Origin of the sequence: Myxococcus sp. CA056 (genome assembly GCF_013336715.1) — a bacterium.
Taxonomy (GTDB): Bacteria; Myxococcota; Myxococcia; order Myxococcales; family Myxococcaceae; genus Myxococcus; species Myxococcus llanfairpwllgwyngyllgogerychwyrndrobwllllantysiliogogogochensis.
In genome coordinates this window covers 216,049-273,719 of record NZ_JABUMT010000010.1, presented here as the reverse complement: position 1 = coordinate 273,719, position 57,671 = coordinate 216,049, and the positions used below count along the sequence as shown (strand labels likewise).

Genomic DNA, 57,671 nt, shown 5'->3' with positions numbered 1-57,671 from the left:
CAGCTCCGGGTCGGTCTTGGACTGCACCGCCGCGCGCACGAGGATGCGCAGGTCCTCCGGCTCCGGCAGCACCTTGCCCTTGGACGCCTTGAGCGCGTCGTAGAGCTTCTGGCCGCGCTCCAAATCCAGCTCGGGGTCGTGCTGAATCTCCATCAGCTTGCGCAGCGCGGGGATGGCCCACTCGTACTGCTGCTTGATGAAGTAGCGGTTGCCCAGCTTGTCGAGCGCCAGCGCGTAGGTGGCGCGGCTTTCGCTGAGCTTCTCGAAGTAGTTGAGCGCGCCCTTGGCGGGCTTCGCCTCCGTGTAGCTGTAGACGAGGTCAAGCAGCGCCTCGCGCTTCACGTTGAGCGCCTTCTTCACGTCCATGCCCGGCAGGGGGGCGCTCGCGGCCGCGGCCTCGAAGAACGTGACGGCCTCCGCGTGCTTGGCCTGGTTGACGCGAATCCAGCCCATCTTGTAGCGGGCCAGGTCGTGCACGGGGGAGGGCGGGGCCTCCAGGATGGCCTGATAGTGGCGCTCGGCCTCGACGAGGTCCGCCTTGTCGAAGAAGTGGTCGCCGAGAATCTGCTCCGACTCCAGCCGCAGCGGGCTGTTGGGGAACTTGCGCGTCAGGTCGCCGAGCGTCTTGAGCATCTCGTCGAACTGACCGAGTTCGCGCTGCTCGTGCGCCAGGTAGAACGTCACCTGGTCCCCGTCCTTGAAGTCCGGGTACTCGCGCAGCAGGCGGTAGTACATCTGCACGGCCTTCTGCTTCATCAGCCGCGTCTCGGGAGAGACGATGGCGCCCGAGGCTCCCTCCGGCCGGGACTCGGCCTGGAGGTAGTACACGTAGCGGCTCTTCTCCACGAAGAGCTCGGCGAGCCGGAACTGGAGGTCCGGCAGGTACGGCGCGTTGCGGCTCTTGGAGATGAGCTTCTCCGTCTCGCCGATGGCGCGGTCGACCTTGAAGATGTCTCGCTTGAGCTTGGCGATGAACTCGTCGCGCTCCTTCGCCTTCGAGACCATCGGATTGAGGCCGGGGCCCGCCGCGCGGCCCGTGCCTCCGGGGGACGCCGCGAGCAGGGCGGCGGTAATCAGGCCGGTCAGGGGGCCGGTCATGGGGTCTCCTCGATGCAGCGGCTCTCGATGCTGACCCGGTACGACTTGAGCTCGTCGTTCCAGTATTCGCCGTCGAAGCGGAAGGCGACGCTGTCGGGCGTCAGGAGTTGTTCATCCTCGGGCGCCACGATTTTCGCGCCCTTCTTCACGCGCTCGTACAGCTTCAGTCCCACTTCGTATTCCATCAGTCGCACCTGCTCCGCGGCGCGCAGGAGCGTGTCCGCCTCCTGGCGCACGGCCTCCGCCAGTCGCGCGTCGTACACGCGCACGGCCTCGGCGCGAGACAAGTCGTACAGCTTCGTCAGGTGCGAGAAGAGCCGGTCGCCGAAGCTGCCGGCGTAGCGGCCCAGGCGCTCGCCCTCCAGGTCCAGCGTCTCCACGAAGCGCGAGGCGCGCTGGGTGCCACCGTGCGAGTTGGCCGCGCGGCGCAGGCGGAGGTCCTGGGTGAGGTCGTCGCGGTTGCGCACCGCCTCCAGCGAGTCCGCGAACCTGCGCGTCAGCTCCTTCGCCGCGCGCTTGGCGGGCAGGTAGTGGCAGAGGTCGCGGTAGATGAGGGCGCGCAGCAGGTACTTGTCCGGCAGGAACTCGTCGCGGAACGACGGAGCATCCAGGGTGGTGAGGATGCCCAGCGACGCGCGCGGCTCACCCAGCTTGTAGCGGGTCCACGCTTCCTCCAGGTAGAGGCTGGCGCGGCCCGGGTCCAGCTCCGGCAGCTTCACCAGGTTGTACGCCTCCAGCGCGCCCGTGTAGTCCAGCCGCTCGTAGCGCAGGCGGGCCACCGCGAGCGCCGCCTCGTTGCGAGCCTCGCGCGTGAGCTTCTCGTCCTTGGACAGGCCCAGGAAGTCCGCGATGAGCTCCTCGGAGGGCTCCTTCACCTGCTTGAGCCGGGTGACGAGCAGCGCGAACTTCGCGCGGCTGGCCTCGGCGCTCGTCTCCGACAGCTTGGCGAAGTGCGTGTTGGCCCAGCGCTCGTTGCCCACGCGCAGGTCGACGAGGCCCTGCTGATAGTGCGCGTACGCGCCCGTGTCTTCCGGGAGGAAGCCCAGGTCGAGCGCGCCGAAGACCTGCTCGTCGATCATCACGTCGTCGTGCGGCCGGTCCGTCAGCTCCTTCAGCGTGTCGAGCGCGCGGGGGATGACGTTCGGGTTGGAGCGCTCACGGGCGATGCGCGCCAGATACGACGCGCCCGCGTGCGTCAGGCCCAGGTCGATGAGGCTCCGGGCGAGGAAGTACTGCGCCCAGGCGTAGTTGTCGTCCGTCTTGGGCGCGGCCTGGAGCCACGCGTAGAGAGGACCCGCGGCATCGCGCGGCTTGCCGTCGAAGTAGTCCTGCAGCGCCTGGTCGAAGATGGCCGGGTCCACCTTCTGCGGCACGGGCGGCGGAGCCTCGGCGGCGGCCTCCGGCTTCTTGTCGGACGCGGCAGCCGCGGGCGCGCCCTCGGTGCCGGCGGCCGGCGCGGATGCCCCGGACTCGGCGGGCTTCGCGGCCGGAGCGGGGGAGCCCGTCGCGGGTTTGGCGGCGGCGCCGGGCGTGGCCTTCGCGCCGGAAGGAGGTGGCGGCATGGGCAGCGAGCCACCGCCAGACTGGGCGGGAGCCGTCGCTGGAGACACGACGAGCGCGGCGCTGGCGAGCGCGGCGATAAGTGAGCGGGGGGTCATTCCGTGGCGCCGAAGTTGAACGCGGTACCGAGCTGGACCACGGGGACATTGATGATGCGGGAGGCACCCGCGAACACGACGTTGTTCGTCACGTCGAGCCGGAACGACAGCGTCTTGCCGGAGAACATGCGCACGCCCAGGCCCAGGTTGATGGCGGGGCGGAAGCCGTCCTGCCGGTCAATCTTCACCACCGTGCCGCCGCCGAGCAGGAACGCCTCGAAGTGCAGCACGGAGCTGTTGAGCACGGCCGTCTTGCCGTAGAGCGGGCTCCAGACGAGGTCCGAGCCCACCATCCACTGCACCTGGTCCTCGAACGCGGAGGCGGTGGGGGCCACGTCGAAGTCGCGCTCGAGCTGCCGGCGCAGCGACGTCTGGATGTTGTAGCTGTACGTGCCGCGGCCCACCTGCCACGCGAACGTGTCGCTGAAGTGGTACGTGTACGAGACGCTTCCGGTGAGGCCCTTGTAGAAGGCGTCGGCCGGCAGCACGCCGACCCCGAGGTACAGCTCGTGATTCATCCGGTACTGCCGCTCCTGGATGGCGGAGACGGCGCCGGGATTCTCGAGCGCCTCGGCCTGGGCGCGGGCAAGGCCGGGCGCCAGGAACAAGAGAATGAGCAGGGCGTATCGCACGGTGGGGGCTTCCTGGCGGATGAGCGGAACGAAACGCGGGTGGGGGGCCCGCGTCAGTAGCCGACGGAGTTGAAGAGGAACGGGTAGGTGATGATGACCACGCCGCCCTTGGGGGCGGGGAAGGTCCAGGACTTCAGATTGGTGAGGATGCAGGCCTCGACGGAGGCATTGCGCAACGTGGAGGACTTCGTCTTCGCCGCGGCCACGCGGCCGTTGGCGCCGATGGTCCACTCCAGCACCACCTTGCCGGCGAGGCCCGGATCCTTGAGCAGCGCGCGCTCATAGCAGCCGTGCACTTCGTTCAGGTGGCTGTTGATGACGCGGGCCACGGCCTCGCGGTCCACGGTGCCCTGGGTGGAGGCGATGCTGCGAGCGGTGGCGCGCGTGACGGTGCCGCCGACCTTCCCCTTGCCCACCGAGCCCGCGCCCAGCGCGCCGATTCCGCCGCCGCCCTTGCCGCGCAGAAGCTCCGCGCCCAGCGTCGCGCCGCCGCCCTTGCCGCCGCCGCCCAGGCCGAACGTGCCCAGGCCCGCGTTGGCGATGGGCGCCTTTCCGATGAGGCCCGACAGCTTGTAGTTGGAGTTCTTCACGTTCTTGCTGCCCGGGCCGCTGCCCAGCTTGTCCACGGCGGCGAGCAGGTCATTGGTGGCGGGCCCGGCGGCGGACAGCTTCGCCAGCGCCTTGAGCGCCTTGTTCTCCGCGGGCGCGGCGGCCACGGCCTTGGGCTGCTCCTTGGGCGGAGGCGGTGCCTTCTCCACCGGCTTGGGCGGCGCCTTCTCCGCGACCTTCTCCTTCGGTGGGGCCTTCTTCTTGATGGCCTCCAGCTTCTGCTTCGCCTCTTCCTTCTTCTTCGGCTCGGGGGCGATGAGGCGCAGCGCGACGGGCGGCAGGCTCTTCTGGGTGAAGTCCGCCGTCTCCGGCGTGGGCGGCTTGAGCGCGATGAAGGCGCCCATCCCCGACGCGAAGAGCAGGAAGCACATCATCGCCAGCCACGGCAGGCCCTTGAGCGGGTTGACGAACACGCGCGTGGGGATGGGGGCGGCGTAGGCCACCAGCGACATCTGGCCCTGCGTCAGCCGGGCGCCCACGCCCTCGCGCAGCGTGATGAAGCGGCGGCTGCCGTCGGACTCCAGCGCCGCGCCGGTGACGGGGGTGAAGCGGCCGTCATTGCCGCTCTTCTCCACCTCGGTGCCAGGAGGCACGAAGAGGCGGAAGGCGCCGTTGGCCGACTCGGCCAGGGTGAAGGGCCCGGTGCTCTCCGGCAGCGTGAAGCCCCACAGCGGCATCGCGTCGGGGAGGTCCAGCGACGCCTTCACCGGCTGCTTCTTGTCCGGCTTGAAGCGGCGCGCGTCGCGGCGGATGGTGCCCCAGTAGAGCTCCAGGTAGAGCTGGGGCGTGCCCTTGCCCGGGTCCAGGCGCGGCGCATGCGTGGGCCTGGACGCGGTGACGCGCGGCTCCTGGAGCAGCGGCCCTTGCGGCGCGGGCAGCGGCTCCAACGCGACGTCCGCGAGCAGATCATCCGCGAACAGCATGCCCGTGTTCGCGGCCTGCGGAGGCTCCTGCGTCACGCGGCGGCGCACGGACGGCACGGTGCCGGCGGGCACGGGCTGGTGGGGGGCCTGCAGCGGCACGGGCTGCGGCGCGGCGGCCACGTGGGCCTGGGCGTTGATGGAGGCCTGCGGCGCGTGCGCGACGGGCGCCGGCATGGGGACCATGGCGGGCGCGGCGGACTGCTGCGGATAGATGGCCTGCGTCGCCGCTTGCGCCGGATGGGCCTGCTGCTGTGGCACGGCGCGAATCGCGGGCACGGTGGTGGCCAGTGGCTGCGCGGGCGCGGTGGCGGGGCGGAGCTGGCGCACGGGCGCGGCCTGCTGCGCGGGGGGAGGCGGCGCGGGCTGCGGCGTGCCGAACAGCGCGGCGACCTCCGGCGGAGGCTGCGGCTTGGCCTCGTGGGGCTTCTGCGCCAGCACGCGCGTCTTGAGGACGAAAGGTCCGCACAGCACCTCATCCACGGAGCGAATCTCGCACGCGGTGACGCGGTGGCCGTTGACGAACAGGCCCGTGGCGGTGCCCGCGTCCTGGATGGCCGCGCGTCCGTTCTGGAAATAGAGCAGCGCGTGGCGCGGCTCCACGGCCGGGTCTTCCAGCCTCAGGTCCGCGGACGGGTCTGAACCGAGCGCATACGTGCCGGGGACGAAGACTTCCGTCCCAACGAGGAGTCCGTCGCGGAGGATGACGACTTGCAGGACGCTGGGCTGGCCGCTCAACGGTGACGCTCCCTTCAAGGGCTGGTGGGCGGTGCTGCCCTACTGGTCGTACACCGTGGCGAGCGTTTCGGCGCGGAAGCTGTCGCGCTCGCGGATCATCGACCGCGTCTTCAGCTCCTTGCGGTCATAGAGATAGACGGCGCCCGACTTGTTCGTCTGGCCCTGGATGAGCCGGTCGTCGAAGTCGATGCGGGACGGTCCGCGCTGCGGCGGCGCCGAGGAAGTGGCGGCCTCCGACTCGCCCGTCACCGGGTCCGTCACGGGCGCGCTCTTGGTTTCAATTTTCGGCGGGGCCTTGGCACTGGACTTCTTGCCAGCCTTCGACTTCGCCGATTTCGCGGAACGGCCGCGGCCTTGGGCCCAGGCGTCGCTCGGGATGAACAGCGTACCGATGCCGAGGAGCTGGGCGACGGCCATGCAGAGGAGGAAGCGTCGCATCATCAACAGGTTAAGCGATGCGTGTATGGACCTGTCAACGCACACTCCAGGGCTGTTCGTGAGACGTCGGTCAACAGGTGTGGGGGGCACTCCACCCCATGTGGGGCGCGTGCTCCACGACAGCACTTGCTCGTTGCCGGCCGAGCGGAAAGATGTCGTGCCGCTCCGTGTCTGAAGTCGCTGTCCAACCGGGCGGGCACGGGGAGAATCCTCGTGGCCTCGCGCGAGAGGAGGGAGGATGCTTTCTCGCGAAAGGTACCGGGACACGACGTGACGAGCGCGGCGCGCAAGTGGGCAATGCTGGCGGTGGGCGTGGCGCTGTGGAGCGCCGCCGGGTTTGTGGGCTACCGCCTGAGCACGCGGGGCGGACGCACATCCGCGCCTCCAGGGTCCTCCGCGCCCCCCTCCTCGGGAACGGCGCCGAGGCTCGATTCGGTGGGCCCCCGGCTCACCAGCAATGAGACCTCCCAGCCCCTGTCCATCCAGGGCGCGAGGCTGGTAGCGGGATTGCGTTTGTCACTCGGTCCACCACTGTCGCGCGAGCTGCCGTTGACGGTGGTCGACTCGGGCCATGCCTTCGCCCGGCTGCCCGCGGGGCTGGCGCTGCCGGAGGACCTGCCCCAGGTGGTGGTGGAGGTCCGGCTGGTGGCGGACGGGGGCGCGCCTGTCGAGGGGAGCGCCCCCCTCACGCTGGTGAACGACCGCGCCTTTCCCGACCTGACGGGGATGGTGGCGTCGCCGGATGGGCGCACGCTGTTCGTCGTCTCGCCGCCCACGGACACGGTGTACTCCCTGGACGTGGGCTCGGGCCGCGTGGAGCGATTGGCGGTGGGGGACGGTCCCTCCGCGCTGGCGACGTGGAAGGATGCGCGCGGCCGGTCCTTCCTCGGTGTGGTCCATCGCTACCAGCCGGAGTTGCGCGTGTTCGCGCTGGACTCCAAGAGCGAGCCTCGGGTGTTGCCCGCGCCCCTGGGCGCCTCCGGCCTGGAGGTGGATGGCGCGCGTGGCGTGGCCTTCATCGCGGAGCAGGTGAGGGACACGGTGCGGGCTGTCTCGCTCGAGGATGGACGCGAGCGCTGGGCCGCGCCGGTGGACCCCAATCCGCGCGCGCTCGCCCGATGGAAGGACCTGCTGGCGGTGGGCAGCCTCCAGACGGGGCAACTGGAACTCTTGCGTCAGGAGGACGGCGCGCGCGCGTTCACCGTGGTGCCCGGGCCTGGAGTGGCCATCGTCGGCGGCAACACGGAGCGCTTCCGCGCGCAGGTGATGGGGGGAAAGGCGCCTCGCGCGCTCGTCGCGAGCCAGAAGCTGGGCCGCCTCTTCATGGCGAGCCTGGGCCCCAATGTCGGGCCCAATCCCCAGCGCATGGAGGTGAGCAACAACAGCGGCGTGGCCGTCATCGACCCGGCGCGTGGCGACTATGTGAGACACCGGGGCTTCGGCGCGGGAGTGACGGAGGGTCTGGCGCTCGACGAGGCCACGGAGCTGCTCTACGCGGCGGACGTGGGCATCGGCTGGGTGCGGGTGATTGACGCCCGGGCGCTGGTTTCCAGCGACGACACGGTGGCGCGCGGCGCGGTGCTTCAGAAGGTTTCGCTGACGCCGCCCGCGGACATGCCGCGCATCCGTCCGGCCGGGGACTTCTCGACGAAGGGACGTGCGGGCGAGGAGCTGCACTCCGGGCCGCGCTCACTGGTGCTCTCTCCCGACGGCGCCACCCTCTATGTCCTCAATCGCTTCAGCCGCGAGGTGGCGGTGGTGGACGTGCGCGACGCGCGCAAGGGGCGGCAGGGGGTGGTGACGCGGCGGCTCCCGGTGGTGGTGACGCGCGCGCAGGCCAAGCGGCAGCTGGGACAGGTCCTCTATTACGCGGACCTGGGACGCACCGGCATCACCTGCGACGGCTGTCACATCGAGGGACACACCGGCGGGGTCTTCTACGAGAAGACGCGGCCCAATCGCATCTACCGCTCGCCCACCGTGCTGGGCAGCCGTGACACGCCGCCCTTCTTCACGCCCGCCAGCCAGCACAACCTGGCGGAGACGGCGAGCTTCGTGGGCGGACGCAACCGCTTCCACAACCCGGACCCGTCCCCCTCCGAAGTCGAGGCGCTCACCCTCTATACGTCGCTGATGGTGACGCCACCCAACCCGTACCGGGGCGAGGATGGCGCGCCGCTGGAGTCGGTGACGCTCCCGGATGGACATGTGGGTCGTCCCGCGCGGGGGCGCGCGTTGTTCGAGGGGCGGGGCGGCTGTCTGGCGTGCCATCCCGCGCCGCTCTACACGTTGGACCAGGACGCCCGGACGCGAGGCCAGTACCTGGACGTGGGCACTCCCGTGGCCCTGCCGCTGCGCATCGAGCAGCAGGACCTGGTGGTGGGCGCGGCGCCGCCGTCGCTGGTGGGCACGTGGGACATGTGGCCGCTGCTCACGAGCGCCACGGCGGGTTACGCGGTGAAGGATGGCCGGCTGGTGGTGGACACGCGCTTCCCCTTGAGGACGGTGCTGGAGACGGCCGGGCCCGCACACGGTGATGCGCGCGCCTTCAGCCCCGAGGAGCGGGACGACGTGCTCGCCTTCCTGCTCACATTGTGAGCACGCGTCGGAACGCGGCGCGTCCGGCGTTCCGTGGCGGGGCGAAATTACGGCCCGCGGTGTGTGCAGGCGTCTGAAGAATTCGACGCGGACACCGCTGTCACTTGCGTTGCCGTGGGGGGCTGGGGTCTACAATCCATCCGATGCGCCCCCTTCCGCGCTCCGCGTGGCCGCTGCTACTCCCGATTCTGCTCCTGTCCTGCTCCGACGCGGGTCTCTATGCCATCGACGGGCGTGGGGCCAACCAAGGTGACCGCGCCAACTTCTCCGGCACCGTCTGTGTTCCGCTCGCGGGCGGCGACGCGTTTCCCACCAAGGTCGTCTTCGCGCTGCAGGGAGGCGAGGGCGTGGAGACCGAAATCGTGGGCTATGCCACCGACGGCCTGTCCACGCTCTCCAGCCGCTTCTCCGGCCCGTTCGTGAAGTTCGGCCTCGTCGCCTACCACTCGGTGGCCACCGGCATCCTGGGCGGCTTCTCCGACGCGGCGGACTTCCAGGCCGCGCTCCCGCGCTACGCCACCTATCAAGAGTCGGGGCCCATCAGCGTCCGCTCCTCGCTGCGGTTGGGGAAGACGCTGTTGTCCGGCGACATGCAGACGGCGTGTCGCGGCGAGGTGGCCCGCACGCGTTACATGGTGGTCATCGTGGTGCGCAGCCAGGACACCAGCTGCTCCAACCCGGCCTTCAACATCGGCCTGGACGCGGCCTGCAACGCGCTGACGGACAAGGTCGCCTGCAGCGAGTGCGAGCTCACCGCCGTCACCGGCGAAATCAAGGCGCTGGCCCAGCAGTACGGCGCGGGCGAGGTGGTGGTGCAGCCCATCTATGTCCGAGGCGCCGTGCCGGACCCGGCCACCCGCGCGCATGTCGCGGCCATCGCCCATGCTGGCGGCACCGAGCCCATCGAGACGGACGCCGCGGGGCTGCCCGGCACCCTCACCGGGCTGAAGTACGCCGCGCGCACGAACACCCTCAAGCTCAAGCGCTTCCTCGCCTTCAACCGCAACGTGGCGGTGCGTGCAGGCCAGGTGCTCGCCGACAGCGACGGTGACGGCCTGCCCGACGTGGACGAGGACGCGCTCGGCACGGACCCGCTGCAGCTCGACTCGGACCAGGACGGACTGATGGATGGCCTGGAGGTGCGCGTCGGGTTGGATCCGCTGCTGCCCGACGTCATCAACGGCTGCAGCATCTCCCTGGACGACGATGGCGACCGGCTCAACACCTGCGAGGAGCGCGTGCTGGGCACCAACCCCTGCATCGGCGACACCGACGGCGACACCCTTCCGGACCTGGTGGAGGCCCTGTCGCAGACCAACCCGCTCGTGCCGGAGGACCTGCTCGACTCGGACCGCGACGGGCTGACGAACATCGCGGAGATTGAAGCCCACGGAGACCCGCTCAGCGCCGACCTCGACTTCCACCGCGAGCGCGGCTACGGCTACGACCTGGTGGAGACGGACCCCACCGTCGACGGCCGCATCTGCTACGCGACGCGCGTGGAGAACATCTCCCTCGTCGCGACGCGCGAGCGGCCCCACCCGCTCATCCCCGGCGAGGTCATCCCCGCGGGCACCAACGAGGTGTACCTCTACCTCCAGGCTGGCCGGGACAATGACCCGCGCGGCGCGGGCATCGGCTCGCTGCTCATCCAGCCCATCCAGTACGACAAGGACGAGGGACGTACCCCCTCGGGCATCCTCCCCCTCGACCCAGAGGCCTTCATCCTCGGAACGTGATCCACCCGTGAATGAGGGGTCTACCCCTCGTTCGGACTGGGGAGTGCCCCCCACACTCTCCGGTCCACAGCCTGATGCGCCGCGCACAAGTGCCTGAAACTGTTGGAATTTACTTCAGGCAAGGGTGCGGATCGTCTCTTGCTAATGGCCCGGGGCTGAAAGGAGTCACCATGACACTCGTTCGTCTCGCTCCCGCGCTGCTGCTCGGGGCCTTCCTCGTCGTGAACCCTGGCACTGCCCAGGCGCAGAACAACGACAACCCTGACAACCCGGAATGCCTCGGCGATAGCTGCGGCCGCCCACAGGAGGTGGGTGGAGGTTGTGGCTGTGGTTGCGGCTCCGTGTGGGTGAACTACACGGATGACGGCGACACGCTGTCGTACACGGATGACGCGGACGGCGACGGCCGCGCGGACGACCGGGACAACTGCCCGTTCGCCTCCAACCGTGACCAGACGGACGGCGACGGCGACGGCGTGGGCAATGTCTGCGACAACTGCTCCACGCTCTCCAACTTCCAGCAGCGCGACGCCGACGGCGATGGCCAGGGCGATGACTGCGACACGGACCGGGACAACGACGGCGTGGCGAACGAGCAGGACAACTGCTCGCTGATTCCGAACGTGGACCAGTCCGACCTGGATGCCGACCGCGCCGGCGACGTCTGTGACTCGGACGATGACAACGACAACGTGGCGGATGGCGCGGACAACTGCCCGCGTCGGTCCAACCCGGACCAGGTGATGCCGACGGATGGCAGCCAGTGCCGCGTGGACGCGGACGCCGACAACATCTCCGACAACGGCGACAACTGCCCCGGGCTCGCCAACCCCGACCAGTCCGACAAGGACAACGACGGCCTGGGCGATGCGTGCGACCCGGACGCCGATGACGACAGCATCCTCAACGAGGTCGACAACTGCCGTGACGTCGCCAACCGCGAGCAGGCGGACGACGACCGCGACGGCCTGGGCGACGCGTGCGACCGGCTCTACTGCCTCGTGGTGGACCCCACCCAGAAGGACAAGTGCCTGGACCCGAAGTCCCCCTTCACGGTCAGCGCCGGCGGCACCATGCGCCTGTCGAAGTCGGGTGAGACGCTGCGTCCGCCGCTGTTCGCCAACCGCAACGGCGCGGCCATGGAGTACCGCTGGACGGTGACCCGGCGCCCCGATGGCTCCAACTCCGTGGTGGAGAACCCCCAGGGCGCGGTGACGCTCAGCCGCAACTGGCAGTACTCCTACGTGGACGGCAGCGTTCCCAACTTCGTGCCGGACACCGAGGGCACGTACGAGCTGACCGTGGAGGCCCGCCTGGCCTTCGCCGACCGCGTCTTCCCGGACAGCCGCGTCGCCACGTCCACCCTGGTGCTGACGGTGGGCGAGGGTGACGAAGGCGGTCCGAACTGCAACTCCGTGCCCGCGGGCTTCAGCGCCACGGCGCTTGGCGCCGCGCTGCTGGGCGTCCTGATGCGCCGCCGCCGCCGCGAGCAGTAAATCTCATCGTCTGTTGCCAGGAGGTCGTTTCCCCATGCGCCGCCTTCTTCGTTTCCCGCTCTTCGCGGCGGGCCTCCTGGCCACGGGACTGCTGTCCTGTACCGACTCGATGCTCGAGCCTCGAACGGAACAGCAGTCCCATGTCGATGACAGGGTGATGCTCCAGGGGCGCGTCTGCACGCGCCCGCCCAACCCCGCCGGCTTCCCCGTGAAGGTGGTGGTCGTCATCGACGAGTCGGGAAGCATGTGCATCTCCGACCCGCCTGGCGCGCAGCTGGACAGCGGCTTCTGTCAGCAGGCCGAGGTGCAGGCCATCATCCCGCCCGGCGTCACCGAGCCCGCGCGCGTGCGCGCCCTCAAGCGCCTGGTCGCGCAGTTCCGGCAGGTGAACGCGGCGGGCGGCAACGTGCAGGTGTCCGTCGCCCCGTTCGAGACCAACGTCCGCAACGTCTGGCCCCCGGCGACGACGGGCGACCGCTTCGCCCGGCCGGACACCAACATCGACACCTATATCGACGGCCTGCAGAGCCAGCTGGGCAAGGGCACCGACTACCAGGGCGCCCTGTCGTACGCCTACAGCCTCATCGCGAGCGACATCAACGCCGTCGCGCTGTCCAATCCGGAAGTCCTGCCGCGCACCCGCTACGTCGTCGTCTTCCTCACGGACGGCACGCCGTATCCGCGCTGCTCCGCCACCGACAACCTCAGCGTCTACGCCGGCCCGGACAGTCCGGACCTGACGTGGGCGGACTCCCTCATCGGCTTCTGCAACGCCACCAGCACGACGGACCAGATTGACGGCTTCGAGATTGGGACGGACCGCAACCAGAACTACCAGCTCTTCAGCTACGTGCGCCGGCTGATGGAGTTGAAGGACCAGTACAACGTGGGCGACGTGCGCATGCACACGGTGCTGCTGTTCAACCAGGAGGCCGTGCGCGCCTGCGGCACCATCTGCGAGCAGATCTACGGCGTCTACCCGGGCGTGGCGCCGGCCGAGTACCCGGCGGCGGCGAAGAAGATCGCCGCCTGGCTGCTGACGCGCTTCGCGGAGATGGGCAACGGCGTGTACCAGGAGTTCAACGACACCGCTGAAATCTCCAACCTGGGCCTGGGCGCGCTGGACTACTCGTCCTTCGCTTCGCGCAACGTGATGAAGACGCTGCTGGTGGAGCCGCTCAGCTCCGGCCCGGGGCTGGAGGCGCGCATCGTGGACAGCGACGGCGACGGCGTGCCGGACGACGTGGACAACTCCTTCACGCTGAAGACCAACCCGTTCAACGCAGACAGCGACCGGGACTGCTTGAACGACGGCTTCGAGCAGCGCCGCGAGGACCAGGGCTTCAAGGCGGCCAATGACTTGGACGCGCGCGGGTGTGACCCGGACTCTCCGCTGACGCCGCGCTGCACGTGCCGCGACACGGATGGAGATGGCCTGTCGCAGTTCGCGGAGTCGTACCTGCGCACGCGGGAGACCATCGTCGACAGCGACGGCGACGGCATTCCGGACAGCCTCGAGGCGCGCTGGGGGCTCGACCCGATGGAGCCCAGCGTCGCGGGCCTGGACACGGACGGTGACGGCCTGCCGGACGAGGTGGAGCTGCGCGCGGGCACGGACCCCACGCGTCGGGACAGGGCCTTCTTCGAGAAGAACGGCTTCCAGTATGAGACGCGCATCGCGGAGGTGCTGCCCAACGGGAGCGTCTGCTACGACTACACCGTCTCCAATCTCCAGATGGTGACGACGCCGGACCGGGTGGGCGCCAAGCAGGGCTTCAACCTCTTCAAGCTGTGGTTCGCGGAGGCCCCCGAGAGCGGCGTGGCCACCGACTACGGCGTCTGGCGCTCGGCCTGTGCCTGGTCCCAGTACGCGCCGCCGAGCGTGCGCGTGCCGGTGGGTCCGGAGCTGACGCTGACGAATGACAACTTCATGATTCCCACGGACCTGAGCAATCCCTGGGAGAACCAGGGGCGGTGTGTGGGCACGACGCCGGCGGGTCAGCAGGGAGGAGTCAACCCGTGAGTGTGGCTGGACGTATCCTGGCGGGCCTGATTGTCGCGCTCGTGCTGGTGGTGGCCTGTTCCGATTCGTATCTGTATGACCCGCGCCGGGACGTGGATGTCCCCGTGGACCGGGCCATCTCGATGCAGGGCCGCTTCTGCACCGTCGGCTCCAACGAGGTGGTGCGCCCCATCAAGCTCATCATCGCCATGGACGCCTCGCAGTCCATGCGCGTCAGCGACCCGGATGGCACGCGCGCCACCGCGCTGGTGGAGCTGATTGAAAACCTGCCCAGGGACCCGGAGGTCTACCTGGCGGTGGTGGTCTTCGCCGGCAGCACCACGGCGTTCCTCACCCAGGCGCCGGGCAACCCCCCGCAGGACGGCTTCATGCAGGTGTCCAGCATGGACGACGCCCGGATGCGCCAGCTCACCGAGCAACTGCTCACCTTCCGCAACCCGGACAACTCACCGAACCGGGACTCGACGGACTTCGTCAAGCCGCTGTCGGACATCTACTCGCTCATCAACACGGACATCGCGCGCAGCCGGCTGGAGCCGGGTGGGGCGCAGGCGCTTGCGCAGGCGCGCTACTCGCTCGTGTTCCTGTCGGACGGCAAGCCCACCCTGGACCAGGACGACGAGCTGCTCCAGGGTGACGCGGTGGTGCGCATCCGTCAGCTCCGGGACCTGGTGGAGGACGTGCGCGTCAACACCGTGCACGTCTTCACTCCCACGCAACCGGTGTCGTCGGTGTGTGACTTGTCGGGCGACGGCGGCTGCCCGCTGCTCATCATCAACCAGAACGCGGACCGGCTGGATAAGATGGCCGAGCTGGGCGGCGGCAACTTCCGCGACTTCCGCAACAACGAGCCCATCAACTTCCTGGACTTCTCCTTCGGGCAGGTGCGGCGCACCTTCATCGTGAAGGAAGTGATTGCGACCAACTTCTCCGCGCCGCCGGGCAGTCCGTTGGACGCGGCGGACACGGACGGAGACGGTCTGTCGGACGCGCGCGAGGCGGAGGTGGGCTCGAACCCCAACCTCATGGACACCGACGGTGACGGCTTCAGCGACGGCGTGGAGGTGTACTTCCGCGACCGCGGCGTGGACTTCGACCCCATCCAGGTGGCGGACCCGGACGGTGGCGGCCTGGACAAGGGCTGTCCTCCGCTCTTACGCGCCTCGGACACCGACTGTGACGGGCTGCTCGACTGCGACGAGCAGTTCATCGGCACCAACGCGACGCTGGCCGACAGCGACCGCGACGGCGTGCCGGATGGCATCGAATGGCGCGGCGGCACCCAGGGCGCGAGCAATGATTTGGACGAGGACCCGGATAACGACGGGCTCACGAGCCGCGCGGAGCTGCGCCTGCACACCCGCCCACTGGAGGTGGACACCGCCCACCTGGCGGCGGAGGGCTACCGCTACTCGTTCGAGGCGGACGGCCCGCCGGATGAGCTGGGCCGTCAGTGCTACACGCTGAGCGTGGGCAACGTGCTCCTGGCGCCCACCGTGGCCGCCGCGGATGACGCGGGTGTCGTCACGCGCGGCGCGGGCTTCAACAACGTGGCGTTGTCCGTGGCGATGGTGCCCGCGGACGACCCGACCGCGCGCACCCAGGTGCGCACCTTCCGCGTGGACTCCGTGCGCTACCCGGTGGGCGGCATCAAGTCCCCCGCCGACGGCATCATCCGCGTAGCCCCCGAGGACTTCGTCGACGGCTGCCCCGGCCGCGCCGACGTCTCGCTTCCGACGCCGTGAGAATCGACGCTCCCATGAAGACCCAAGTCCGACTGTTGTCGCTCGCGCTGCTCGCCCTCACCGCCTGCTCCTCCGGGGGCGGTGACAAGGAGGACGCGGGCACTCCCCAGGTGCAGGACCTCTGCAACAGCCGGGAAGAGGCGCTGACGCTGGCCGAGTGCGAGCTCAAGCCCGGTGAACCGCTGGAGCGCCTGCTCGTCAAGGAAGGGGCGACGCGCGAAGGCGACCAGGACTGGTACCGCATCGTCCTGCCCGCCAACACCAGCGCGCGCACGCTGCTCAACCTCAACGGGCTCTACGTGGCCTCCAGCACCGCGGTGCAGCTGTCCATCAGCGTGCTGGAGACGCTGCCCGACGGGTCGGAAAGCTCGCTGGCGAAGAAGGACGACAAGCATGGCCAGGGCGCGCCGAAGCCGGTGGACATGGTGGTGCCGCTGCGCGACGACCTGAAGGGCAAGACGGTGCTGGTGCTGGTGCAGGACGCGCCGGACGTCGTCTCCCAGCCCAAGTTCGATGCGCGCAACCCCTACCGGCTGACGCTGCAGATCACCGAGAACCCGGACACGCACGAGCCCAACGACGCCCTCGCCGCCGCCACGCCGCTGTCGTTGGCGTCGCAGGGCGCGGGCGTGCAGGTGGGGACGGTGTCGGGCTTCCTGGCCACGGACAACGACGTGGACCGCTACACCTTCGACCTGCCCGTGGGGAAGGTGGCGTACGTGAGCGTGACGGCGCCGGACCTGGGCTTCGTGCCCAACTGGCGGCTGTCGTACCAGCTCCTGCGCCCCGGCTTCCTCACCAAGGAGGAGAAGGAGGACGAGGGCGAGGTTCGTCCGCAGGTGCGCCCGGGCGTGCTGGCGACGGCGCGCAAGGTGAAGGCGGAGCACGCGGGCAAGTGGATGCTGGTGGTGCGCGGCTACCGCGGCATCAGCGACCGGGACACGTCACAGGGTGATGTGCGCCAGGGGTACGACGTGGAAATCCGCGTCCTGGACGAGGCGGACGCGCAGGACCAGACGCAGCTCGGCAACGACAAGGTCGGCGACGCGCTGCTGCGAGACCTGGCCTCACCGTCGCCCGCGTCGTCCACGGCCTTCACCGGACGCATCGGCTACATCGGCGACCAGGACTGGTATGGGGTGCGCCTGCCGGCCTCCACCGTGCCCACGCGGCTGCGCTACCGCGTGGTGCCGCTGGCGACCGGGGCCCGCTTCCCCGCGCTGCCGGACACGCCGGACCGCCAGGTGCTCGTTTTCACCCTCGTGTCGAAGGGGGCGAACCGGGAGGAGTGGCGGACCGCGTGCACCAATGACTCGACGGCGTGCCCCAAGGGCTACGGGGAGAATCCGGACATCGTCGCGCTGGTGCAGGGGTACTGCCAGCGCGCGGACCTGCCGGCACCCATGTGTCTGCACTCGCTGCGCGAGGAGACGTCGAACAACCCGCGCTTCACCAACCTGAGCAACTTCGAGGGCGTCATCCCGGTGCCCCCGCGCGCGGCCTCGGAGCTGTACTACTTCAACGTCCAGGACGACGGCACCAACTGGGCGGATGACAAGGACTACCGGCTGGACGTGACGTGGGAGGCGGAGGACGCGGACGAGGTCAGCCGCTACGGCGGGACGTCGACGGAGTCGGCGGTGTCCAAGCCCCTGGCCTCCACCACGGCCTTTCCCGCGCCGCCGGACACGGCGGAGTACACCGTCACCGGCCGGCTGTCGCATGGCTATGGACGGCTGCGCAACGGCGATGACCGCATCAACGGCCGGGGCGTGCGCGGCCCCATGGACTACGACGCGGTGCCGTCCGACGTGGACTCCTTCATGTTCCAGCTCCCCGCCGTGCCGCCGCCGGAAGACCGCGCGTGGCTGGTGCAGTGGGAGGTGGCGAAGCAGCAGGACGGTGGCTCGGTGCACGGCCTCGCGCTGGACCTGACCTTCTGTGACGGCGACGCCGTGGCGGGCGCCGACGGAGGCACGGTGCCGGACAGTGGCATGGGCGAGGGCTGCGTGGCGGTGAGGGCGGGCAGCCGCAACCAGGCGCTGACGCTGGGCTACCGCTCGGACGCGCTGCGGGCGTGGCACACGCCGGCGAATGCTCCGCTGAGCAGCTTCCAGCCGCTGTTCAACCTGGAGGAGCGCCCCGACTCCACCGTCGTCACCCTGGCCCCGTACGCGTGTGGCTGTCTGGAGCCGCGCTTCATCCGTGGCGGGAAGATGCGCGTGGATGTGTCGGCGGCCGAGCGCACGTCCTACGAGCAGGTGGAGTACACGCTGCGCACCGGCTACGGCGACTATCCCCAGTCGTACACGCGGGACGGCGGCGTGACGACGCAGTGCCCGGGGCTGGAAGACGCGGGTACGCCAGACGGTGGCGCTCCCGGGCCGCGCGGGGGCTGTGCCTTCACCCGTCAGCCGTGAGTGGGCGCTGGGCCGGGTGACTCGCTCCCAGCGCAGTCACCTGGTTCGATGCGGTGTCTCGCGATGTGTCTGACCCGGCTCCAACGAGGCGGGCAGCAGGCGAGGCGGGGTGGATGGAACAAGGGGCGACGAAGCCGTCGCTCCTGCGGGGAGACCTGGCTTTCGCGAGGCCATCACCCGGTGTCCGGCGGAATGTGTGTGATTGTCGCGAGGCCTGGCGCGCGGTGTGGGCCAGCGACTTCGCGAGGTGCGCCACGGCGGGCGGGCGAGCGAACGACACCCACCTGGGTGGGGTGGCGGGTGGTGCCCGTCACCCTTCACCCTCGGGGAGGCTCAGGGAGGCGCGATACCCTGTCCGTTGAGGGCGATGACCTTCTCCGGAAGGTTCGCCGCATTGGACTTGATGGTGATGGTGCCCTGGTACACTTGGGCCTCGCGCGGCTTGAACGTCACCTCGATGAAGACGTGCTTCAGCGAGGGCACCTGCAGGGGCGTGCCGGCCGTGTAGTCATTGGAGACCTTCATCGTGAACACGGACGGAGCGTTGAGGGTGATGTCGGTGATTTCCAGCGTATCCTCCCCCATGTTCGTCACCATGACCGAGTTGAAGCCACTGGTTCCGACGAAGGTGCCCGCGTTGAACTCGCGGTCGAATGCCATCTCGTCGCGGTCCGAGACAAGCTGCGGGGTCTTGGGAAGTTCTTCGGCGCTCTCACCGCAGGCCGCGAGTGAGAAGAACAGAATAGGGAGCCACGGGGTGTGCAGTCGCATGGACGTTCACTCCTCGCTAGAGGGTCGATGATGATGAATGTTGTAACAGTGTTCTGTCGTAAGGCCCAGAGCGCCGGTGCATTCCTGCTCATGTTGTTGGTGGTGGGTTGTGGCGACACGCGCGACGACTTCATCGGTCCGCGTGTGAAGGATGCGTGTGATGAGACCTGGCCCGTGTGTGGCAGCGTCGCGGGCTGCATTCTCGGAGCGGAAGGCTATGCGGAGGGTCGCTTCCCTGGTCGCAGCAAGTTCATCGTCCAGGTGCCGGAGGCGTCTCACGTCAAGGTGAGCTTCTACCTGGACGAGGTCACCGCCGCGGGAGAGGAGACGGTGGTCATCTTCCACGAGGAGGGGTGCCGGGCCCGCACGCGTCTGGCGGCGGATGGGCGCGCGGTGCTCGACTCGATGGAGAAGTTCAGCGTCTTCACGAAGGAGGCGGACGTCACCGGAGTGGGCGACCACCTCATCGAGTTCGAGTCCGACATGCAGGCGCGCTACGCCGTGAAGGTCGACGTGACGCCTCTGCGCAATCGCTAACCGCCGGAGGCGACGCCTTGCTTCAACGTTCGAACAAGGTGGCTCGCCACCCGGAAGCTGTTGGCGGCGATGGTCAGCGTGGAGGGCACGCTGCCGCCCGTGGGCATGAAGCTGCCGTCCACGACATAGAGATTGGGCACCTCGTGCGCGCGGCAATTCCTGTCCAGCACGGACGTGGCCGCGTCGTCGCCGAAGCGGCAGGTGCCGTGCTGGAGGATGGTCGTCTCTCCGGCGGTGGTGGTGCGCTTGAGTTCGTCCGGCTCCAGGCGCAGCAGGACTTCTTCACCGCGCTCGACGAGGAAGCGCGTGGCGACCAGGTCCGTGGGGTGTCGCTCCACGGTGATGGCGGCCACGGGGATGCCATGCTTGTCCTTCACCGCGCTCTCCACGCCGACGTAGCTGCCGGGCGTGGGGAGGAACTCTCCGTAGACCTCGAACAGGAGGATGCGCGAGTCCCGGTAGGCCCGCATCCTGTCCTTCAGTTCCTTGCCGAAGACGGCCGAGGAGCCGTTGCCGGCGAGCCCCGTGGCGGCATGGATGGGATTGGGATGCGCCCACATGAAGCCCATGGTGCCGCCCTTGCGGAAGCCGAAACGCTCATCCGGCATCAGGTAGAAGTCCTGGATGCTGCGGTTGACGAAGGGGCCCGGGTCCTTGAGCCACGGGCGCTTCTCGGCCTGCTTCGACAGTCGGAACGTCGCCTGGGACTCGCCGAACGAGCTGAAGATGAGGTTCTTTCCCACCAGCCCGCTGCCGTTGGCCAGGCCGCTCGCGAAGCGGCTGGACGTGGAGTTGAGCAACAGCCGCGCGCTCTCCACCGCCGTGCACGACACGACGATGACCTTGGCGGGCTGCTCCTGGGTGACGCCGTCCGCGTCCAGGTAGATGACGCTGCGCGCGCGCCCCTTCTTGTCCACCTCCACGGTGCGCGCCATGCAACCGGGCCGCACCTGCACGTTGCCGGTGGCCACGGCGGCGGGGATGAGGCTTGCGTTCGTGCCGCTCTTGGCGCCCATCTCACAGCCGTAGCTGCCACACAGCGCGCAGTACGCGCACGGCGCCCGGCCCTTGTAGGGACGGCTGATGATGCCGCGCGCGGTGGGCAGCGAGTGCCAGCCCATCCCCTTGCACACCTTGTCGATTTCCCCCGCCACCGGGTGCACGTCCAGGGGCGGCAGCGGGTACGGCGCGCTGCGCGGCTCGGCGAAGGGGTGGGCCACGGCCTGTCCGGACACGCCCAGCTCCTGCTCGGCCTTGTCGTAGAAGGGCGCCAGGTCCTCGTAGGAGATGGGCCAGTCGGCAATCGTGGTGCCGGCCACCGCGCCCAGCGTGCTGCGCAGCCGGAAGTCCACCGGCTTGAGGCGGTAGAAGAAGCCGCTCATGTGCACGGTGCCGCCGCCCACGCAGTTGGCCGTCCACGCCGCGGAGCTGCGCTCGTACTTGCCCTTGGCGCCCTTGCGCAGCAGGTGCGGCTCCTCCCAGGGCAACGGCATGAAGAAGTTGCGGCGGCTGTTGAGGATTTCGTCGTGGACGAAGTCCTGGGGCCGGTAGTGGGGGCCCTTCTCCAGCACCACGACCTTGAAGCCCGCGCGGCCCAGCTCCAGCGCCATGGGCGCGCCGCCCGCGCCGCTGCCGATGATGCAGATGTCGACTTCGGGCAGGCTCACTTGTGAACCCCGCACTCGCGCAGGCACTTCGGTCCGTCGTAGCCCTCGGGCGGCGCCATGGCGATGGTGCCCACGGCGTCGAACCCCATCAGCCTCCAGCCCACCTTGCCCTTGTTTCCGCCGTAGGACGGGTCACCCAGGAAGCCCTCCAACGTCAGCACGGTGAGCAGCTCCAGGAAGTGCGCCTCGCCGCTCTGGGGCGGACTGTCCTTGAAGAGCGTGAGCAGCTCGTCCTGCTGCGCGGGGGTGATGGCGGAGAAGCCCTTCTGGAACATGCGTTGCGAGCGGCGCTCCAGCGCGGCGAGCCCCTCCAGGAAGTCGTCGCGCATGGGCTTCATCTCGGGTGTCTGGAGGATGCGGTCGATGTAGACAGGCACGTCGGCGTCGAGCGCGCCGGGATCCTCGTCGCGCGGAAGGATGCGCTCGGTGGCGGCGGTGACGACGGCCAGCTCGAACGAGGAGAAGGTGCGATGGTGTTGCCCGTCGGGCGCGGTGCCCAGGGGGCCGGGGTCCGTGGCGGGCTTGGGGGCTTCCTCGGAGGAGCGCTTGCAGGCCAGCGGCCCGAGCAGCACGACGCCGCCGCCCAGGAAGGTCAGCCGCCGGATGAAGGAGCGCCGCGACAGGCGCTGACGAGGGGAACGCGCACGGGGCATAGGTGCGCGAGCGTAACCCAGCGCGAGGCGCTTCGCCGCGTCGGGATGCATGGCTCGCCTGCTTCCTCGGGCGTGGTGGTGACGTAGGATGAAACGACGATGTGCAGGGCCGACAACGCAAGGAGACAGAAGATGAGACGGCATGTCTGGGCACTGGGATTGGCGCTGGCATTGGGATGCGGGAAGGATTCCAATCCGGACAATCCGGACGCGGGGCGCCCGGATGGCGGGCCGGGACCTTCGGATTCACCCTTCACCCGCTTGGAGGTGGACTCGGACCCGAGCGAGTTCAACCCCATCTCCAACATCGCCATGGCCGTCGGTCCCGAGGACCGCATCGGCATGGCGTACTTCGTGAACAACGGGACGATGGCGGGCAGCGTGGTGAACTACGACCTGCGCTACCGCGAGTTCAACGCGGGAGTGCTCGGGCCGGCGGAGAAGATTGTCACCGTGCAGCGCGTGTACGGGGTGTCGATCGCCTTCGGTCCGGATGGACAGCCGGCGGTGGCCTACCTGGGTGGCGGCAGCGACGACTCCACGTTCTGGCTCCAGAGTGATGTGGCGGTGTCCTATCGCTCGTCGGCGGGCGCGTGGACGCAGCGGGTCGTCGGCACGCGCTCCAACGCGGCGGCCATCGGCAACCCGCTGAGCGACGTGGGCTTCCTCATCGGGCTCAACCCGTCCATGGTCTTCTCCGGCGGTCAGGCACTCGTCGCGTATCGCGACGGACACAACGGCAACTTCGGTCGTCAGGACTGGGAGTCGGCGGACCTGGAGCTGGCGAGCGGCGGGCCCGCGAGCTGGACGTTCCGCATGCTGGCCTCGTCGGGCGACACCAAGGCGGGCTACGGCGGCCACATCGGTCTCATCATGGCGGGCGCGCAGCCCGCGGTGGTGCATGACCTGGTGAAGGAAGCCGCGCAGGCGACGGGCGGGGGCATCGTCTTCCAGCGGCGCAACGCGGATGGCGCGGCCTGGACGGCGCCGGTGCTGGTGGCCACGCCGGAGAGCGTGGGCAACACGCAGCTGGGGCCGTCCATCGCGTACGACTCGGTGGCGGGCTTCGGCATCGCCGTGCAGAACCGCGGCTCCTCGCGAGGCGACGTGTTGCAGTACTACGACTGCCCGAGCCCCAGCGCGACGAGCTGCGCGACGACGGGCGAGTGGTCGACGCCGGACCCGGTGTTCGGCCGGGGGACGGGCGGCTGGTATCCGTCGCTCGCGTTCGACGCGGCGAACCACGAGCCGCACATCGCCCACTACGTCTGCTCGTCGGAGACGGGCCGCAACGACACGAGCTGCAACCCGAACGAGGACCAGCTCATCATCAGCGCGCGCATCGCGGGCAACTGGCGTGAGACGTTGGTTGACGCCAACGGCGGCTGGTCCCCGAAGCTGGCGTTCCTCTCCACGGGCAAGCGCGTGGTGCTCTACCGCACGCCGGTGGCGGCGCTCACGAAGAAGGGCGTCCTGAACCTCGCGGTGGAGCAATGAGAAGTGCGGTCCGCGCCCTGGCGGCGCTGACACTGGCGGGAATTGCGTCCGGCGCCGGCATGGTGGCGTGCAGCCGTCCGGACAACTCGCTGTCCGGAAGTGTGTCGGAGCTCTTCCCGCTGGAGGTGTCGCGCGTGGAGATTCTCCGCAACGCGGAGGCGCTCCAGGTGAGCTACTTCCGCAACAACGACCTGGACGTGGACCTGGTGGTGCGGCTCACCGTGTCCACGGAAGGGTTGGACCTGCGGCCGGGCGCGAAAATCAACCTGGCGGGCAACACGCCCTCGGGGTTGGCGCGTGCCACGGTGGTGCACCTCAACGCGGGCGAGCCGTCGCGCGTCTTCGCGCCGGTGGAGAAGGGGGACTTGCAGTTGGAGTCTGGAGGCAACCCGGGCGAGCAGACGCGCGGGGACTTCTCCATGTCCTTCAAGAAGGGCGACGGCTACGGCGCCGGTCGCAGCCTGGAGGGGACCTTCTCCTCGGAGGCGCTGGATGCGGGCTTCGGTCCGGAAGAGGGTGAGCCGCTCGACGGGAGTGTCATCATCCCGTAGCGAAGGCTCGCCATGAGCCAGCGGTGACGCCCGGACGCTCGGGCGTCACCGCGCTCCAGCAGGAGGCTGACTTGGGGCTACGGCGTGGCGCACGTGTTGAGCGCGAGCCCATTCGCCACGGTGGTCCGGGCCACGGTGTGCCGGGCGAGCGCCAGCACTCCACCGTCTTCGTACACGCGCCGAGCGAGCGCCACGGCCTCCGCGCCGTGGACCGTCAGCGTGGCACCCGAGGCGTCCGTCACCGCCACCGCGCCGTCCGCCGCGCCTTCCGCGCGAACGAGCAGCGCGCCCGTGTCGTCGCGCACGGCCATGCCGTTCTCCAGCGGCTCGAAGTAGCGGATGACGGGCTCCTGACCCGCGCGCTCCAGTGCCAGCTTCATGACGCCGCTCTCCGCGTCGCGCGACATGCGCAGCACGTCCGTGGGGCTCAGGCGGACGACGCGCGTGCCGTCGTCGGTGCCGTCCGCGCTCGACACGGGGTTGTTGCCGCTCCAGAACTCGATGCTGTTGATGATGAGCGCGTCGATGAGCGTGCCAATCCCATAGACGGGGACGATGACGAGCACGAGGAACATCAACCACTGCACGAACTTCTCACCGGAGATGTTCTTGTTGAACTGCCAGATTTTCTGCGTGAGCTTGAAACTGCCGAAGCACCCGGTCGCATGCATGGAGATGAAACCGGCGCAGAGCACAGCGAGCCACGGAGACGGACGCTTCATCATGGGCCCTCCTTGGGAGGATGGAAGGACTGCGGAGGCGGACCCACCATGCCACGGTGGATTTCCCCGGCGACACTTCGTTCGCATCCCAGTCCAATGCTCACCACTCGAAAATCCCCCGGGTGCGAGGATGCGCGGGTGACTCCCGTCCACTTCTTCATGAGGGCCTGTGTGCTGTGCCTGCTGTCCCAAGGCGCGCTCGCCGCGACACCGCCCGACGCGGGTCCGCCTGTCGAAGCTCCGCGCGCCGCGCGCGATGCCGCCGGCGCACCTCCAGCCGCGCTGGCCTGTCTGGCGAAGTGGTATCCGGTGCTGACGCCGGTGCGCCTCGACGCGGGCTGGGGCTTCACGCTGCCGGATGGACGTGCCCATCCGTTCGACGACGGCCAGCAGAAGTCGTTCCCTCGAAAGCTGGAGGCCCCGGACCTGGAGGACACGCTCTCCATCGCCTATGTCGCGGGCCCCATCGCTCCGGTGACTCGCGAGGACGAAGACCCCGGGCGCATCCGCTTCGAGCCGCTGTTCGAGGCCATGTACGGCGATGCGAAGGAGAAGGTGGACGTGGTGCCGCTCGTGTTCCTTGGTCAGCGGCTCAAGGTGCACCGCAAGGTGGCGCCCGCGTTCCAGCGCGTCGCCGCGCGGCTGGAGGCGCTGGTGGCGAAGGACGCCTCGCTGAAGCCCTTCCTCCAGGGCGTGGGCGGGACGTTCGTCTGGCGCAACATCGCCCACACGACGCGCCGGAGCGCGCACTCCTACGGCGTCTCCATCGACCTGAACACCGCGCGCTCGCACTACTGGGAATGGCAGCGGCCCCGGCTGCCGGTGCGCTGGCGCAACGCCGTGCCCCAGGCGCTGGTGGACGCCTTCGAGGCGGAGGGCTTCATCTGGGGCGGTCGCTGGTACCACTACGACACGATGCACTTCGAGTACCGGCCGGAGTTGCTCGACGCCGCGTGCGCTCCGGCGCGGTGACGCTCAGTCTCCCTCGCTCTGCACGAGGCCGTACTTGTGCAGCAGGGAGTAGAGGTGCTTGCGGTCCAGCTCGGCATCGCGAGCGGCGCGGGCGATGTTGCCCTTGGCGCGGCCGAGCAGGCGCGTGAGGTACTCGCGCTCGAAGGCGCGGATGAGCTCGTCCTTGCAGACCTTGAAGGGCCCGGTGAACTCGGCGGGGAGGAAGTCGCCCGCGGGGGCGGGGGGCTCGCGGGTGAATTCGCGCAGGAGCGTGTCCCCGGCCAGCTCCGGGATATCCACCATGTGCCGGGCGCGCTCGAGCGCGTTGCGCAGCTCGCGCACGTTGCCCGGCCAGGTGTGCCCGTTGAACTGCTCGCGAATCTTCTCCGGCAGCCGCAGCCACAGCCCCTCGCCGGCGAACGCGTCCACGAGGAGGGGGATGTCCTCCTTGCGGTCTCGCAGGGGCGGCAGGTTGACGGTGAAGACGGAGAGGCGGAAGTAGAGGTCCTCGCGGAAGCGGCCCGCCTGCGTCTCCGACCAGAGGTCCTTCTTGCTGGCCACGACGATGCGCGCGTCGAAGGAGATGGGCGTGGACGCGCCGAGCCTGCGGAACTCGCGGTCCTCAATCGCACGCAAGAGCTTGGGCTGGAGGTCCAGCGCCAGGTCGTCGATTTCGTCGAGGAAGAGGGTGCCGCCGTTGGCGCGCTCCAGGCAGCCGATGCGCTGGCTGACGGCGCCGGTGAAGGCGCCCTTCTCGTGGCCGAACAGCTCGCTCTCGATGAGGGAGTCGGAGACGCTGGCGCAATCAAAGACGACGAGCGGCCCGGGTGCGCGCGGGCTGAGCTTGTGGATGGCCTTGGCGGCGGCGCCCTTGCCGGAGCCCGTCTCGCCGACGAGCAGGAGCGTGGAGTCGGTGGGGGCGATGCGCTGGAGCAGCGCGAAGATCTGCCGCATCGGCAGGCTGCGGCCCACCAGGTCTCCCAGCCGGTCCTCCAGCGTGGGCTCCACCTGGACGGGGGCGAGCTGGGGGCTGAAGCGCAGGCGCACGTCGCCCACTTCGAGCAGGGCGCCGGGGCGCAGGTACGCCTCGCGGATTTGGGCGCCGTCGAGGAAGGTGCCGTTGGTGGAGCCCAGGTCCTGGACGAGGAAGCGGTCGCCCTGGCGGCGCACCACCAGGTGATTGCGGCTCACCGTGGGGTGGTCGATGACGACGTCGTTGTCGGGCGCCTTGCCCACGCGAAGCGCTTCGTTGGCGAGCGGGAAGACGGTGCCGGCACGCTCGGTATCCAACAGGACGAGGTGGAACTGTTGCGCGGAGAGTCGCTCACCCTGTGCCCGTGCATTGATGACCGTGTGCGCGGGGATGGGGGCTGGGGGGAGAGGGGGCATGACCGGGCAGGGATTGTAGACGGCTTCTCGCCGCGAGGTGACTTCCTGTCGGGTGGGGTGGCGCCCGCCCTCCGGCCGACCGGGCATGGTTGGAGCCCCAGCGGAGCGTGATACGACGGGCAACCCCTATGCGCACCCGCTTCCTGCTCCTGATGCTGGCCTCCGCCTGCGCCACTGTCCCGCAGGCTTCCGCCCCCACCACCCCCTCTTTGGCGCCCCCCGCTCCGACACGTGTCTGGAAGCAGCCGCGCGCGGTGGTGGTCCGTCATGCCACGGTGATGCCCGCCACCGGCCCGGCCATCGAGGATGGCGCGGTGGCCTGGGTGGACGGCAAGCTGACGGCGGTGGGGCGTAACGCGGAGGTGACGACACCTTCGGGCGCGGAGGAGGTGGATGGCACCGGCCTCTACGTCACCCCGGGCATCATCGACGCCCACAGCCACCTGGGCGTCTACGCGACGCCGGAGACGTTCTCCACGGGCGATGGCAACGAGGCCACGGCGCCGGTGACGGCCGAGGTCTCCGCCGAACACTCGTTCTGGCCGCAGGACCCGGGGCTGCGGCGCGCGGCGGCGGGTGGAGTCACGGCGCTGCTGGTGCTACCAGGTAGCGCCAACCTGATTGGTGGCCGGGGCTTCCCGGTGAAGCTGCACTTCGGACGGTCGGCGGCGGAAGTCCGCTTCCCGGGCGCGAGGGACGCGCTGAAGATGGCGTGTGGTGAGAACCCCCGGCGCGTCTACGGCGAGGGCCGCAACGTGGCGCCGTCCACCCGCATGGCCAACGTGGCGGGCTACCGGCAGGCGTTCGCCCAGGCCCGCGAGTACATGTCCAAGCTGGAGGAGTGGGCGAAGAAGACGGAGAAGACGCCGGACGACGCGGGCCCCGCGCCGCTGCGCGACTTGAAGCTGGAGACGCTGGCGGAGGTGCTGCGCGGCAACATCCTGGTGCAGAACCACTGCTATCGCGCGGACGAGATGGAGGTGATGCTCCAGGTGGCGGAGGAAGCCGGCTATTCGATTCGGGCCTTCCACCACGCGCTGGAGGCCTACAAGGTCCGCGACAGTCTGGCCGCGAAGGGTGTTGCCGTCGCGACCTGGGCGGACTGGTGGGGCTTCAAGCTGGAGGCGTGGGACGGAATCCCCGAGAACGCCGGGCTGGTGTCGCAGGCGGGGGGCAAGGCCGTCATCCACTCGGACTCGGGCTTTGGCATCCAGCGGCTGAACCAGGAGGCCGGCAAGGCGATGTGGCGGGCGCGGGAGTCCGGCGTCCCCATTCCCGAGGAAGAAGCGCTGCGCTGGGTGACGCTGAACGCCGCGTGGGTGATGGGCGTGGAGGGTGTCACCGGTTCGCTGGAGCCGGGGAAGATGGCGGACGTGGTGCTGTGGAGGAACCACCCGCTGAGCGTCTATGCGAGGGCGCAGCGCGTGTGGGCGGACGGCGTGGTGACGTTCGACGCGGGCGCGGGCGCGGTGGAGGCGAGCGACTTCGAGGTGGGGGAGCTGGCGGCGAGCGCCGCGAAGCTGGTGGCCGCTCCCGCGCCGACGCCGTCCCTGGCCGACCTGGGCCTCGTCGCGCGCTGCGATGTCTCGAAGGAGCGCGCGTGCGCGGAGCTGGTGCCGCAGGGGCAGGAGGCGTGCACGGTGTTCCAGGGCGTGACGGCCTTCACGGGCTCGGCCTGGGTGAAGGGCGCCACGGTGGTGCTGGAGGGCGGCAAAGTGTCGAGCGTGCGCTCGCAGGGCGAGGGCGGCGCGCTCCCCGCGGGTTGCCGGACGGTGGACGGCAAGGGGCGGTTGTTGACGCCGGGCCTGGTGGACCCGCTCACCTCGCTGGGGTTGGTGGAGGTGGGCGCGGAGGTGTCGACGCAGGACGACGGGCTGCGCGGAGACGCGGCGAAGCGGGACGTGCGCGCGGCGCTGGTGTCGGCGGACAGTGTCAATCCGGCCTCGGCGGTGTTCCCGGTGACGCGGTTGGGCGGCGTCACCAGCGCGGTGACGGTGCAGCACGGAGGGCTGGTGGCCGGGCAGAGCGCCTTCGTGGCGACGGACGGCTCGGTGCGCCGCGCTTCGCTGGCGATGCACGTCAACCTGGGCATGGGCGGACGGGATGCCGTATCGGGCTCGCGGGCGCTGGTGCTGGAGCGGCTGCGCGAGGTCTTCTCCGACGCGCGTGAGTACGGCCGCCGCAAGGGTGACTTCGAGCAGCGGCGCATGCGGGACGTGGCGGCGAGCCGGCTGGATTTGGAGGCGCTCCAGCCGGTGCTTGCGGGCACGTTGCCGGTGGTGGTGACGGCGCAGAAGGCGTCGGACATCCGGGCGGCGCTGGCGCTTTCGCGCGAGTACAACCTCAAGCTCGTCATCGCCGGAGGCAGCGAGGCGTGGATGGTGGCGTCGGAGCTGGCCGTGGCGAAGGTGCCGGTGATTCTCCAGCCCACGCAGAACCTGCCCATGGACTTCGACCGGCTCAACAGCCGGCTGGACTCCGCGGCGCTCCTGACCAGCGCGGGTGTGAGGGTGCTGTTCTCCGTGCTGGGCGAGCCCGCGATGGTGCGCACGCTGGCGCAGGAGGCGGGCAACGCGGTGGCCTGGGGCCTGCCGCACACGGATGCGCTGCGCGCGATGACCTCCAGCGTGGCGGATGCGTTCGGACTGCCGGTGGGGAAGCTTTCTCCCGGCGCGGTGGCGGACGTGGTGCTGTGGAACGGCGACCCGCTGGAGTCCGCGTCGCGGCCCGTGGGCATGTGGCTGGCTGGACGGCAGGTGCCGCTCGTCAGCCGTCAGCAGGCCCTGTTCGAGAAGCACCGCGTGCTGCCCGCGAAGTAGCGCGGGCCTGGACGTACGACGGCGGCCGCCCCCAGGTGAGGACGGCCGCCGCGTTCAGGTCCGTGGACCCAGGGGGCGTTAGTTGCCCTCGAAGACGCCGATGGCGCCCGCCACCCACTTCTTCGTGGTGGTGTCCTGGTAGCCCATGAAGCCCACCAGCATCCGCCGGCCATCTCCCGAGGCATCCCCCTGGATGTCGCTGATGCGGGACATGCCGTACTTGCGGCCGAACTCCGTCAGACCGTAGTTGATGATGCTCCCGCCCTTGAGGCGCGACAGACCACCGCCCCACGACGCGCCCACCCAGATGCTGCCGTCGGACGGGTCCAGGCCGATGGCGGACAGGTGCTTGTCCACCAGCCCCGAGCCCGCGCCCATGTGGCCCAGCACGGTGCCATTCGCGTCGATGTGCACCAGGCCGTTGCCGAACGAGCTCAGCCACGCCGTGCCGTCACGCGCCACCACCGCGCCGGAGATGTTGTCAGGCACGCGCTCATTGGGCTTCGAGTACTCGGGCTTGGCGTCCGGCCACAGGTCCAGCTTGTTGCTGCTGTCGTTCTCCGAACCCGTCTGCGAGCGCCAGAAGTTGCCGCCGTTGGTGCCGTAGCGGAAGCGCGTGGTGCGGTCCGAGCCGCCGAACCAGACGTCGCCGCTCGGGTCCACCGCGACGCCGTAGTAGGCGTCCGTCAGCAGAATCACGCCGCCCTGCGCGTTGTACGCGTTGATGTGCGGGTGCACGTGCTCGAAGACGCCGGAGCAGTTGAGCTGGCCGTTGCACATGGGCGCGCCGTCGAACTCCGCGTTGCCGCGCGCGAAGCCGTGGTTGCCGCCGAACCACACGCTCGCCTTGTTGTTGCCCAGCGCGTGCTTGTCGTAGCGGATGCGCAGCACGTTGCAGATCTTCTCGCGCCCTCGGGGCTCGGCCGCCACCACGTTGGGGCCGGAGAAGATGTCGTAGTGCACCACGTCCAGGGTGCCGTCCGAGTTCAGCATCACCTTGTCCGCGTCACCGCTCTTGTAGCGCGACGGGTCCGGGCTCGGCCCGTCCCAGTTGTTCTCGCAGTGCTCGAAGCCCTTGCCCGGCATGCCCTCGTAGCCCACGAAGACGGTGCCCGACTTGCCGCCCGCCACGGAGATGACCTTCAGGTACTTGGCCCCCGGGGGCGTGCTGCCATCCGCCATGAAGCCGTAGGGGCGCAGGCCGTTCTCCATGCCGTAGCGCACGAGCCTCTCCGCGCCGCGCTTGAGCAGGAACAGGCCTTCCTCGCCGCCGGCCACCCAGACGTTGCCGCCCTCGTCGGCCGTCACGCCGTAGACGGTGACGGGGCCGCCCTGGTCCGCGCCGTAGAAGCGCCAGCCCGCCGGCGTCGGCAGCGGCGGAATCTCCACGTCCTGGCGAGGGTCCGTCGGAGTCCCGCCGTCCGTGGGAGTGCCGCCGTCCGTCGGAGTCCCCGAGTCCGGCGTCTCCGTGGGCGTGCCCGAGTCGGGAGGTTCCGTGGGAGTGCCCGAGTCCGGCGTCCCCGCGTCGGGGACTTCCTCCGGCGGGCCCGGGCGTCCAGGCGGAGGGCCCGGGTCATCCATGCCCGGGTTGTCCTGCTCCGAATCGTCGCCGCTCTTGCTGGAGCCGCAGCCCACCACGGTCCACATCGCGCCCGCCATGACGAGCGCTCCTGCCCAGCGCCATCCCCGCGTCATCCGAACTCACCCCACGAAAACCTGGGCCGCCCCGGATGGGCAGCCTTCCGGGGCCTCTGCATCGCAAGGCCGATGCCAGGGTTGGCTGCCGTTCCAAGCGGGGCTCCGTCCGGTCCCGGACAGCCAGTGGGAAGCACAATCCCCAGTCTGGGAAAGTCGCTGTCCCGAAGACCCCCTCATTCGTGCTAGTGCCTTCCGGAAATGGGTGGGAACGACGCACGCGGTCGCACACCGTTGTCCTTGGTGGGGCAGGAGCCGGACCTCCTGTTCTACACACGCCAGGCGACCGAGCACGGTGCGCCCGTGTTGGTATTGGGCGCCGCCAACGGCCGGGTGGTCTGGGCATTGGCCGAGCACGGCTTCACCGCCGTGGGCGTGGACCCCTCGGAGGTGATGATTCGCTCCGCCGAGGAGCGCCGCGCCTCGGAGCCTCCGGAGGTCGCCAGCCGCGCCCGCTTCCTCGTCGCGGACCTGCGCTCCATCCGCCTTCAGGAACACTTCCCACTGGTGCTCGCCCCGCAGCACGCGCTGGGGCTGATGCCGGGCAATGATGACCTGGAGGCGTTCCTCTCCACGGTGCGCCACCACCTCACCCCGGGGGGCACCTTCGTGTACGACGTGCTCAACACGCCCCGCGAGCCGGTGCTGCCGCGCGACGACGAGGAGCCCAACGCGGGCCTGGAGCCGCGCCGGCCCCTGTTCGCCCTCCACCTGCGCGAGCGCAAGCAGCCAGGCGTGCCCAGCCCCATCCGCCGCCTCAAGCTGCGGCACTTCTCTCCGGAGGAACTGGACGCGGCCCTCACCGGCGCGGGCTTCATCCCGCGCGAGCGCTACGGCCGCTTCGACGGCAAGCCCTTCGACCTGGAAGACTCGCGCCACATCGGCGTCGCCGGCCCGTGAGCGCGGGCCGGAGTGCTCACTTCTCGAAGCGGTAGCCCAGGCCCCGCACGGTGACGAAGTGGCGGGGCTCCTCCGGGTTCGGCTCGAACTTGAGGCGCAGCTGGCGCATGAAGTTGTCCACCGTGCGCGCGCTGCCCTCGTAGTGGTAGCCCCACGCGCCGGACAACAGCTCCTCGCGGGTGAAGGTCCGCTCCGGGTGCGCGAGGAAGTGCGCCAGCAGCTTGAACTCCTGCGCCGTCAGCTCCACAAGTGTGCCGGCCTTGGCCACCGTGCGCGCGTTCATGTCCACGCTGACGTCGCCGAACGTCACCGGCGGCGCGGCCCCGAGCGTCGGGTAGCGCCGTCGCAGCACGGCCTTGATTCGCGCCAGCAGCTCCTGGAGCCCGAAGGGCTTCACCACGTAGTCATCCGCGCCCAGGTTGAGGCCCAGAATCTTGTCCGTCTCCATGCCCTTGGCGGACAGCACGACGACGGGGGTGTCCCGGCCGCGCTGGCGCAGCTCCTTGAGCAGCTCGAAGCCGTTGAGCTCCGGCAGCATCAAGTCGAGCACGACGAGGTCCGGGGCCTCGTCCAGCGCGCGCTGGAGCCCCGTGCGCCCGTCCTGGGCCTGGAGCACCTCGTAGCCCTCGAAGCGCAGGTTCATGGACAGGCCGGCGAGGATGGACAGGTCATCCTCCACCACCAGGATGCGGCGGGTCGTCTCGCTCATGCCTTCTGCACCGGCAGGTGGATGGTGAACCGGCTGCCGCGGCCGGGCTCGCTCTTCACGGCGATGCGTCCGCCGTGAGCCTCGATGATACGCCGGGCGATGGCCAGCCCCAGCCCACTTCCCTCCGTCTTCCGGGTCAGCAGATTGTCCACCCGGTAGAAGCGCTCGAAGATGCGCTTGCGTTCCTTCGGAGCGATTCCCACGCCGTTGTCCTCCACCGCCAGGTCCACCCATCGGCCCGAGCGGCGTGCGCTCAGCTCGATGCGACGGTTCGTTGGCCCGCTGTACTTGTAGGCATTCTGGAGCAGGTTGAGCAGCGCTCCCGCGACGGCTTCCTTGTCCACGTCCACGCGCGGCAGCCCCTCGGACACGTCGACCTTCAGGTCCACGCCGCCCTCCAGGCGCTGCGCGCGGAAGGCGGCCACGGCCGTGTCCACCACGTCCATGACGGGCATCGGCTCGCGCTGGTACACCTTGCGACCGCCTTCGATGCGGGACCAGTCCAGCACCCGCTCGATGAAGACGGACAACCGCTCCGTCTCTCGCGTCAGCAGGGTGAGCACCTCCTGCATCTGCGCCGGGTCTTTCAGCCGCCCCAGGGCGAGCGTCTCGATGAACATGCGGATGGAGGTGAGCGGCGTGCGCAGCTCGTGGCTCACCAGCGACACGAAGTCCGTCTTCATGCGCGACAGCCGCGCCTCGCGGTAGAGCACGCGGCCCGTGTAGACGACTCCGAACGTCAGCGTCAGGTAGAACAACCCCAGCAGCACGCCGTACACGGCGCGGTTGCGCGCGGAGGCCCGGGCGACGGGGTCCTCGCCGGTGGGCAGCACCACCAGACGGAAGTCTTGAAGTGGAGGCGACAGCACGCGCTCGGCCAGCACTTGCGGCCCGAGCGCGCTGGCGCGAGCCTGCGCCACCTCCGACACCAGCTTGCCCATCAATCCGCCGCCCTCGCTGCTCTCGCGGGGCACGGGCATCAGCGCGAAGCGCACCGGCTCGCTGGACACCGCGCGGGGCTCCACGCGCTCCGTCAGCAGCAGCTCCAGGGCGCGCACGGACAGGCGCACGCCGCGCACGATGTCGCCCTTGCGCTCGGCCACCACGACGACGGAGCGGCCTCCGGCGGACAGCGAGAAGACGGTGGGTACTTCAGGCAGCGAGCCGACCTCTGGCATGACCGCGCCCAGGGCCTCCATCAGCAGCGGGTCCTCCGTGAAGGTGCGGCCGCCCTCGAGTTGGAAGGTGCCGTCGGGCTCCGACAGGATGCGTCCATCCGGCGCAAGCAACTGGAGCCTGCCGCCTTCCTCCGCGAGCTTCGCGGCGGACAGCTCCTTGGGCAGCTCCTGGGACAGTGACTCCAGCGTGCCCCGCCACGCGGACTCCAGGCGCTTCTCCACCGCGGCGCGCTCATTGATGATGGCCACCACGCCGAAGCCGGACAGGCCCGCGGACGGCAGCACCACCAGGATGATGAGCAGCGCGAAGGTGCGTCGGAAGCTGAGGATGACGGAGGGGGAGCGGGACACGCCCCTCTCCTTTACTCCCACCCGGCGCTACACGCTCGTGGCGTTTCGCCCGGGCGGAGGGGCTCGACTGTTCGCCACCCGCACCCAGGGAGGGGAAGGAATCGACTTCGGAGGCCTTCTGATGCAAGCATGGCCGGCTCGTGGGGGCGGCGAGCGACCAGGGCCGGGCGCCATTTCCCCTCCACGACACGGCGCGGCATTTCCCAGCGATGAGAGCAGTGGGCGGCATTCTCGTCGGGAACCGCGAGGAGGACACTTCATGAGACGGCACGTTCTGGCCGGTGTGGTGGCGGCGCTCGGGCTGATGGCTTGCGAGGACTCGTCGACGGGTGGCGGGTGGAGCAACGCGTCGGGCTCGGTGGCGCTCAGCCGGGATGATGCCTTCCTGTACGTGGTGGACGCGGACACCGGGGTGCTCGCGGTGGTGGAGACCGCGCGTGGGGAGAAGGTGGGCGAGGTGAAGGTGGGGGCGGGCCCGGAGCGCGTGGTGGTGGGGCCGGACGACACCGTCTACGTCTCCAACCGGGCCGAGCGCAGTGTGTCCGTCATCCGCCGGGGTGACTGGAGCGAGGCGGCGCGTGTGGCGGTGGGCGTGGAGCCCATGGGGCTGGCGGTGTCTCCGAAGGGCGACACGCTCTACGTGGTGAACAGCACCGCGCTGGACTCCACCACGTACGGCACGTTGATGGCGGTGGACACGCGCTCGCTGGAGGTCCGCTGGGAGCTGCCGGTGGGCGAGGAGCCGCGCGGCATCGCCCTGGTGGACGATGGGCGACGGGCGCTCGTCAGCCTCTTCCGGCATAGCGATTTGGTGACGGTGGACCTGGCGGACGCGCACCAGCCGCGCATGCAGCGCGAGGGCACGGACCTGTACGCGCGGGCCAACACGGAGGACAGCTTCGCCGACGACGAGCCGTTTCCGTTCCCCTCCACGAGCGTGTCCTTCCGGCCTCGCGGGATGTCGGACGTGGTGGTGTCTCCGGACGGCAAGCACGCCTACTCGCCGACGCTGTGGGCGCGCGAGGATCCGCTCACCGGTTCTGGCTCGAGCCCTGGGGGCGGTGGGTCGCTGTATGGGGGCGGAGGGCCCTGCAACACGGCGGGCGTGGTGGCGCCGGGCATCGTGACGTTCAACACGGAAGACGGCACGCCCCGGGTGGATGACCTGGACCGGTGCCGGCCTCCGCCGCGCGAGGACCCTGACTTCCCTCCGTCCACCATCGTCAGCCCGGAGGCGAGCCATCCCATCCAGGGGCCCGTGGCGGCGGTGGTGGACCCGTCGGGTCTGTGGCTCTTTGTCGTGAACCGCGAGACGGACAACGTGGCCGTCATCCCCACGAATCGTCGCGAGGGCGCGGACCTGGTGAACGTGAAGGGCAGCACGGTGCGGCAGTTGGTGCGAGTGGGCTCGGGGCCCAGCGGCATCGCGCTGACGCGGGACGGGCGCAAGGCGTACGTCTACAACGCGTTCGACCACACGGTGACGACGCTGGTGAACGACGCCTCTGGCAACGTGGCCAACGTGCGCGCGGAGGGAGTGCCCCTGCGAGTGGTGGGAGACGTGCTGTCGCCGCAGCAGGTGGCGGGGCGCAAGCTGTTCTACTCCGCGCTGGATTCGCGCATGACGAGCGCGGGCGTGGCGGCGTCCTGTGCGTCATGCCATCTGGATGGTCGTGACGACGGCCACGTGTGGGGCTTCCCGGATGGGCCGCGCCAGACGCCGAGCCTGGCGGGGCGGAAGGTGACGGAGACGGGGCCGTTCCACTGGAGCGGCGAGTTCCCCACGATGAGGGACTTCCTGGACGCCACGGTGCGTGGGCGCATGGGCGGCACGGCGTTGGATGGGGTGATGGTGGCGCAGTTGTCCGCGTTCATCGACGTGATTCCCACGCCGGACAATCCCTACAAGCGCGTGGCGCTCACCGAGTCGCAGGCGCGTGGCGCGCAGGTGTTCAAGAAGGCGGCGTGTGACAGCTGTCACGCGGGTGCGCACTTCACGAACAACACGCTGGCCGACGTGGGCACCTTCATCACCACGGGCGCGAATCGGGACGACAGCAACGTGGTCGCCAAGGGGCTGAACACGCCGTCGCTGCTGGGGCTCGCGCGCACGGCGCCGTACCTGCACGACGGCAGCGCGCTGTCGCTGAAGGGGCGGCTGATGCAGAACAGCCAGTCCAACAAGCACGGCACCACGGCGAGCCTCACGGAGACGGAGGTCGACGACCTGGTGGACTACCTGCGCACGCTGTGACGTGAAGTCACGGCGTGCCCGCGTCGGGCTCCGTCGGCACCACGGTGGGGTGGACCGTCTCCGGCCGGGTGGAGGTGAGGGCGAGGCGCGTCACGTCCAGCGCCTGCTCCGGGTCTCCTCCGAGCCACGTGACGACGAGCGCGCACGGCGTATCGTCGTCCCACGCCATCACCTGCAACATGCCCTGCGCGGGAGCACGCCGCGCGGCGGCCCGGCCGAGCGCGGGAATCTCCTCGCCGCCCATGTTCAGCGACGGCAACAGCAGGGCATGCGTGTCCACCTGTGCGTAGTGCGGCTGGCAGTCCCACGTCACCGACACCGTGACGTCCTTCTCCGACGCGGAGCGGAAGGTGCACAGCGGCCCGCAGGAGGGACACGCGCGCTCCTCCTTCATCGTGAAGCCGGGCAGCATCGACTCGCGCACGTCCGTGGGCAGCAGCGCCTCGCACGCGGGCAGCGTCGCGTTGGCGACGGGCGCACGCGCCGGACCCGCGTCCGTCCCCGTCTCCGTCGGACGGGAGCGACACCCAAGCCCCAGGGCCAGTGTCACCAACAGCGCCGCGCGCCCTCCTCCTGCCCTCATCCCTTGGTCTCTCCTCAGGCGCCCGCCGCTGGCCGCGCGGCGGATGGTAGTCCGGTGCGCCGCCGTCGGTGACACGTTTCCCATCGGCTCCTGCCCGCTACCTGACGGGGCACACGCAGGGTGGGGGAACAGCCGGCCCTGGCTCGTCTCCTTCCCTCTCCGTGGACTAAGCTGCCAGCCGTCTTCATGCCCTCCGTCCGCCTCATCCTGGTGCCGCTCGCCCTCGTGCTGGGCACGTCCGCCCGGGCCCAGCCGGCCCCCGCGGCGCGCAACCCCGCGCCCGACGAGTCCTGGACCACGCCCACCCACGTGGACGCCCCTCGGAGGAGCGACACTCCGGACGACGCCGCGTGGACCGACTTCCCCGGCCGGACGACGGTGCCCCCGGACGCGGACGCCGCATCGCTGCCCCGGCTGCCGGAAGTGCCTCCCCTCATCCCCCTGGATGATGACGGCACCCCCGGAGTCACGGAGGCCCGTCCCCCCGCGCCGCCTCCGGGGCCTCCCCCCGTGCCGAACCGCGTCAGCCTGCTCGGTGCACACACCGTGGGCAGGACAGGCGGGGTGGCGGTCGGCCTCTCGCTGGGTTTCCCCACGCTGTCCGCTCGCGCCGCCGTGGGCGTGCTGCCCCAGGTCGATGTGCTGGTGGGGCTCGACAGCCTCTACGGGATGATGAACGAGGCGCGGCTGGGCTGGCGGTGGCGGGTGCTGGATGGAGGCGCGCGCTGGAGCCTGGGACTGGTGATGGAGGGCAGTCACGCGTTCTTCCTCCGGTCCGCGAGCCTGGAGGACCGGGGCGCGCGCTACCTCACCGGCCGGCGCAACTGGAACGTGATGCCCGGCATCGTCGGCTCCTTCCAGCGCCAGGGTGTTCGCGCGTCCAGGCTCTTCATCGACGTGCGCTACCTGGTGGCCCTGGACACGGAGCCCATCCAACGCACGCCGCTGGGCGGCCTGCCACCGGACCTGGTGGCCTCCAGCGCGTGGCCCGTGCGCGTGGGCGCCGAAGTGCCGCTGAGCGAGAAAACGTCCTACTCTGTCTCCCTGGGCGGCGACTTCCGCACCCGTGCCGAGGACGCCGCCTTCATGCCGGTGGTCTCCATCGGCATCGTCACCGGTCTGTAGCACCGGCAACTGGCACGACAACGTGCCCTTTCCACCCCCTCGAGCGAGGTCTTCATGCGTGGCAGTGTCATCGGCTCCGGCTCCTTCGGTACCGCCCTGGCGAACGTGCTGGCGGTGAACTGTGAGGAGGTCCGCCTCTGGGGCCGCGAGCCGACGGTGGTGGAGGCCATCAACACCCGGCACGAGAACCCCACCTATCTTCCCGGCATCCCCATCTCCGAGCGCGTGCGCGCCACCCAGGACTTGGAAGAGGCGCTCGCCGGCGCGGAGATGGTGGTGCTCGCCACGCCGAGCCACGCCACGCGCGAGGTGCTGGCCCGCGCCAAGGCCTTCCTGCCGCGCAACGTGCCCATCATCACCGTGTCCAAGGGCATCGAGAACGAGACGCTGCTGACGATGACGGAGTTGCTGGAGGACTGTCTCCCGGAGGAGTTCCATCCGTACATCGCCGTGCTGTCGGGCCCCAGCTTCGCCAAGGAGCTGGCGCGGCGCATGCCCACGGTGGTGACGATTGCATCCCACTGGGACAAGGTCGCGGTGCGCTGTCAGAAGGCGCTTCAGACGGAGACCTTCCGCAGCTACACGTCCACGGACGTGGTGGGCGTGCAGTACGGCGGCGCGCTGAAGAATGTCATCGCGATTGCCGCGGGCATGGCGGACGGCCTGGGTATGGGCCACAACGCGCGAGCGGCCATCATCACCCGCGGCCTGGCGGAAATCACCCGGCTGGCGGTGCGCAAGGGCGCAAACCCGCTGACGCTGTCGGGCCTGTCCGGCATGGGGGACCTGGTGCTGACGTGTACGGGCGAGCTGAGCCGCAACCGTCACGTGGGCATGGAGCTGGGCAAGGGCCGCAAGCTGCCGGACATCCTGGGGCAGATGAAGGAAGTCGCCGAGGGCGTGAAGACGGCGCGCAGCGCTCGCGACTTGTCGCTCAAGACGGGCGTGGAGCTGCCCATCTGCCAGCAGGTCTACCTGATTGCCTACGAGGACAAGAACGCGAAGATGGCGGTGGTGGACCTGATGACGCGCCAGCCCAAGTCCGAGCTCGTCTGACGCGCGGGCTGCCTGGCGAGTGTGGGCCGGGGGCGGTGTTCCAGCGCGGGGTGGGGGGCTGCTAGAAGCGGGCTCCCGTGTCCACCCCGCACCTGGCGAGCTTGTCGTCCTTCCGTGCCTTGCGTCACAGGCAGTTCGTGGCCGTGTGGTTGGGGGCGCTCGTCTCCAATGTCGGCACGTGGATGGAGGTGCTCGCGCTGGGCGTCTTCGTCACGGAGGTGACGGGCCGAGCGGAGTGGACGGGCGGAGTGGCGGCGCTGACGTACCTGCCCTCGCTCGTGTTGTCCCCGCTGGGCGGCGCGCTGGCGGACCGCTTCGACCGGCGTGTCTTCATCTCGCTGTGCGCCGTGGCGCAGGCGCTGCTGGCGGCCTGTCTGGCGGGGCTGGCCTTCACCGGACACCTCACCGTGCATGCGGTGGCCGTCATCTCCCTGCTCAACGGCTGCGTGCACGTGCTGTCGGGGCCGGCCTACACGGCGCTGATTACAGGGCTGGTGCCGAAGGAGGACCTGCACAGCGCGATGACGCTGATGTCGGCGCAGTTCAACCTGGGCCGCATCCTGGGGCCGGTGTTCGCCGCGGCGCTCCTGGCCTTCGGTGGTGTTGCGTGGGTGATGTTCCTCAACACGCTGTCCTTCATGGCGGTGCTGCTGGCGGTGTCCCGGGTGCACGCGGAGCCGCCCGTGGTCAGACCTATCGAGCCCAAGGGCCTGTGGGCGGACATCGTCGAAGGCGCGCGCATGGCGCGAGGGGAGCCGGGCATCCGGATGGCGATGGTGTCGCTGTTCGCCCTGGCGCTGTTCATCTCGCCGTTCATCGCGTTGGTGCCGGTGTTCGCGCTCCAGGTGTTCGGCTCGGATGCGTCCGCCGCTTCCGCGCTCATCTCCATGCAGGGCATGGGGGCGCTGCTGGCCTCGGGCGTGGTGGGCGCGCTGGCGGTCCGCTGGGGCCGGGAGCGCGTGGTGGACCTCGCCGTGCTCGTGATGGGTCCGGTGACGGTCTTCTACTGGCTGTCCCCGACGCTGTCCGTGGCGATGGGGACCATGTTCGTGCTGGGCGCGGTGTACCTGGTGGTGATGACGGGGTTGAGCACCCGCTATCAGGAGCGCACGCCCAGGGAGCTGCAGGGGCGGGTGAGCAGCCTCGCGATGCTGCTCATCAACGTCGGGTACTCCGTGGGCGTCTGGGCGCAAGGGGCGCTCGCGGACCGGGTGGGCGTGCGCGCCGTCACCGCCAGCTCCGCGGCGCTGTTCCTCGTGGCCATGGTGGGGCTGCGCCTGCAGCGGCCTCGGACCGTGGATGTCGCGAGTACGTGACGTCCAGGGACGTGTGCTTCAGCCCGCGCCACCGGACTTGAGTGGGAGCAGTGCCAGCACGCGAGCCAGTACGGCGACACCCTCTTCGTATTCCGGCAGCTCGATGTGCTCGTTCGGCGTGTGGTCCAGCGACGAGTCACCCGGGCCATACGCGACGGTGGGCACGTTCCACGTGTCCGCCACCGTGTTCCAGTCGGACGTCCCTGTCTTCACGCGAAGCGTCGGACGTGCGCCGCGCTCGCGGATGGACTGCTTGAAGGCGCGCGTGAGGGCGTCGTTGCCCTCGGCGGAGACGGCCTGCTTGCGCGACACCGTCTTCACGGCCACCTCGGGGACCTCTGCGAGACAGGCGAGCAGCGCGTCCACGTCACTGGTCGGCCCCGTGCGCACGTTGACGTGGGCGGTGGCCCACTCCGTGTCTTCACCGGTGCCCGTCTGGAAGGAGAGCAGCGCGGGGAGGTCCTGCTCGAAGAGGGTGCACCCCTTGTTGCGCTCGTCGCAGCGACGACGCAGCCCGTTCCACGCGTCGACGAGATACTCCGCGGGCGCGCGGTAGCCACGGCTGGCGGTGTGACGCCGGCTGGCGCGGTACTCGAGCTCCAGGCGCAAGAGGCCCTTGTAGCCCAGGGTGATGCCGTGGGCGCCGCTGGGCTCGCCATTGACGACGAAGTCCGGCCGGTGGTGCTCGCGGGCATGCAGCGCGCCCCGGGTGATGGCCACCTCCTCCTCGACACAGCCCAGCAGGAGGAAGCGCTTGCCGGCGCGCTCCGAGTCGTCCAGCAGCTCCACGGCTTCGATGAAGGCCGCGAGCGCGCCCTTGGCGTCCACCGCCCCGCGTCCGAAGAGGCGCGTGCCTTCCAGTCGCACGGGGACTTCGCCCGGCACGGTGTCGATGTGGCCCAGCAGCGCGATGCACGTGTCTCCGTCTCCCATGCTGGCCACGGTGTTGCCCACCGGGTCCACGTGGGCCTTCCAGCCGCGCTGCTCCAGTCGCCCGGCCAGCGCGCGAGAGAAGTCCGCTTCATGGTGGCTGGGGCTGTAGTGCTCCAGCATCCACCGCAACAGCTCCGGGCTCGCCTCACGGGCTCGCATGGGTCACCTTCCCGGAAGAAGTCAGCTTCGTCCCGACCTCGCCCGCCAGCGCGGACAACACGGGGCGCGGGGTGCCCGAGGCGGTGACATAGGCGGCGGATACGCCCGCCGCGAGCGCGCGCCGAGCCGCCTCCAGCTTGTAGCGCATGCGCCCCCTGGCGAAGCGCATGGCACCCTCGACGTCGTCACTCTGGCGGATGAGCGTCGATGCGTTGGCCGGGTCCTCCAGGAGGCCCGCCACGTTGGAGAGCATCACCAGCGCCCGAGCCCCCATCACCGCGGCGATGGCGGCGGCCACCTGGTCCGCGTCCACGTTCACCAGCGTCCCGTCCTCCGTCACCGCGGGAGGGCACACGACGGGCGTCTGCCCTGCCTCCAGCAGCACGTTCAGCAGCCGCGCATTCACCTCGCTGATTTCCCCCGCGAGGTGGCTCCGGTCGATGCGGGTGCGCTCCCCGTCCTGGAGCTTCAGCGGAGGCCGTCGTCGGGCGACGAGCACCCGTCCATCCGCGCCGCACAGGCCGAGCGCCGAGACACCCCGGGCCAGCAGCGCGAGCACCGCGCGCTTGTTGACGTCGCCCACCCACGCCATCGTCAGCACGCGCAGCGTGGCCTCGTTCGTCAGTCGCACCACGTTGCCGGAGGCCGTCAGCGCCTCGGTGCGCGCCATGCCCAGCGAGGCCAGCAGGGCATCGCCAGCCTCGGAGCCACCATTCACCACGATGACGCGCTCGCCCTGGCGCCGCAGCTCCGCTACGTCCGCGCAGACGTTGTCCAGGTCCACGCCCGCGGCGCCGCCAATCTTCACCACCAGCGGCGCGCGGCCTTCATCGACCTGGGACGCGGTGCTCATCCGATGACGCTCGCGCCGCCGTCGACGAGCTGCACCGTGCCGGTGATGAACGACGCGCGCTCGCTCGCGAGGAACGCCGCCGCCGCCGCGAACTCCTCCGGAAGTCCCACGCGCTTCAGCGGAATGTGCGCCGCCATGGCCCGCAGGCTGGCCTCCACGTCCGCGCCGCCCGTGCCCGCCGTGCGCTCCACCGGAGGCGTGCGGGTGTAGCCGGGGGCGAGCACGTTGACGGTGACGCCGCAGTCGCCCAGCTCCTGCACCAGCGCGGATGCGAAGCCGACGATGCCCAGCCGCGCCGTGCCGGAGAGGGCGAAGCGCGCGACGGGCCGCACCACCGTCTCCGAGGTGATGAGCAGCAGCCGTCCCCACTGCGCGGCCTTCATGTACGGCAGCGCCGCCAGGGCCAGGTTGATGGCCGGCAGCATCACCGTGTCGATGGCCTCCTGGTACGCCACGATGTCGAACTTCGTGGCGGGGCCCGGCGGGGGGCCCGCGCTGTTCGTCACCACGATGTGGGGACCGCCCAGCTTGCCGGCCACGTCCTCCACCCAGGCGCGCGTGGCGCCGTGTTCACGCAGGTCCACCCGCGTGGCCAGGACCCTGTTGCCACGAGCCAGTCCGCGCAGGTGCTGCTCTGCGCGAGCGAGCCGGTCCGCGTCGCGCGCGCCGATGGCGACGTGCGCGCCTTCCTTGACCAGCTCCTCGGCCACGGCGAGCCCCAAGCCACTGGAACCCCCGGCGATGAGCGCGACCTTATTGGCGAGTCCCAGTTCCAAGTGTCTCCCTCCCTGCGTCACCAGCGTTCACGACGGGCTCCGGCCCTGGAACGACCTGCGCGGGCGCCGGAGGTCCCCTGTAGCCATACCGCCCCGTCAGCGGCCACGAGAGCGCGGACACCAGGGCCTTCACCCGAGGCGCCAGCTCCTTGCGCCACGCATCGTCACCGGGCCTCAGCAGCGTGGAGCCGCTCAGGAAGCGGTCCGGGTTGCCGGTGACGGTGTGGTTGCGCCCGAGCACCACTGTGCGGCCCTTCACCGGGTTGACGGCGCGGTCCTCCTGGATGAGCTTCAAGAGCGAGTCGATGGTGGCGGCGGGTGAGGCAATGAAGTCCTCGTACCGCAGGAACAGCGAGCGCTCCGGGTGGCGCCGCGTCACGAGCTCCGAGGCCACGTTGAAGCCGAACCAGTACGCGGTGCTGCGCGCGGCGGACATGGGGACGACGTACTGCTTCGTCTTCGTCCACGAGTGCGCGACGGCGCGCGGGTCCCGTACCAGATGGAGGTAGTACGGCGAGATTCCGCTCACGTGCGGCAACAGCGCCGCCTCCGAGGGGAACTTGCCGCTGTCGATGATGACGTGGCTGCCGGTGGCATCGGCGATGGTGCGGTAGGTCTTCGCGAGGAGCTGCGCGTGCTCGTACAGCTCGGTCGAAGGCGTGTCCTGGCGCAGCACGCGCCACGTGTGCCGGGTGCGGACGGTGTCCTGCTGCCTGCGCACCACGCGCAGGGCGTGGGCCTCGGGGGATTCGCCAGGGAGGGCGCCCTGCTCCAGCACCTTGGACCAGAGCGGACACTGGACCAGGTGCGTGCCGCAGCCGCACAGGGTGTTGGAGCCGTTCCCGAAGGCGTTCTTCCACAGGAAGCTGAGCTCACCGGTGTGGAAGCAGCCCTCCACCTCGTTGAGCACGTTGCCGATGATGGTGCTGCCGCTGCGGCACCAACCGGTGATGTAGAGGACGGTGAGGGCGCTCATGGGGGGAGCCTTTCGCGTCAGAGGGGGTGGAGGCCCCGGAAGCCGAGGCCCTCCGTTTCAGGTCTGCCCAGCATGAGATTCAGCGCGTGCACGGCCGTGCCCGCCGCGCCCTTCACCAGGTTGTCCAACGCGGCATTCACGACGATGCGCCCGCGCTCCGCGTCCACCTCCACCGCGAGGTCGCAGTGGTTGGTGCCGGCCAGGGGCGCGGGCTCCGGGAAGGGAGACGCGCTCGCGTTGGCGCGCAGCACGTGGACGAAGGGGTGCTCGCGGTAGGTGGAGGCCAGGGCTCGCAGCGGCTCGGACGCGTCCTCCAGCTTGCGCGCCGCGAAGGCATGCACCGTGGCGAGCACGCCGCGCACGCTGGGCACCGCCGTCGCGCTGAAGTGGACGACGGGCCTCACGCCGGCGAGGCGCTCGGTGGCGCCCTCGATTTCGCCCGTGTGTCGATGCCCCACCGCGCGGTAGCAGCGCAGGGCGGAGGCTCGCTCGGGATGATGCGAGGAGCGGTCCGGTGTCGCGCCGCCGCCGGAGGAGCCCGTCTTCGCGTCGACCACGACCTCGGGCCGCACCAGCCCCGCGCGCACCAGCGGCAGCAGGGCCAGCAGGGCCGCGTGGGCCATGCAGCCGGGCACCGCGACGAAGCGGGCGTCCTTGAGTCGAGCGCCCGTCCACTCCGGCAGGCCGTAGACGAACTCGGGCATGTCCGGGGGGCGGGGCGCGCGGGGATACCAGCGCGCGTGCTCGGCGGACTCCAGGCGGAAGTCCGCGCTCAGGTCGATGATGCGCCCGGCCCGCGCGCTCACTTGCGGCCAGCGGCGAATCAGCTCGCCGGAGGGCATGCAGGACAAGAGCACGTCGCACGGCTCCAGCGCGTCATGCGGTGAGAAGCGCGGAGTGGCCAGTCCTCTCAGATGAGGATGTGGGAAGTCGAGCCGCTTGCCCGCGTGCTGCTCGGACGTGGCCTGGACCACCTCCACCGCCGGGTGGGTGAGCAGCAGTCGCAGCACCTCGCCGCCGGCATAACCTCCCGCTCCGAGCACCGCGACGCGTGTCATCGCATGGCCTCCACCAGGTAGCCGGCCATCAGCTCCGGCAGGGGGATGCCGGTGAACTCGATGCTCCGGGCGAACTCCACGCAGTGGTTGATTTCATTCACGAGAATCGCGCCGTCTCGCGTCTCCAGCAGGTCCACCGCGACCATCTCCCCACCCACCGCCTTGGCCGCGCGCTCGGCGAGCTTCGCGTGGGACTCGGGGACGTCGTAGCGCTCCGGCACCGCGCCCCGGGCCGTGTTCGTCACCCAGTGCTCGGAGCGGCGGCGCATGCCACCGACGGCGCCGCCGATGACGTACACGCGCAAGTCGTAGCCGGGCTTGTCGATGTACTGCTGGACGAGCGCGACGTGGTCCTGGGCGCCGCCCATCTCGAAGCGCATGGACATCATCCCCTCGGCCGCGTGCTTGTTGTCCACGCGCGCCACCATGCGGCCCCAGGAGCCCTGCACGGGCTTCGTCACGCAGGGATAGCCGCGCTGCTCCATCTCCGCGACGCAGGCGTCCTGCTCGAAGCCCAGGAAGGACCAGGGCATGGGGACGTCGTGCTCGGCCAGCGCGAGCGTGGTGAGCGCCTTGTCGCCGCAGGTGGCGATGGAGCGCGCGGTGTTGAACACGCGGGCCCCCTTCACCTCCAGGATGGAGGACAGGTAGCGCGCGCGGGTGAAGGACATGCTGCGCATCAGCACCGGGCCGCCGTCCTTCCACGGCTCGCGGTTCAGCGGGAGCACCAGGTCCGTGTCCGCGTGGGTCTCCACGGAGCAGCCGCGTCCGCGAAGCGCGTCGACGAGCATCCGCTCCTCGGTGCGCATCCGTGTGTAGACGAGGTGGACCTCGTGGCGACGCATCATCCCCTCCTGGCCGCGGGTGCCAGCGCCGTGAGCCGGGGGCGGGGCAGGGCGGTGAGAATCGAGTCGACCAGGGCGGCGCTCTCCAGCCCATGTCGTTGCAGCAAGGCCTCGTGCGTGCCCGCCGTGGAGTCGTAGCGGTCCTGGATTCCCGCGCGGACCACGCGGCGGCCCAGGCCGTGGGTGGCCACGCTCTCGCACACCGCGCCGCCCAGTCCTCCGAGGATGGAGTGCTCCTCCACCGTGACGAGCAGCCGCGTGCGCTCGGCCGTCTCCAGAATCGCCTCTTCGTCGAAGGGCTTGAGCGTGTGGAGGTTCACCACGCGCGCGGACACCCCCTGCGTCTCCAGTCGCGTCGCCACGTCCAGCGCCACGCTCACGCCGACCTCGCCATGGGCGATGATGCCGACGTCGCCGCCTTCACGCAGGCACATGGCGCGCCCGAGCGCGAACGCGGGCCGCGCCACGTCCAGCCGGGAGACGCGGTTGCGGCCGAGCCGCAGGTACACCGGCCCTTCCATCTCCAAGAGGGCGCGCGTCGCCTGAATCGTCTCCAGCCCGTCCGCCGGAGACACCACCGTCATGCCCGGCATGGCGCGAAGAATCGCCAGGTCCTCGATGGCGTGGTGCGTGGGCCCGAAGAACGCGCCGGACAGGCCGCCGTAGTCGCAGACGAGCTTCACGTTCGCCCGCCCATAGGCGAGCCCCAGCCGCACCTGCTCGCACGCGCGCATCGCCCCGAAGGGCGCGAAGGTGTGGGCGAAGACGACGTGCCCGGTGGCGGCCATGCCGCACGCGATGTCGAGCATCGCCGCCTCGCAGATTCCCAGGTTGATGAAACGTCCCGGGTGCCGCGCGGCGAACGGGTCTCCTCCACCCGCGAGGTCCGCCTCCAGCAACACGACGCGCGGCTCCACGTCCGCCAGTCGCGCCAGGGTGTGTCGGAACACCTGTCGGTTGGCCAGGGCCGGTTGTTCGCGCAGCCAGTCCTGGGGCGACGTCAAGAGGTCGGCGCCGCTGGACGTCGTGGAGCTCGTCATGGCGTCACCTCTCCCATGGAGGCGAGCGCGCGGCGAAGCTGCTCGGCGTTGAACGTCGCGTAGTGCGGTCCCTTGCCGCGCAGCATGGGTACACCCGCGCCCTTCTGCGTGTTGGCGACAATCGCGCGAGGTCCGTCACAGGGCGCCTCCAGCGCGGCCCCCAGCGCTTCCAGGTCATGCCCGTCCACCTCGACGGTGCTCATTCCGAAGGCGCGCAGCCGCTCCACCAGGGAGGCCTGGGACAGGATGGCCTCCGTGGGGCCATCGTTCTGTCCGCCGTTGCGGTCGACCAGCACCGTGAGTTGCGACAAGCGGTGCTGCGCGGCGACTTGCATCGCCTCCCAGTTGGAGCCCTCGCCCATCTCCCCGTCTCCACACACGACGAACACGCGGTTGGAACGCTGCCGCAGCCGGTAGCCCAGGGCCAGCCCCACGCCCAGCCCCACGCCGTGTCCCAGGCTTCCCGTGGGAAACTCAACGCCCGGCACCGCCGCATTCACGTGTCCGGTGAAGGGGCTTCCGTCAGCGTTGTATCGTTGCACCAGGTCTTCAGTGTCGACGAAGCCGAACTCGGCGAGCGCGGCGTAGAGGCCCGCGGCTGCGTGGCCCTTCGACAGGATGAGCGAATCGCGCTCCTCCCAGCGGGGCTCTCGCGGACGGAACTTCATCACCCGTCCCAGCAACACCACCAACAGCTCCACCATCGACAGCGAGCCACCGAGGTGGCAGCCGACGGACGTGGCGGCGAGCCGGAGGATGGTCCGGCGAATGCGTCTGGCGCGCTCCTCGAGAGGTACCTGGACCATGGATTTCTGCGCCTTTCATTCCAAAGTAGGAAACCAGGAGCGCGCCCGTCAATGTGAGTGATGCGACCTTGGGGTGTAGACATGTGAGCTTTCGCTGTCTTGCTGGTTTTACACGCGAATCGCTATGGTCCCACGCGGTCGAGGACGGTCTCACGGTGCACGGAGGGTGCGGATATGGACGCACGGTTCGGAAGCGGCCCCTCGTTGGAGCAGGCGGCGCTGTACCGGAGCAAGGGGTGGTGGCGTGACGAGACGGTGCTCGACGACTTGCGTCGAGCTGTGCGGACGCACCCGGACAAGACGGCCATCGTCGCGGCCCGCTACTTCGCCAAGGACGTCACGCGGCTGAGCTACGCGGAGCTGGGGCGCTACGTGGAGCGCTTCGCGGGCGCGCTCGTGTCGCTGGGCGTGGGTCGGGGCGAGCTGGTGGCGGTGCAGCTGCCCAACTGGTGGCAGTTCACCGCGTTGGCGCTGGCGTGCGCGCGCATCGGCGCCGTCGTCGCGCCCATTCCCCCGGACTACCGGCGTCGCGCGGTGGAGTTCATCCTCGGCAGGACGGAGTCATCCGTCTACGTAGGACCCCTGAGTTGGAGCGGGCACTCGCACCGGGACATGTTGCGCGAGGCGGCGCGCGCGCTGCCGTCACTCAAGCACCGGGTCTTCATCGGGGCGGGCGAGCAGGCGTCGGAGGCGGGCGAGCTGGATTTCGACGCGTACTTCGTCGCCCGGCACTGGGAGGACTCGACGTCGAAGGCGGAACTGGACGCGCGCTCGGCGCGCCCGGACGACGTGTGCAACGTCCTCTATACGTCGGGGACGACGGGCGAGCCCAAGGGCGTCATCCACTCGCACAACACCAACTTCGGCATCACCCGCGCGCTGGTCGAAACCATGGCGCTGGGCGCCGACGACGTGGTGTGTCTGCCCTCGCTGCTCACCGCCTCCAGCGGATTTACCTACCTGTACCTGATGCCGGTGTTGCTGGGCGCGACGGCTGTCTACATGGACGTGGGGGACCCGGAGCTCACGCTGCGCTGCATCGAGGAGCACGGCGTCACGTTCATGTATGGGATTCCCACGTACGTGATGAATGTCATCGCCGCGAAGAAGAAGCGGGGCGGAGACACCTCGTCGTTGCGGCGGCTGTCCACCGGCTCCATCCCCGTGCCTCCGCATCTCATCGCCGCGGTGCGCGAGAGCTTCGGCGTGCCGCTGCACACGCTGTGGGGGATGACGGAGAACGGCGCGGTGACGATTACGCGACGGGAGGATCCGCCGGACTGGCCTTCCAACAGCGACGGCAGGCCCGTGGACTGGATGGAGGTGAAGATTGTTCCCGCGCTGGCGGAAGACGGCTCGCCCTATCCAGAGGGCACCGGCCGACTGCTCGTCCGAGGAGCCAGCCAGTGCCTGGGCTACTTCAAGCGCGAGGACATCTACCGCGCGTGTGTCGACGAAGAGGGGTGGTTCGACACGGGAGACCTGGCGCGGGACGACGGGCGTGGGGGTATCCGCATCGTCGGGCGGCTCAAGGACGTCATCTTCCGCTATGGCCAGAAGGTGCCCGTGGTGGAGGTGGAGTCCGCGCTGTACTCGCATCCGAAGGTGCGGGAGGTGGCCGTCATCGGTCACTCGGACGACCGCATCGGCGGTGAGCGCGTCTGCGCTGTGGTGGTGCCTCGCGACGAGACGCCGACGTTGGATGAGCTGCGCGCCCACCTGAAGGGCCTGGGCATGTCGAATCAGTACTGGCCCGACAGGCTGGAGGTCGTCGAGGAGATGCCCAAGACGCCGTCGGGGAAGATTCGCAAGTACCTGCTGCGCGAGCGTTTGAAGGGGCCCACCGCGAAGGTGGGCTGAGCATGTCCCCGACCATGATGAGGAGCACACGTGAGCACTGAGTCGAGCACCACGCCGTTGGTGCGACAGCTCGCCGGGTATTGGCGGGAGCTGCTGGGGGCGGAAGTCGTGAAGCCGGAGGACCACTTCCTGGAGATTGGCGGCAACTCGCTGATGGCGACGATGCTGGCCAACCGAATCGAAGAGGAGCTGGGCATCCAGCTCTCCATGGTGGACCTGTTCAACACGCTGGAGCACGTGGCCGCCGTCTGCGAGGAGCAGCTGCGCGAGCAGGGCCGCACCTTCCCCGCGGCCTGAAGTCGTCCAGGAGGCGGGCCTTCTCCCGCCATCGTCTCCGAGTGACTGTTCGGGGACTCAAGCTTCACGCCTTCACGAAGCACCAGGTGTCGGTCTCACCGACGCGGGCCTTCGTGTCTTCCGAGATTCGTCTTCTTGAGTTTGAGGTGTCGACATGTCCGCGAATGAGCCGAAGCCCGCGAGCCCTCGTGTTCGCAGGCCGCCCCCCGTGGTGCCCGTTCATCGGGAGGGGCCTCCGCCGCTCTCCTTCGCGCAGCGTCGCATGTGGTTCCTCTCGCGGTTGGACCCGTCGGGCTTCGCCTACAACGCGCCCTTCTTCGCGCGGCTCAAGGGGTGTCTCGATGTATCAACGCTGGAGCGCGCGCTGACGGAGGTGGTGCGCCGGCACGAAGCGCTGCGGACGACCTTCACGGAGGTCGAAGGCGAGCCGGTGCAGTGCATCGCGCCCGACGCGCCGGTGTCGCTGACCGTGGAGCGACTGGAGGGGCCGGAGCGGGAGCACGAGGCCCGGCGACTCGCGGAGGAGGAGGCACGGCGTCCGTTCGATTTGGGCGCGGGGCCGATGCTGCGCGCGCGGCTGTTGCGCCTGGAGGAAGAGGAGCACGTGTTGCTCCTGACGCTGCACCACATCTCGTGTGACGGCTGGTCGCTGTCGTTGCTGGAGCGGGATTTGCGCGAGCTGTACGGCGCCTTCCTCGATGGCCGCGTGGCGACGCTGCCCGCGCTGACGGTGCAGTACGCGGACCATGCGGTGTGGCAGCGCGAGTGGCTGAAGGGGGAGGTGCTGGAGGAGCAGCTCACGTGGTGGAAGAAGCACCTCGACGGAGCCTCGCCCGCGCTGGAGCTGCCGACGGACCGACCGAGACCTCCGGTGCAGTCGGCCCGGGGCGCGGTGCTGGGGATGCCGTTGCCCGCCGAGCTGATGAAGGCGCTGCACGAGCGGTGCAAGCAGGAGGCGGTGACGCCGTTCATGTTGTGGCTGGCGAGCCTCCAGGCGTTGCTGTCGCGGCACAGCGGACAGCCGGACGTGGTGGTGGGCACGCCCATCGCGGGGCGCAACCGGCGCGAGGTGGAGGGGCTCATCGGTTTCTTCGCCAACACGCTGGCGCTGCGCGTGGACGTGGATGGAAACGAGTCCTTCAAGTCGCTCTTGGGACGGGTGCGTCAGGCGTGCCTGGGGGCGTACCAGCACCAGGACGTGCCCTTCGAGCGACTGGTGGATGCGCTGCGGCCGGTGAGGGACTTGAGCCGCTCGCCGTTGTTCCAGGTGCTGCTCGTGCTCCAGAGCGCGCCGCCGTTGGTGCGACTGGCGGGGCTGGAGTCGCGCGACGTGGACTTCGAGCCGGGCGTGGCGAAGTTCGACCTTACGCTCTTCGTGCGTGAGACGCCGGAGGGCTGGGTTGCGCTGTGGGAGTACAGCACGGCGCTGTTCGATGAGGCGACGGTGCGCAGGCTCGCCGGCCACCACGTGGCGCTGCTGAAGGGCGTGCTGGAGGACCCGGAGCGCAAGGTCGGGCAGGTGGACCTCCTGGATGAGGAGGAGCGGCGGAAGGTGTTGGAGAAGTGGTCGTGGCAGGAGGAGCACCAGCACCCATCGTGGTTGATGCATCGGCGGGTAGAGGCGCAGGCGGCGCGCACGCCCTCGGCAGTGGCGGTGACGAATGGCGGCGGCTCCCTGACGTACGTGCAGTTGGAGCAGCGAGCCAATCAGCTCGCGCACCACCTGATGGCGTTGGGGGTTCGCCCTGGAAGCGTGGTGGGGCTGTGCCTGGAGCGAAGCAGCCTCGACCTGCCGGTGGCGGTGCTGGCGACGCTGAAGACAGGAGCGGCGTGCCTTCCGTTGGACCCTGGCTATCCGCCGTCGCGACTGGCGCGGATGCTCGATGACGTGGCCGCGCCGGTGGTGCTGGTGCATGCCTCGCTGGAGCATGCGTTGCCCGGGGAGGGCACGGCGCGGAGGGTGCGACTGGAGGAGGAGGCAGCGCGCATCGCGGAGCAATCCACCGTGGCACCCGGGTGGGTGTTGTCGCCCGAGCTTCCCTGCTACGTCCTCTTCACGTCAGGGAGTACGGGGAGGCCCAAGGGCGTGACGATGTCCCATCGTGCGTTCGGCACGCTGGTGAACTGGCAGTTGGCGAGCACGTCGGCGCCTGGGGCGAGGACGCTCCAGTTCGCCTCGCTGAGCTTCGACGTGTCCTTCCAGGAGCTGTTCTGCACGCTGGGCGAGGGCGGCACGCTCGTCCTCGTCTCGGCGGCGACGCGTCAGGACCCCGCGACGTTGATGGCGTACCTGCGGGAGCACCGCGTGGAGCGGCTCTTTGTGCCCTTCGTGGCGCTCCAGGCGCTCAGTGAGCGGGCCCGACATGAGACGGAGTTGCCGCCGCTGCGCGAAGTGGTGACGGCGGGCGAGCCGTTGCAGGTGACGCCCGCGGTGGTGTCGTTCTTCGAGCGGCTGCCGGGGTGCGTGCTGGAGAACCAGTACGGCCCCACGGAGACGCATGTGGTGACGGCGTGGAGAGCGAAGGGGCCGCCCTCGACGTGGCCGGTGTTGCCTCCGGTGGGCAGGCCCATCGTCCCCGCGACGGTGTTGGTGCTGGATGCGTGGGGCGCCCCGTGCCCCATCGGTGTGACGGGAGAGGTGTGCGTGGGAGAGCGGAGCCTCGCGCACGGCTACTGGGGGCGGCCGGAGCTGACGGCGGAGCGCTTCGTTCCGAACATCCTGGACAAGGGGCGGGATGGGCACCGCATCTACCGCACGGGAGACCGGGGGCGGTGGCTGGCGGATGGGAACCTGGAGCTTCAGGGGCGCGCGGATGAGCAGGTGAAGGTGCGCGGCTTCCGCGTGGAGTTGGGCGAGGTGGAGGTGGCGCTGAAGGAACTTCCCGGCGTGACGGACGCGGCGGTGGTGGTGCGGCGAACGGGCGGGGGAGAGAAGCAACTGGTGGGCTACGTCGTGCGGTCCGAGTCCTCGGACGCGGAGGCTCTGAAGCGCCGGCTGGCGAATCAGTTGCCCGAGTCCTGGGACGGGGAGGACTTGAAGCGTCGACTGGCGAAGCGGTTGCCCGAGTACATGGTGCCGGTCGTGCTGGTTCGGCTGGAGGCGCTTCCGCTGACGCCCAGCGGAAAGGTGAATCGCCGCGCACTGCCGGAGGTGGATTCGCGCCGCGCGGAAGGGGGAGCCCGCTACGAGGCGCCGCGTGACGCGCTGGAGCGGAGGCTGGCGGAAGTCTGGCAAGAGGTACTGGGTGTCCCGCTCGTGGGCGTGAGGGATGACTTCTTCGCGCTCGGTGGGCACTCGCTGCTGGCGACGCGTGTGGTGTCGCGACTCCGGGATGCCCTGGGCCACGACGTGCCCGTGCGACTGCTGTTCGAGGCGCCCACGGTGGAGGCCCTTGCCGAGCGACTGGGGGCGCAGGGAGGACACGCGCGGTTGCCGGTGCTGATGCGAGCCGCGCGGCCCGTGGACCCGCCCTTGTCATTCGCGCAGCGACGCCTGTGGTTCCTCGCGCAGCTCGACGAGGGAGGACATTCGTACAACCTGCCCTTCGTCGTCCGACTCCACGGTGCGTTGAAGGTGGAGGCCCTGGAGCGGGCACTCGCGGAGGTGGTCCGCCGACACGAAGCGCTGCGCACGAGCTTCGTGGAAGTGGGTGGTGAGCCCGTCCAGCGCGTCGCCGTGGATGTCGGCGTGCCCTTGCAGGTGGAGTCGGTGGAGGGCGCCGACGACGTGGAAGAGGCCGTGCGGCGTCGCGTGGTGAGGGAGGTCCAGGCGCCGTTCGATGTGGCGCGGGCTCCCTTGCTCCGCGCGACGTTGCTGCGAACGGGCGGCGAGGAGCAGGTGCTTGTGGTGGTGCTGCACCACCTGGTCGCGGATGGATGGTCGCTGGGCGTGCTCACCCGCGAACTGGATGCGCTCTATGGCGCGGCCGTGAAAGGCGAGGCGGCGAAGTTGCCCGAGCTGCCCGTGCAGTACGCGGACTACACGGTGTGGCAGCACGAATGGTTGAAGGGAGACGTGGAGGCATCGCAGCTCTCCTGGTGGCGCGAGGCGCTGACGGGAGCACCCCCGGTGTTGGAGCTGCCCACGGACCGGCCGAGGCCCGCGGTGCAGGGGTACCGAGGCGCGAGCGTGCCGGTGCGGTTGTCCTCGGAGCTGAGCGAGGCGCTGCGACAGTTGAGCCGGAGAGAGGGCGCCACGCTGTACATGACGCTGCTGGCGGGCTTCCAGGTGTTGCTGGCGCGCTACAGCGGACAGTGGGACGTGGTGGTGGGCTCACCGGTGTCGGGGCGGACGGCGAGGGAGACGGAGGGGCTGATGGGCTTCTTCGTCAACACGCTGGCCCTGCGCGCACGGCCGGATGCGGCGTCCTCCTTCCAGGCGTTCCTGCGTCAGACGAAGGAGACGGTGCTCGGGGCACTCGCGCACCAGGACGTGCCTTTCGAGAGGCTGGTGGAGCACCTCCGCCCGGAGCGGGACTTGAGCCGCTCGCCGTTGTTCCAGGTGCTCTTCACGTTGCAGGAGGCCGCGCCGCTGCTCACCCTGCCGGGTGTCACCGCGAGCCCCTGGGACTTCGCGAGCACCATCGCCAAGTTCGACCTGGAGCTGTTGCTCGTCGATGCACCGGGAGCGGCTGTCGAAGGCCAGCTCATCTACAACGCGGACCTCTTCGAACCGCCCACCGTCCAGCGCATCGCGGAGTGCTTCCTGGAGTTGTTGCGCAACCTCTCCGGCCGACCCGAGGCGCGACTGTCGGCGCTTCCGCTCCTGCCCGCGGCCGAGCGCCAGCGCGTGCTGGAGGCGTGGAACCAGACGGCGGTGGAGTTCCCGCGAGAGGCGTGCGTCCATCACCTCTTCGAGGAGCAGGTGTTGCTGCGTCCGGACGCGGTGGCGCTGGAGTTCGGTGCGCAGCGGCTGAGCTACCGGGAGCTGGAGGCGCGGGCCAATCAACTGGCCTGGGCGCTGAAGGCTCGTGGCGTCGGCGTGGATGTGCTGGTGGCGGTGTGCCTGGAGCGCTCGGTGGAGCTCATCGTGTCGCTGCTGGCCATCCTGAAGGCCGGTGGTGCGTATGTACCCCTGGACTCCAGCTATCCGGCGCGGCGGCTGGAGCAGATGTTGGAGGACACGACGCCTCGGCTGCTCATCACCACGCGTGCCTTGCTGGAGCAACTGCCCCAGGAGGGACGCCCGGAGTTGATGTTGTTGGAGGAAGAGCGGCTGGCGGACCTGCCGACGGCGGCGCCACGCATGCCGGTCTCGGGGCGAAACCTGGCGTATGTGGACTTCACGTCGGGGAGCACGGGGCGCCCCAAGGGTGTGGCCGTCGAGCACCGGGGCGTGCTGCGGTTGTTGTACGGAGCGCCGTACGCGCGACTGGGGCCGGAGGAGACGTTCCTGCTCATCGCGCCCATCTCCTTCGATGCGTCGACGTTGGAGGTGTGGGGGCCGCTGTGCCTGGGTGGAAGGCTGGTGGTCTTCCCACCGCGCTCGCCCAGCGAGCTGGACCTGCTGACGGACGTGCTCCATCGGCACTCCGTCACGTTGTTGCACCTGACGGCGGGACTGTTCAGCCAGATGGTGGAGCTGGGGATGGACGGGTTGAAGGGCGTGCGCCAACTCCTGACGGGTGGAGACGTGGTGTCCGCGCCGCACGTGAAGCGCGTGCTGGAGGAGCTGAAGATTCCGGTGACGGCCTGCTACGGGCCGACGGAGAGCACGCTCTTCACTTCGGTCCATCGGATGACGCGAGTGGAGGACGTGGGCGCGTCGGTGCCCATTGGTCGGCCCATCGGCAACACGCAGGTCTACGTGCTGGATGCGGGGATGGAGCCCGTTCCGGTGGGCGTGGCGGGCGAACTGTTCATCGGGGGTGATGGCCTCGCGCGAGGGTATCTGCGCCAGCCCGATGTGACGGCGGACCGCTTCATTCCGAATCCCTTCAGCGCGGTGCCAGGGGAGCGGCTCTATCGCACTGGAGACCTGGCGCGCTTCCGCCCGGACGGGGTGCTGGAGTTCCTGGGGCGGCGTGACAGCCAGGTGAAGGTGCGGGGCTACCGCATCGAGCTGGCGGAGGTGGAGGCGTCGCTCCTCGCGCATCCAGCGGTGAAGGACGGGTTGGTGGTGGTGCGGGACGGCGCGGGAGGCAAGCGACTGGTCGCGTACTACGTCGAGCACGCGCAGGCGCCCGAGGCACCTCGGGTGCGCGACTGGCTGAAGCAGAAGCTCCCCGAGTTCATGGTGCCCTCGGCCTTCGTGAAGCTGGCGGCGCTCCCGCTGACGGCGAACGGGAAGGTGGACCGAAAGGCCCTGCCGTCACCGGAGCAGGAGGGGTCGGGCGTGGAGGCGATGCAGGGGCCTCGGACGGTGATGGAGTCGCTGGTGGCGCGCATCTGGATGCCGCTGCTCGGAGTGGCGAGGGTGGGCGTGAAGGACGACTTCTTCGCGCTCGGTGGTCATTCGTTGCTGGCGACGCGAGTGGTGTCGCGGCTCCGGGCGGCGCTCGGTCGTGATGTGCCGGTGCGACTGGTGTTCGAGGCGCCCACCGTGGAGGCCCTGGCCGAGCGACTCGAAGTCGTGAAGGCAAGTGCGCAGCGCGTGAGCACCCCTGTGCCGGTGCGAGTGTCGAGACACTCCGCGATGCCGCTGTCGTTCGCACAGCAGCGTCTGTGGTTCCTCGGGAAGCTCGACGCCGGAGGGTATTCGTACAACCTGCCGTTCGTCGTCCGACTGCGAGGCGCGCTGGACCTCAAGGCGCTGGAGCAGGCGCTCGCGGCGTTGGTGCGGAGACATGAGGCGCTGCGCACGACGTTCGAGGAAGTGGAAGGCGAGCCGGTGCAGCGCATCGCTTCGGATGTGGCGGTGCCGCTGTCCGTGGTGGAGGTGACAGAGGACGCCACGCGCGGCCAGGTGGAGACGCTATCGAGGCAGTCGTTCGACCTGGGCACGGGCCCGCTGCTGCGAGTGACGCTGCTGAAGCTGAGCGAGCAGGAGCATGTGTTGGTGCTGGTGCTGCACCACATTGTCGCGGACGGTTGGTCGATGGGAGTGCTCGCGAAGGAGCTGGAGGCGCTCTACAGCGCGCAGGTGAAGGGCCGCGAAGCAACGCTGCCGGAGTTGCCGGTGCAGTACGCGGACTACGCGGTGTGGCAGCGGGAGTGGCTGAAGGGGGAGGTGTTGGAGGAGCAGTTGTCGTGGTGGAGGGCGAGGCTGGCGGGAGCCCCAGAGGTGCTGGA

General features: G+C 69.8%; 41 protein-coding genes (1 of these 41 running past the window's edge). 19 read left to right on the top strand and 22 right to left on the bottom strand.

The features are described 5' to 3' along the window. The 5 genes in view from HUA76_RS32020 to HUA76_RS32000 are tightly spaced (at most 53 nt apart) and all read right to left on the bottom strand, a layout consistent with a single transcriptional unit that may run on beyond the window. Nucleotides 1–1,098 carry the 5' portion of a tetratricopeptide repeat protein gene (locus tag HUA76_RS32020; protein WP_174454731.1) on the bottom strand. 2,178 nt of this gene lie to the left of the window's left edge, so the window shows 1,098 of its 3,276 coding nt (coding positions 1–1,098); it begins with the start codon at nt 1,096–1,098; the stop codon falls past the left edge of the window. Beyond that, nucleotides 1,095–2,756 (bottom strand): hypothetical protein, encoded by a 1,662-nt coding sequence (locus HUA76_RS32015; RefSeq protein WP_174462953.1) that lies wholly within the window; start codon nt 2,754–2,756, stop codon nt 1,095–1,097. Before HUA76_RS32015 ends, HUA76_RS32020 begins: the two co-directional genes overlap by 4 nt. After that, complete coding sequence (locus tag HUA76_RS32010; protein ID WP_141641918.1) at nt 2,753–3,388, bottom strand: outer membrane beta-barrel domain-containing protein; 636 nt, start codon at nt 3,386–3,388, stop codon at nt 2,753–2,755. Before HUA76_RS32010 ends, HUA76_RS32015 begins: the two co-directional genes overlap by 4 nt. A gap of 53 nt (nt 3,389–3,441) precedes the next feature. After that, nucleotides 3,442–5,655: an AgmX/PglI C-terminal domain-containing protein gene (locus HUA76_RS32005; protein ID WP_141641917.1), complete on the bottom strand. Its 2,214-nt coding sequence runs from the start codon at nt 5,653–5,655 to the stop codon at nt 3,442–3,444. A 39-nt stretch (nt 5,656–5,694) separates the two neighbouring features. Continuing rightward, nucleotides 5,695–6,072: a hypothetical protein gene (locus HUA76_RS32000; protein WP_246137093.1), complete on the bottom strand. Its 378-nt coding sequence runs from the start codon at nt 6,070–6,072 to the stop codon at nt 5,695–5,697. Between the two features lie 318 nt (nt 6,073–6,390). Between HUA76_RS32000 and HUA76_RS31995 the strand changes: the two genes are divergently transcribed. From HUA76_RS31995 to HUA76_RS31970, 6 genes are all read left to right on the top strand, one after another. Next, nucleotides 6,391–8,691, top strand: coding sequence for an MtsA protein (locus tag HUA76_RS31995; RefSeq protein WP_174463000.1), 2,301 nt, complete (start codon nt 6,391–6,393; stop codon nt 8,689–8,691). Nucleotides 8,692–8,834: 143 nt separating this feature from the next. Further along, entirely contained in the window at nt 8,835–10,430 is a 1,596-nt protein-coding gene (locus tag HUA76_RS31990) for a thrombospondin type 3 repeat-containing protein (RefSeq protein ID WP_174462952.1), read from the top strand. A 170-nt stretch (nt 10,431–10,600) separates the two neighbouring features. Further along, a complete protein-coding gene (locus HUA76_RS31985; protein ID WP_174454736.1) occupies nt 10,601–11,926 on the top strand; it encodes a thrombospondin type 3 repeat-containing protein in 1,326 nt (441 codons plus the stop codon). A gap of 34 nt (nt 11,927–11,960) precedes the next feature. Continuing rightward, nucleotides 11,961–13,949: a vWA domain-containing protein gene (locus HUA76_RS31980; protein ID WP_174462951.1), complete on the top strand. Its 1,989-nt coding sequence runs from the start codon at nt 11,961–11,963 to the stop codon at nt 13,947–13,949. Then, nucleotides 13,946–15,694 carry a VWA domain-containing protein gene (locus HUA76_RS31975; protein WP_174454738.1) on the top strand — a complete coding sequence of 583 codons (1,749 nt, stop codon included), beginning with the start codon at nt 13,946–13,948 and terminating at the stop codon, nt 15,692–15,694. The genes HUA76_RS31980 and HUA76_RS31975 overlap by 4 nt, the downstream gene beginning before the upstream one ends. 14 nt (nt 15,695–15,708) lie before the next feature. Continuing rightward, the gene (locus HUA76_RS31970; protein WP_174462950.1) at nt 15,709–18,114 is read left to right on the top strand and encodes a hypothetical protein; all 2,406 of its coding nucleotides are present in this window, start codon (nt 15,709–15,711) and stop codon (nt 18,112–18,114) included. Between the two features lie 333 nt (nt 18,115–18,447). On the opposite strand, the gene HUA76_RS31965 is transcribed toward HUA76_RS31970, so the two are convergent. After that, entirely contained in the window at nt 18,448–18,885 is a 438-nt protein-coding gene (locus HUA76_RS31965; RefSeq protein ID WP_174462949.1) for a hypothetical protein, read from the bottom strand. Nucleotides 18,886–18,912: 27 nt separating this feature from the next. Between HUA76_RS31965 and HUA76_RS31960 the strand changes: the two genes are divergently transcribed. After that, complete coding sequence (locus tag HUA76_RS31960) at nt 18,913–19,422, top strand: hypothetical protein (RefSeq protein WP_141641909.1); 510 nt, start codon at nt 18,913–18,915, stop codon at nt 19,420–19,422. Here the strand turns inward: HUA76_RS31960 and HUA76_RS31955 are convergent. Next, nucleotides 19,419–21,089, bottom strand: a complete 1,671-nt coding sequence (locus tag HUA76_RS31955) for a GMC family oxidoreductase (RefSeq protein WP_174462948.1) — start codon at nt 21,087–21,089, stop codon at nt 19,419–19,421. The genes HUA76_RS31960 and HUA76_RS31955 overlap by 4 nt on opposite strands. Then, a complete protein-coding gene (locus tag HUA76_RS31950) occupies nt 21,086–21,742 on the bottom strand; it encodes a gluconate 2-dehydrogenase subunit 3 family protein (RefSeq protein WP_174462999.1) in 657 nt (218 codons plus the stop codon). The genes HUA76_RS31955 and HUA76_RS31950 overlap by 4 nt, the downstream gene beginning before the upstream one ends. A gap of 132 nt (nt 21,743–21,874) precedes the next feature. Between HUA76_RS31950 and HUA76_RS31945 the strand changes: the two genes are divergently transcribed. Further along, nucleotides 21,875–23,239, top strand: coding sequence for a hypothetical protein (locus HUA76_RS31945; protein WP_174454742.1), 1,365 nt, complete (start codon nt 21,875–21,877; stop codon nt 23,237–23,239). After that, complete coding sequence (locus HUA76_RS31940; protein WP_141641906.1) at nt 23,236–23,790, top strand: hypothetical protein; 555 nt, start codon at nt 23,236–23,238, stop codon at nt 23,788–23,790. Before HUA76_RS31945 ends, HUA76_RS31940 begins: the two co-directional genes overlap by 4 nt. 77 nt (nt 23,791–23,867) lie before the next feature. Here the strand turns inward: HUA76_RS31940 and HUA76_RS31935 are convergent, their stop codons facing one another. Beyond that, nucleotides 23,868–24,512, bottom strand: coding sequence for a DUF3332 domain-containing protein (locus tag HUA76_RS31935; RefSeq protein ID WP_174462998.1), 645 nt, complete (start codon nt 24,510–24,512; stop codon nt 23,868–23,870). 96 nt (nt 24,513–24,608) lie between these two features. On the opposite strand from HUA76_RS31935, the gene HUA76_RS31930 reads away from it, so the two are divergent. After that, complete coding sequence (locus tag HUA76_RS31930; RefSeq protein ID WP_254614610.1) at nt 24,609–25,484, top strand: M15 family metallopeptidase; 876 nt, start codon at nt 24,609–24,611, stop codon at nt 25,482–25,484. A 3-nt stretch (nt 25,485–25,487) separates the two neighbouring features. Here the strand turns inward: HUA76_RS31930 and HUA76_RS31925 are convergent, their stop codons facing one another. Continuing rightward, nucleotides 25,488–26,852 carry a sigma 54-interacting transcriptional regulator gene (locus HUA76_RS31925; RefSeq protein WP_174454871.1) on the bottom strand — a complete coding sequence of 455 codons (1,365 nt, stop codon included), beginning with the start codon at nt 26,850–26,852 and terminating at the stop codon, nt 25,488–25,490. A gap of 128 nt (nt 26,853–26,980) precedes the next feature. On the opposite strand from HUA76_RS31925, the gene HUA76_RS31920 reads away from it, so the two are divergent. Next, nucleotides 26,981–29,671 carry an amidohydrolase family protein gene (locus tag HUA76_RS31920; protein WP_174462947.1) on the top strand — a complete coding sequence of 897 codons (2,691 nt, stop codon included), beginning with the start codon at nt 26,981–26,983 and terminating at the stop codon, nt 29,669–29,671. Nucleotides 29,672–29,749: 78 nt separating this feature from the next. Here the strand turns inward: HUA76_RS31920 and HUA76_RS31915 are convergent, their stop codons facing one another. Continuing rightward, nucleotides 29,750–31,330, bottom strand: coding sequence for a hypothetical protein (locus HUA76_RS31915; protein ID WP_254614609.1), 1,581 nt, complete (start codon nt 31,328–31,330; stop codon nt 29,750–29,752). 237 nt (nt 31,331–31,567) lie between these two features. On the opposite strand from HUA76_RS31915, the gene HUA76_RS31910 reads away from it, so the two are divergent. Continuing rightward, nucleotides 31,568–32,266, top strand: a complete 699-nt coding sequence (locus tag HUA76_RS31910) for a bifunctional 2-polyprenyl-6-hydroxyphenol methylase/3-demethylubiquinol 3-O-methyltransferase UbiG (RefSeq protein WP_141649043.1) — start codon at nt 31,568–31,570, stop codon at nt 32,264–32,266. Nucleotides 32,267–32,282: 16 nt separating this feature from the next. Here the strand turns inward: HUA76_RS31910 and HUA76_RS31905 are convergent, their stop codons facing one another. Next, entirely contained in the window at nt 32,283–32,975 is a 693-nt protein-coding gene (locus tag HUA76_RS31905) for a response regulator transcription factor (protein ID WP_174462945.1), read from the bottom strand. Further along, nucleotides 32,972–34,504 (bottom strand): cell wall metabolism sensor histidine kinase WalK, encoded by a 1,533-nt coding sequence (locus HUA76_RS31900; protein WP_141649041.1) that lies wholly within the window; start codon nt 34,502–34,504, stop codon nt 32,972–32,974. Before HUA76_RS31900 ends, HUA76_RS31905 begins: the two co-directional genes overlap by 4 nt. A gap of 259 nt (nt 34,505–34,763) precedes the next feature. On the opposite strand from HUA76_RS31900, the gene HUA76_RS31895 reads away from it, so the two are divergent. After that, a complete protein-coding gene (locus HUA76_RS31895; RefSeq protein WP_174462944.1) occupies nt 34,764–36,758 on the top strand; it encodes a c-type cytochrome in 1,995 nt (664 codons plus the stop codon). Between the two features lie 7 nt (nt 36,759–36,765). Here the strand turns inward: HUA76_RS31895 and HUA76_RS31890 are convergent, their stop codons facing one another. Then, nucleotides 36,766–37,341 (bottom strand): hypothetical protein, encoded by a 576-nt coding sequence (locus HUA76_RS31890; protein WP_174462943.1) that lies wholly within the window; start codon nt 37,339–37,341, stop codon nt 36,766–36,768. 186 nt (nt 37,342–37,527) lie between these two features. Between HUA76_RS31890 and HUA76_RS31885 the strand changes: the two genes are divergently transcribed. The 3 genes from HUA76_RS31885 (at nt 37,528) to HUA76_RS31875 (ending at nt 40,838) form a co-directional block, all read left to right on the top strand. Continuing rightward, nucleotides 37,528–38,466 carry a hypothetical protein gene (locus HUA76_RS31885; protein ID WP_174462942.1) on the top strand — a complete coding sequence of 313 codons (939 nt, stop codon included), beginning with the start codon at nt 37,528–37,530 and terminating at the stop codon, nt 38,464–38,466. Between the two features lie 54 nt (nt 38,467–38,520). Beyond that, the gene (locus HUA76_RS31880) at nt 38,521–39,522 is read left to right on the top strand and encodes an NAD(P)H-dependent glycerol-3-phosphate dehydrogenase (protein WP_141649486.1); all 1,002 of its coding nucleotides are present in this window, start codon (nt 38,521–38,523) and stop codon (nt 39,520–39,522) included. A 77-nt stretch (nt 39,523–39,599) separates the two neighbouring features. Beyond that, nucleotides 39,600–40,838: an MFS transporter gene (locus HUA76_RS31875; protein WP_174462941.1), complete on the top strand. Its 1,239-nt coding sequence runs from the start codon at nt 39,600–39,602 to the stop codon at nt 40,836–40,838. Between the two features lie 18 nt (nt 40,839–40,856). Here the strand turns inward: HUA76_RS31875 and HUA76_RS31870 are convergent, their stop codons facing one another. The 8 genes from HUA76_RS31870 to HUA76_RS31835 are packed head-to-tail and all read right to left on the bottom strand — an operon-like array spanning nt 40,857 to nt 48,284. Then, nucleotides 40,857–41,930 (bottom strand): M20/M25/M40 family metallo-hydrolase, encoded by a 1,074-nt coding sequence (locus tag HUA76_RS31870; RefSeq protein ID WP_174462940.1) that lies wholly within the window; start codon nt 41,928–41,930, stop codon nt 40,857–40,859. Beyond that, nucleotides 41,917–42,783: a [LysW]-aminoadipate kinase gene (locus HUA76_RS31865; protein WP_141642714.1), complete on the bottom strand. Its 867-nt coding sequence runs from the start codon at nt 42,781–42,783 to the stop codon at nt 41,917–41,919. The genes HUA76_RS31870 and HUA76_RS31865 overlap by 14 nt, the downstream gene beginning before the upstream one ends. Beyond that, nucleotides 42,780–43,559, bottom strand: a complete 780-nt coding sequence (locus HUA76_RS31860; protein WP_141642713.1) for an SDR family oxidoreductase — start codon at nt 43,557–43,559, stop codon at nt 42,780–42,782. The genes HUA76_RS31865 and HUA76_RS31860 overlap by 4 nt, the downstream gene beginning before the upstream one ends. After that, nucleotides 43,537–44,535, bottom strand: coding sequence for a sulfotransferase (locus tag HUA76_RS31855; RefSeq protein WP_174454750.1), 999 nt, complete (start codon nt 44,533–44,535; stop codon nt 43,537–43,539). The genes HUA76_RS31860 and HUA76_RS31855 overlap by 23 nt, the downstream gene beginning before the upstream one ends. 17 nt (nt 44,536–44,552) lie before the next feature. Further along, nucleotides 44,553–45,593 carry an N-acetyl-gamma-glutamyl-phosphate reductase gene (gene argC / locus HUA76_RS31850; RefSeq protein ID WP_174462939.1) on the bottom strand — a complete coding sequence of 347 codons (1,041 nt, stop codon included), beginning with the start codon at nt 45,591–45,593 and terminating at the stop codon, nt 44,553–44,555. After that, nucleotides 45,590–46,441 (bottom strand): RimK family alpha-L-glutamate ligase, encoded by an 852-nt coding sequence (locus tag HUA76_RS31845; RefSeq protein WP_254614608.1) that lies wholly within the window; start codon nt 46,439–46,441, stop codon nt 45,590–45,592. Before HUA76_RS31845 ends, argC begins: the two co-directional genes overlap by 4 nt. After that, nucleotides 46,438–47,478, bottom strand: coding sequence for a transketolase family protein (locus HUA76_RS31840; protein ID WP_174462938.1), 1,041 nt, complete (start codon nt 47,476–47,478; stop codon nt 46,438–46,440). The genes HUA76_RS31845 and HUA76_RS31840 overlap by 4 nt, the downstream gene beginning before the upstream one ends. Continuing rightward, nucleotides 47,475–48,284 (bottom strand): 1-deoxy-D-xylulose-5-phosphate synthase N-terminal domain-containing protein, encoded by an 810-nt coding sequence (locus HUA76_RS31835; RefSeq protein ID WP_174462937.1) that lies wholly within the window; start codon nt 48,282–48,284, stop codon nt 47,475–47,477. The genes HUA76_RS31840 and HUA76_RS31835 overlap by 4 nt, the downstream gene beginning before the upstream one ends. 174 nt (nt 48,285–48,458) lie before the next feature. Between HUA76_RS31835 and HUA76_RS31830 the strand changes: the two genes are divergently transcribed. The 3 genes from HUA76_RS31830 to HUA76_RS31820 form a co-directional block, all read left to right on the top strand. Further along, entirely contained in the window at nt 48,459–50,144 is a 1,686-nt protein-coding gene (locus tag HUA76_RS31830; protein ID WP_174462936.1) for an AMP-binding protein, read from the top strand. Between the two features lie 30 nt (nt 50,145–50,174). Next, nucleotides 50,175–50,441, top strand: a complete 267-nt coding sequence (locus HUA76_RS31825) for a phosphopantetheine-binding protein (protein WP_141642707.1) — start codon at nt 50,175–50,177, stop codon at nt 50,439–50,441. Nucleotides 50,442–50,595: 154 nt separating this feature from the next. Continuing rightward, a partial coding sequence (locus HUA76_RS31820) for a non-ribosomal peptide synthetase (RefSeq protein WP_174462935.1) occupies nt 50,596–57,671 on the top strand: 7,076 nt, incomplete at its 3' end.

Coding starts and splice junctions, on each gene's coding strand:
- HUA76_RS31920 (WP_174462947.1), top strand. CDS start 26,981: ATGCGCACCCGCTTCCTGCTCCTGATGCTGGCCTCCGCCTGCGCCACT.
- HUA76_RS31845 (WP_254614608.1), bottom strand. CDS start 46,441: ATGATGCGTCGCCACGAGGTCCACCTCGTCTACACACGGATGCGCACC.
- HUA76_RS31830 (WP_174462936.1), top strand. CDS start 48,459: ATGGACGCACGGTTCGGAAGCGGCCCCTCGTTGGAGCAGGCGGCGCTG.
- HUA76_RS31910 (WP_141649043.1), top strand. CDS start 31,568: ATGGGTGGGAACGACGCACGCGGTCGCACACCGTTGTCCTTGGTGGGG.
- HUA76_RS31965 (WP_174462949.1), bottom strand. CDS start 18,885: ATGCGACTGCACACCCCGTGGCTCCCTATTCTGTTCTTCTCACTCGCG.
- HUA76_RS31945 (WP_174454742.1), top strand. CDS start 21,875: ATGAGACGGCATGTCTGGGCACTGGGATTGGCGCTGGCATTGGGATGC.
- HUA76_RS31960 (WP_141641909.1), top strand. CDS start 18,913: ATGATGATGAATGTTGTAACAGTGTTCTGTCGTAAGGCCCAGAGCGCC.
- HUA76_RS31995 (WP_174463000.1), top strand. CDS start 6,391: ATGCTGGCGGTGGGCGTGGCGCTGTGGAGCGCCGCCGGGTTTGTGGGC.
- HUA76_RS31870 (WP_174462940.1), bottom strand. CDS start 41,930: ATGCGAGCCCGTGAGGCGAGCCCGGAGCTGTTGCGGTGGATGCTGGAG.
- HUA76_RS31880 (WP_141649486.1), top strand. CDS start 38,521: ATGCGTGGCAGTGTCATCGGCTCCGGCTCCTTCGGTACCGCCCTGGCG.
- HUA76_RS31885 (WP_174462942.1), top strand. CDS start 37,528: ATGCCCTCCGTCCGCCTCATCCTGGTGCCGCTCGCCCTCGTGCTGGGC.
- HUA76_RS31855 (WP_174454750.1), bottom strand. CDS start 44,535: ATGAGCGCCCTCACCGTCCTCTACATCACCGGTTGGTGCCGCAGCGGC.
- HUA76_RS31865 (WP_141642714.1), bottom strand. CDS start 42,783: ATGAGCACCGCGTCCCAGGTCGATGAAGGCCGCGCGCCGCTGGTGGTG.
- HUA76_RS31890 (WP_174462943.1), bottom strand. CDS start 37,341: ATGAGGGCAGGAGGAGGGCGCGCGGCGCTGTTGGTGACACTGGCCCTG.
- HUA76_RS31970 (WP_174462950.1), top strand. CDS start 15,709: ATGAAGACCCAAGTCCGACTGTTGTCGCTCGCGCTGCTCGCCCTCACC.
- HUA76_RS31990 (WP_174462952.1), top strand. CDS start 8,835: ATGCGCCCCCTTCCGCGCTCCGCGTGGCCGCTGCTACTCCCGATTCTG.
- argC (WP_174462939.1), bottom strand. CDS start 45,593: ATGACACGCGTCGCGGTGCTCGGAGCGGGAGGTTATGCCGGCGGCGAG.
- HUA76_RS31930 (WP_254614610.1), top strand. CDS start 24,609: ATGCTCACCACTCGAAAATCCCCCGGGTGCGAGGATGCGCGGGTGACT.
- HUA76_RS31935 (WP_174462998.1), bottom strand. CDS start 24,512: ATGAAGCGTCCGTCTCCGTGGCTCGCTGTGCTCTGCGCCGGTTTCATC.
- HUA76_RS31840 (WP_174462938.1), bottom strand. CDS start 47,478: ATGACGAGCTCCACGACGTCCAGCGGCGCCGACCTCTTGACGTCGCCC.
- HUA76_RS31915 (WP_254614609.1), bottom strand. CDS start 31,330: ATGGCGGGCGCGATGTGGACCGTGGTGGGCTGCGGCTCCAGCAAGAGC.
- HUA76_RS31950 (WP_174462999.1), bottom strand. CDS start 21,742: ATGCCCCGTGCGCGTTCCCCTCGTCAGCGCCTGTCGCGGCGCTCCTTC.
- HUA76_RS31905 (WP_174462945.1), bottom strand. CDS start 32,975: ATGAGCGAGACGACCCGCCGCATCCTGGTGGTGGAGGATGACCTGTCC.
- HUA76_RS31940 (WP_141641906.1), top strand. CDS start 23,236: ATGAGAAGTGCGGTCCGCGCCCTGGCGGCGCTGACACTGGCGGGAATT.
- HUA76_RS31985 (WP_174454736.1), top strand. CDS start 10,601: ATGACACTCGTTCGTCTCGCTCCCGCGCTGCTGCTCGGGGCCTTCCTC.
- HUA76_RS32015 (WP_174462953.1), bottom strand. CDS start 2,756: ATGACCCCCCGCTCACTTATCGCCGCGCTCGCCAGCGCCGCGCTCGTC.
- HUA76_RS32000 (WP_246137093.1), bottom strand. CDS start 6,072: ATGGCCGTCGCCCAGCTCCTCGGCATCGGTACGCTGTTCATCCCGAGC.
- HUA76_RS31925 (WP_174454871.1), bottom strand. CDS start 26,852: ATGCCCCCTCTCCCCCCAGCCCCCATCCCCGCGCACACGGTCATCAAT.
- HUA76_RS31835 (WP_174462937.1), bottom strand. CDS start 48,284: ATGGTCCAGGTACCTCTCGAGGAGCGCGCCAGACGCATTCGCCGGACC.
- HUA76_RS31895 (WP_174462944.1), top strand. CDS start 34,764: ATGAGACGGCACGTTCTGGCCGGTGTGGTGGCGGCGCTCGGGCTGATG.
- HUA76_RS31980 (WP_174462951.1), top strand. CDS start 11,961: ATGCGCCGCCTTCTTCGTTTCCCGCTCTTCGCGGCGGGCCTCCTGGCC.